The 56,068-nt window shown below is 66.5% G+C and carries 50 protein-coding genes and 1 pseudogene (1 of these 51 cut by a window edge); 25 read left to right on the top strand and 26 right to left on the bottom strand.

Annotated features, from left to right (window positions below):
- From CAP38_RS09480 to CAP38_RS09440, 9 genes are all read right to left on the bottom strand, one after another.
- Positions 1-355, bottom strand: the 5' end (the start) of a protein-coding gene (locus CAP38_RS09480) for an anti-sigma factor domain-containing protein (RefSeq protein ID WP_086121398.1). Its footprint begins 488 nt before the window's first position; 355 of the gene's 843 nt are visible here — the first part of the coding sequence; the start codon lies at positions 353-355; the stop codon falls past the left edge of the window.
- 10 nt (positions 356-365) lie between these two features.
- Positions 366-938: an RNA polymerase sigma factor gene (locus tag CAP38_RS09475; RefSeq protein WP_086121171.1), complete on the bottom strand. Its 573-nt coding sequence runs from the start codon at positions 936-938 to the stop codon at positions 366-368.
- Between the two features lie 44 nt (positions 939-982).
- A complete protein-coding gene (locus tag CAP38_RS09470; RefSeq protein WP_086121170.1) occupies positions 983-1,624 on the bottom strand; it encodes a hypothetical protein in 642 nt (213 codons plus the stop codon).
- Positions 1,621-2,103: a group 1 truncated hemoglobin gene (locus tag CAP38_RS09465; protein ID WP_086121169.1), complete on the bottom strand. Its 483-nt coding sequence runs from the start codon at positions 2,101-2,103 to the stop codon at positions 1,621-1,623. The genes CAP38_RS09470 and CAP38_RS09465 overlap by 4 nt, the downstream gene beginning before the upstream one ends.
- Positions 2,104-2,137: 34 nt before the next feature.
- On the bottom strand, positions 2,138-3,082 hold the full coding sequence (locus tag CAP38_RS09460; protein ID WP_086121168.1) for a DUF3034 family protein: 945 nt from the start codon (positions 3,080-3,082) through the stop codon (positions 2,138-2,140).
- Between the two features lie 148 nt (positions 3,083-3,230).
- Positions 3,231-4,076, bottom strand: coding sequence for an enoyl-CoA hydratase-related protein (locus CAP38_RS09455; protein WP_086121167.1), 846 nt, complete (start codon positions 4,074-4,076; stop codon positions 3,231-3,233).
- Positions 4,077-4,090: 14 nt separating this feature from the next.
- Positions 4,091-4,369, bottom strand: coding sequence for a hypothetical protein (locus tag CAP38_RS09450; protein ID WP_086121166.1), 279 nt, complete (start codon positions 4,367-4,369; stop codon positions 4,091-4,093).
- Between the two features lie 92 nt (positions 4,370-4,461).
- Complete coding sequence (locus CAP38_RS09445) at positions 4,462-5,646, bottom strand: DNA polymerase IV (RefSeq protein WP_086121165.1); 1,185 nt, start codon at positions 5,644-5,646, stop codon at positions 4,462-4,464.
- 70 nt (positions 5,647-5,716) lie between these two features.
- Entirely contained in the window at positions 5,717-6,871 is a 1,155-nt protein-coding gene (locus CAP38_RS09440; protein ID WP_086121164.1) for an alpha-hydroxy acid oxidase, read from the bottom strand.
- Positions 6,872-7,117: 246 nt separating this feature from the next.
- Here CAP38_RS09440 and CAP38_RS09435 point away from each other — a divergent pair, with 246 nt between their 5' ends.
- Positions 7,118-7,912, top strand: a complete 795-nt coding sequence (locus tag CAP38_RS09435) for an alpha/beta hydrolase (protein WP_143435806.1) — start codon at positions 7,118-7,120, stop codon at positions 7,910-7,912.
- Positions 7,913-7,916: 4 nt separating this feature from the next.
- Here the strand turns inward: CAP38_RS09435 and argH are convergent, their stop codons facing one another.
- Positions 7,917-9,368, bottom strand: coding sequence for an argininosuccinate lyase (gene argH, locus CAP38_RS09430; protein WP_086121162.1), 1,452 nt, complete (start codon positions 9,366-9,368; stop codon positions 7,917-7,919).
- A gap of 108 nt (positions 9,369-9,476) precedes the next feature.
- Between argH and CAP38_RS09425 the strand changes: the two genes are divergently transcribed.
- Together CAP38_RS09425 and CAP38_RS09420 are read left to right on the top strand one after the other, a co-directional pair.
- Positions 9,477-10,538: a sensor histidine kinase gene (locus tag CAP38_RS09425; protein ID WP_256924392.1), complete on the top strand. Its 1,062-nt coding sequence runs from the start codon at positions 9,477-9,479 to the stop codon at positions 10,536-10,538.
- 31 nt (positions 10,539-10,569) lie between these two features.
- Positions 10,570-11,307 carry a LytTR family DNA-binding domain-containing protein gene (locus CAP38_RS09420; RefSeq protein WP_086121160.1) on the top strand — a complete coding sequence of 246 codons (738 nt, stop codon included), beginning with the start codon at positions 10,570-10,572 and terminating at the stop codon, positions 11,305-11,307.
- Between the two features lie 10 nt (positions 11,308-11,317).
- On the opposite strand, the gene recJ is transcribed toward CAP38_RS09420, so the two are convergent.
- Together recJ and CAP38_RS09410 are read right to left on the bottom strand one after the other, a co-directional pair.
- The gene (recJ, locus tag CAP38_RS09415) at positions 11,318-13,042 is read right to left on the bottom strand and encodes a single-stranded-DNA-specific exonuclease RecJ (RefSeq protein ID WP_086121159.1); all 1,725 of its coding nucleotides are present in this window, start codon (positions 13,040-13,042) and stop codon (positions 11,318-11,320) included.
- Complete coding sequence (locus CAP38_RS09410) at positions 13,039-13,986, bottom strand: phosphoglycerate mutase (RefSeq protein ID WP_143435805.1); 948 nt, start codon at positions 13,984-13,986, stop codon at positions 13,039-13,041. Before CAP38_RS09410 ends, recJ begins: the two co-directional genes overlap by 4 nt.
- A 40-nt stretch (positions 13,987-14,026) precedes the next feature.
- Here CAP38_RS09410 and CAP38_RS09405 point away from each other — a divergent pair, with 40 nt between their 5' ends.
- Positions 14,027-15,283, top strand: a complete 1,257-nt coding sequence (locus CAP38_RS09405) for a lipoprotein-releasing ABC transporter permease subunit (RefSeq protein ID WP_086121157.1) — start codon at positions 14,027-14,029, stop codon at positions 15,281-15,283.
- Positions 15,276-15,971 (top strand): lipoprotein-releasing ABC transporter ATP-binding protein LolD, encoded by a 696-nt coding sequence (gene lolD, locus CAP38_RS09400; RefSeq protein WP_086121156.1) that lies wholly within the window; start codon positions 15,276-15,278, stop codon positions 15,969-15,971. Before CAP38_RS09405 ends, lolD begins: the two co-directional genes overlap by 8 nt.
- On the opposite strand, the gene CAP38_RS09395 is transcribed toward lolD, so the two are convergent.
- A complete protein-coding gene (locus tag CAP38_RS09395; RefSeq protein WP_086121155.1) occupies positions 15,955-16,245 on the bottom strand; it encodes a hypothetical protein in 291 nt (96 codons plus the stop codon). The genes lolD and CAP38_RS09395 overlap by 17 nt on opposite strands.
- Before the next feature lie 289 nt (positions 16,246-16,534).
- On the opposite strand from CAP38_RS09395, the gene CAP38_RS15375 reads away from it, so the two are divergent.
- Complete coding sequence (locus tag CAP38_RS15375) at positions 16,535-16,732, top strand: hypothetical protein (RefSeq protein WP_179188517.1); 198 nt, start codon at positions 16,535-16,537, stop codon at positions 16,730-16,732.
- Between the two features lie 7 nt (positions 16,733-16,739).
- Here CAP38_RS15375 and CAP38_RS09385 read toward each other — a convergent pair whose 3' ends face one another.
- On the bottom strand, positions 16,740-17,168 hold the full coding sequence (locus CAP38_RS09385) for an META domain-containing protein (RefSeq protein ID WP_086121153.1): 429 nt from the start codon (positions 17,166-17,168) through the stop codon (positions 16,740-16,742).
- An 84-nt stretch (positions 17,169-17,252) separates the two neighbouring features.
- On the opposite strand from CAP38_RS09385, the gene CAP38_RS09380 reads away from it, so the two are divergent.
- The 5 genes from CAP38_RS09380 (at position 17,253) to CAP38_RS09360 (ending at position 22,578) form a co-directional block, all read left to right on the top strand.
- A complete protein-coding gene (locus CAP38_RS09380; protein ID WP_086121152.1) occupies positions 17,253-18,086 on the top strand; it encodes a TatD family hydrolase in 834 nt (277 codons plus the stop codon).
- A 51-nt stretch (positions 18,087-18,137) separates the two neighbouring features.
- Entirely contained in the window at positions 18,138-18,911 is a 774-nt protein-coding gene (locus tag CAP38_RS09375; protein ID WP_086121151.1) for a spermidine synthase, read from the top strand.
- Between the two features lie 69 nt (positions 18,912-18,980).
- Entirely contained in the window at positions 18,981-20,765 is a 1,785-nt protein-coding gene (locus CAP38_RS09370; RefSeq protein WP_256924419.1) for a GspE/PulE family protein, read from the top strand.
- Positions 20,766-20,796: 31 nt separating this feature from the next.
- A complete protein-coding gene (locus CAP38_RS09365) occupies positions 20,797-21,750 on the top strand; it encodes a DMT family transporter (protein WP_086121149.1) in 954 nt (317 codons plus the stop codon).
- A 30-nt stretch (positions 21,751-21,780) separates the two neighbouring features.
- Entirely contained in the window at positions 21,781-22,578 is a 798-nt protein-coding gene (locus CAP38_RS09360) for an SDR family oxidoreductase (protein ID WP_086121148.1), read from the top strand.
- A 21-nt stretch (positions 22,579-22,599) separates the two neighbouring features.
- Here CAP38_RS09360 and CAP38_RS09355 read toward each other — a convergent pair whose 3' ends face one another.
- Positions 22,600-23,529 (bottom strand): DMT family transporter, encoded by a 930-nt coding sequence (locus CAP38_RS09355; RefSeq protein ID WP_086121147.1) that lies wholly within the window; start codon positions 23,527-23,529, stop codon positions 22,600-22,602.
- Positions 23,530-23,693: 164 nt separating this feature from the next.
- On the opposite strand from CAP38_RS09355, the gene CAP38_RS09350 reads away from it, so the two are divergent.
- Positions 23,694-24,689, top strand: a complete 996-nt coding sequence (locus tag CAP38_RS09350; protein WP_086121146.1) for a quinone oxidoreductase — start codon at positions 23,694-23,696, stop codon at positions 24,687-24,689.
- Positions 24,690-24,705: 16 nt separating this feature from the next.
- On the opposite strand, the gene CAP38_RS09345 is transcribed toward CAP38_RS09350, so the two are convergent.
- The 4 genes from CAP38_RS09345 to CAP38_RS09330 all read right to left on the bottom strand — a co-directional run bounded on the left by CAP38_RS09345 (position 24,706) and on the right by CAP38_RS09330 (position 30,561).
- Positions 24,706-25,875, bottom strand: a complete 1,170-nt coding sequence (locus tag CAP38_RS09345; protein WP_086121145.1) for an aminotransferase class V-fold PLP-dependent enzyme — start codon at positions 25,873-25,875, stop codon at positions 24,706-24,708.
- A gap of 104 nt (positions 25,876-25,979) precedes the next feature.
- Complete coding sequence (gene lspA, locus CAP38_RS09340) at positions 25,980-26,501, bottom strand: signal peptidase II (protein WP_086121144.1); 522 nt, start codon at positions 26,499-26,501, stop codon at positions 25,980-25,982.
- Positions 26,501-29,374: an isoleucine--tRNA ligase gene (ileS, locus tag CAP38_RS09335; protein ID WP_086121143.1), complete on the bottom strand. Its 2,874-nt coding sequence runs from the start codon at positions 29,372-29,374 to the stop codon at positions 26,501-26,503. Before ileS ends, lspA begins: the two co-directional genes overlap by 1 nt.
- A gap of 122 nt (positions 29,375-29,496) precedes the next feature.
- Positions 29,497-30,561, bottom strand: a complete 1,065-nt coding sequence (locus tag CAP38_RS09330; RefSeq protein ID WP_086121142.1) for a bifunctional riboflavin kinase/FAD synthetase — start codon at positions 30,559-30,561, stop codon at positions 29,497-29,499.
- Between the two features lie 135 nt (positions 30,562-30,696).
- Between CAP38_RS09330 and CAP38_RS09325 the strand changes: the two genes are divergently transcribed.
- Positions 30,697-31,254: an HNH endonuclease gene (locus tag CAP38_RS09325; protein ID WP_086121141.1), complete on the top strand. Its 558-nt coding sequence runs from the start codon at positions 30,697-30,699 to the stop codon at positions 31,252-31,254.
- 23 nt (positions 31,255-31,277) lie between these two features.
- Here the strand turns inward: CAP38_RS09325 and CAP38_RS09320 are convergent, their stop codons facing one another.
- Both CAP38_RS09320 and CAP38_RS09315 read right to left on the bottom strand, forming a co-directional pair.
- Positions 31,278-32,393 carry an acyl-CoA dehydrogenase family protein gene (locus CAP38_RS09320; RefSeq protein ID WP_086121140.1) on the bottom strand — a complete coding sequence of 372 codons (1,116 nt, stop codon included), beginning with the start codon at positions 32,391-32,393 and terminating at the stop codon, positions 31,278-31,280.
- 13 nt (positions 32,394-32,406) lie between these two features.
- Positions 32,407-33,588: an acyl-CoA dehydrogenase family protein gene (locus tag CAP38_RS09315; RefSeq protein WP_086121139.1), complete on the bottom strand. Its 1,182-nt coding sequence runs from the start codon at positions 33,586-33,588 to the stop codon at positions 32,407-32,409.
- A gap of 133 nt (positions 33,589-33,721) precedes the next feature.
- Between CAP38_RS09315 and purN the strand changes: the two genes are divergently transcribed.
- Positions 33,722-34,321: a phosphoribosylglycinamide formyltransferase gene (gene purN, locus CAP38_RS09310; RefSeq protein WP_086121138.1), complete on the top strand. Its 600-nt coding sequence runs from the start codon at positions 33,722-33,724 to the stop codon at positions 34,319-34,321.
- 78 nt (positions 34,322-34,399) lie between these two features.
- On the opposite strand, the gene CAP38_RS09305 is transcribed toward purN, so the two are convergent.
- Positions 34,400-36,019, bottom strand: a complete 1,620-nt coding sequence (locus CAP38_RS09305; RefSeq protein WP_086121137.1) for a peptide chain release factor 3 — start codon at positions 36,017-36,019, stop codon at positions 34,400-34,402.
- A 68-nt stretch (positions 36,020-36,087) separates the two neighbouring features.
- Here CAP38_RS09305 and CAP38_RS09300 point away from each other — a divergent pair, with 68 nt between their 5' ends.
- Both CAP38_RS09300 and CAP38_RS09295 read left to right on the top strand, forming a co-directional pair.
- The gene (locus CAP38_RS09300) at positions 36,088-37,356 is read left to right on the top strand and encodes an RsmB/NOP family class I SAM-dependent RNA methyltransferase (RefSeq protein WP_086121136.1); all 1,269 of its coding nucleotides are present in this window, start codon (positions 36,088-36,090) and stop codon (positions 37,354-37,356) included.
- A gap of 158 nt (positions 37,357-37,514) precedes the next feature.
- Positions 37,515-38,741: a fatty acid desaturase gene (locus CAP38_RS09295; RefSeq protein WP_086121135.1), complete on the top strand. Its 1,227-nt coding sequence runs from the start codon at positions 37,515-37,517 to the stop codon at positions 38,739-38,741.
- Positions 38,742-38,829: 88 nt separating this feature from the next.
- On the opposite strand, the gene rpmG is transcribed toward CAP38_RS09295, so the two are convergent.
- The 3 genes from rpmG to trxB form a co-directional block, all read right to left on the bottom strand.
- Positions 38,830-39,000, bottom strand: a complete 171-nt coding sequence (rpmG, locus tag CAP38_RS09290) for a 50S ribosomal protein L33 (protein WP_086121134.1) — start codon at positions 38,998-39,000, stop codon at positions 38,830-38,832.
- 19 nt (positions 39,001-39,019) lie between these two features.
- Complete coding sequence (rpmB, locus tag CAP38_RS09285; protein WP_066268082.1) at positions 39,020-39,253, bottom strand: 50S ribosomal protein L28; 234 nt, start codon at positions 39,251-39,253, stop codon at positions 39,020-39,022.
- A gap of 222 nt (positions 39,254-39,475) precedes the next feature.
- Entirely contained in the window at positions 39,476-40,423 is a 948-nt protein-coding gene (gene trxB, locus CAP38_RS09280) for a thioredoxin-disulfide reductase (protein ID WP_086121133.1), read from the bottom strand.
- Positions 40,424-40,578: 155 nt separating this feature from the next.
- Here trxB and CAP38_RS09275 point away from each other — a divergent pair, with 155 nt between their 5' ends.
- The 8 genes and pseudogenes from CAP38_RS09275 (at position 40,579) to CAP38_RS15225 (ending at position 51,485) form a co-directional block, all read left to right on the top strand.
- Entirely contained in the window at positions 40,579-41,253 is a 675-nt protein-coding gene (locus tag CAP38_RS09275) for a Crp/Fnr family transcriptional regulator (RefSeq protein WP_086121132.1), read from the top strand.
- 80 nt (positions 41,254-41,333) lie between these two features.
- A complete protein-coding gene (locus CAP38_RS09270; RefSeq protein WP_086121131.1) occupies positions 41,334-43,688 on the top strand; it encodes a DNA translocase FtsK in 2,355 nt (784 codons plus the stop codon).
- A gap of 40 nt (positions 43,689-43,728) precedes the next feature.
- Positions 43,729-44,364, top strand: a complete 636-nt coding sequence (lolA, locus tag CAP38_RS09265) for an outer membrane lipoprotein chaperone LolA (protein WP_086121130.1) — start codon at positions 43,729-43,731, stop codon at positions 44,362-44,364.
- 4 nt (positions 44,365-44,368) lie between these two features.
- Positions 44,369-45,118, top strand: a pseudogene (locus CAP38_RS09260) (AAA family ATPase); the annotation flags it as partial.
- A 74-nt stretch (positions 45,119-45,192) separates the two neighbouring features.
- Positions 45,193-46,563 (top strand): site-specific integrase, encoded by a 1,371-nt coding sequence (locus CAP38_RS09255; protein WP_179188516.1) that lies wholly within the window; start codon positions 45,193-45,195, stop codon positions 46,561-46,563.
- The gene (locus CAP38_RS15230; protein ID WP_143435803.1) at positions 46,541-48,559 is read left to right on the top strand and encodes a site-specific integrase; all 2,019 of its coding nucleotides are present in this window, start codon (positions 46,541-46,543) and stop codon (positions 48,557-48,559) included. Before CAP38_RS09255 ends, CAP38_RS15230 begins: the two co-directional genes overlap by 23 nt.
- Positions 48,560-49,140: 581 nt before the next feature.
- Positions 49,141-50,946, top strand: coding sequence for a site-specific integrase (locus tag CAP38_RS09245; RefSeq protein ID WP_179188515.1), 1,806 nt, complete (start codon positions 49,141-49,143; stop codon positions 50,944-50,946).
- Positions 50,943-51,485: a hypothetical protein gene (locus CAP38_RS15225; protein ID WP_143435801.1), complete on the top strand. Its 543-nt coding sequence runs from the start codon at positions 50,943-50,945 to the stop codon at positions 51,483-51,485. The genes CAP38_RS09245 and CAP38_RS15225 overlap by 4 nt, the downstream gene beginning before the upstream one ends.
- A 93-nt stretch (positions 51,486-51,578) precedes the next feature.
- On the opposite strand, the gene CAP38_RS09235 is transcribed toward CAP38_RS15225, so the two are convergent.
- Complete coding sequence (locus CAP38_RS09235; RefSeq protein WP_086121126.1) at positions 51,579-53,318, bottom strand: AAA family ATPase; 1,740 nt, start codon at positions 53,316-53,318, stop codon at positions 51,579-51,581.
- A 488-nt stretch (positions 53,319-53,806) separates the two neighbouring features.
- Here CAP38_RS09235 and CAP38_RS15220 point away from each other — a divergent pair, with 488 nt between their 5' ends.
- Positions 53,807-55,957 (top strand): hypothetical protein, encoded by a 2,151-nt coding sequence (locus CAP38_RS15220; protein WP_143435800.1) that lies wholly within the window; start codon positions 53,807-53,809, stop codon positions 55,955-55,957.
- The last annotated feature ends 111 nt before the right edge of the window (positions 55,958-56,068 follow it).

Raw genomic sequence — 56,068 nt, 5'->3', positions numbered from 1 at the left:
CGATGGCCGCCACCGTGGCCAGGCCGCCGGCCAGCGAGAGACCCGGCCACCAGGCCGACAGCGTCCGGCGCCGGCGCGGTTCCGGCGCCTCGCGCCGCTGGCGCACGGTGCGTGCGTCCCGGTCGGCCTGCACCAGGTTGTCGATGCGGGTCCACACATGGGCCGGTGGCTGGACCGCGGGCTGCAGCTCGGTCATGCCGGTCATGCGTTCCTGCCACAGCAGGGCAGCGGCACGCACCGTGGGGTGTTCGCGGGCGGCCTGCTCGAAGCGGCGCCGTGCCCCGCCCTGCAGCGTGCCCAGCGCCCAGGCTGCGGCCAGGCGGTCCAGCAGTTCGGGGTGTCGTGCGATGTTCATGGGCATCTCCTCAATGCCAGCGCGCCATGCACTGGCGCAGCTGGTCCAGACCCCGGCGGATCCAGGTCTTCACGGTACCCAGCGGCAGGCTGAGCTGGGTGGCGAGTTCGGTGTGGCTCAGATCGCGCAGGTAGGCCAGGCTGATCACCTCGCGCTGCTTGTGGTCCAGCCGACCCAGGCACTGGTGCAGGGCCCAGGCCTGCTGGCTGGCCAGGGTGGTGTCCGACGGGTCGGGCGAGTCGCCGGCGAGCGTGTCCGCCATATGGTCGTCGATCTCGTCGGTCTGCGACTGCCGTTGCGCCTGCGCCCGCCGCAGCAGGTCGAGCGATCGGCTGCGCACCAGCATGCCCAGCCAGGCCATCGGCGGGCTCAGGCTGGCCCGGTAATCGGCGGCCGAGCGCCACACCTGCAGGAAGGTGTCCTGCAGGCAGTCTTCGGCCCACTCGGGCTTGCCCACCACCCGCAACGCCAGGCCGTAGAGCTTGGCGGCGGTGGCGTCGTAGAGCTGCCGCAGGGCGGCTTCGTCCTGGGCTGCCACACGGTCGATGAGGGACAGCAGGTGCACGTCGGGGTCGGAGTTCATGCCCGGATTGTGGGGGGTGCGGGCGTCAGGTCCGACCCGGGCTTTCACCGCCTGCGCCGGGGCTGGATCGGGGTGTCGAACTGCACCGGCGTGACGCTGACCACCGTGATCTGCCGGGCCGCTGTGTCGATCAGCTGATCCGGGTGCCACACGCGCACCGTGGCCGCTCCGTCGGGCACGTTTTCCAGCGTGATGCGGCCTTGCGCATCGGTGCGGGCCACCCAGGGCGAGTCGGTCACATAGATGGCGCCCCGCATGGAGCCGTGCAGATGGCAGCCCAGCCGGACCGGGCCGGCTTCGTTGACCACCACCGAGGCTGCCGGCGGTGCCTGGCCCTCCACCCGACCGCCCATGCGCAGCTCGAAACCCTCGCTGCGTTCGCTGCCCTGCAGCGGGTTGCCGGTGGTGCCGCGCACATGGTGCTCGAAGCGGTCCAGGTTGGTGAAGGTGACCCGGGAGCCCGCCGGCACCACGGTGAGGGCCGGCACGAAGGCCAGCCCTTCCTGGCGGATGGTCACCGGGGTCGGGGCCGGCGATGCCGCCCGTGGGCCCGACGGCTCCACGGTCACCACGGCATCGGTCAGCGGCTGTCCGTCACGGGCCAGCACCGTGACCTGGACCGTGCCGGCCCACACCGACGCGGGCAGGCACAGCGCCAGCCACCACAGGCGGTGAAGTGCCTTCATGGCCGGGTGATGGTGTCGCGGTACATGGGGGCCAGCAGCGCCAGCATCTGGTTCTGCCGGGTGAAGGGAATGCCGCGTGCATTCATGGCGTCCTGCAGCACCTCCACCAGCGCATTGAAGTGCGCCTTGGTGATGTCCATGTTGCGGTGGGCGGTCTTCATGTCGGGGCCCTTGTAGGTGCACGGGCCACCCGAGAGCTGGCACAGCTGCAGGGTGAGCGACTGGGCCAGTGCGTCGGCGTTGGTGTCGCGGAACTGGTCGCCGATGCGCGTGTCGGCCTTGAGCCGTTTCACGAAATCGTCCATCAGCGTGCGCAGTCCTTGCTGCTCGCCGAAGGCCTGGTACAGACCGGGGGCGGGAGCGACCGGGTAGGCGCTGGCGTCCGACGGGGCGGGGCGCGTCGCAGCGGTCTGCGCCAGGCAGGTGCCGGCGGCCAGGGCGGAGCAGGTCAGGGCAATCGATGCCATCAGGGTCTTCATGGGGAATCCTTGGGTGGGGTGTTCAGAAGGGCGTTCAGAACGCGAACTGGGCCGAGACGTACACGCCGCGCTGCTTGCGCTGGTTGGTGGTGGCCGGAACGATGGTGCCGAGGTCGACGTAGGCGGCGGTCAGCGAGACGTTCTTGCTGGGTGCCCAGGCGATGAAGATGTCTTTCCAGTCGCCGGCGCGCAGGCCTTCGCCCAGACCGGCGGCCCGGCCGGCGGTCTGCAGCTTGTTGGGCATGCTGCGGTACTCCACACCCACGGCCAGGTTGCGGCGCAGGAGGTAGGCCACCGAGATCTCGGGATGCAGCTCGTAGCCGTTGTCGGCCCCGCCCAGGGTGGCGCCGAAGCCCAGCAGACCGCCCTGGTTGGCCTTGGTGGCGCGCAGCGTACCGTTGACCAGGATGCCCTGGGCCAGGAACAGTTTGGTGGCGCTCACGTACACGTCGGCGCCGCTGCGCTTGGCGCCCAGGGCCTGCAGCGTGCCGTCCAGCCCGGTGGAACCCAGGTGCTTGAACTGCACGCCCACCGCGATCTGGGGCATCAGGCTGTCGCTGTCGAGCACGGCGTCGCCGGCCACGCGCACCTTGGCGCCCAGGATGTCCTGCTTGAGGTGCAGGCCCGGCAGATTCAGTGCGGCACCGGTGATGCCGGTGCGGAAGTCCTGCCGCGCCAGCGACAGTTCGAAGCGCTCGTCGATGGCCACGGCCGCGCCGTAGGCATTCAGGGCGTAGTCGTCGGTGACGGCGCGGCTGGTGTGGATGGACACACCCTTCTCGCCCTGCGTGGCCTGGGTGCCGATCACGGCCCAGGGGGTCAGGCCGCCGCCGGCGGCGCCTTCGACCGTGCTCACGCCACCGGTGAGCACCAGCTTGCCGGCATCGGCCAGGGCGGCACCGGAGGCGAGGGCGGCCGTGAAGGCCAGGGCCACGGCACGGCAGGCGGTGGTTCGGAAGAATGGCGGGGCGATGGGCATGTTGTCTCCGTCAGGCAAGGCGGGATGGCCCCCGCCGGCACCGGGCCACGATGACCCGACACCCCCTTTACGCCGGCGCCGCCCCCGCCGGATTCAGAAAGACCCACCTTGCCGAGGGGTCGTGACAGGCGTCACGCCTGCCGCGGGTTCAGCCCTGCTCGCTGAAGCCCTTGAGTTCGGACAGCGGCGTGAACTGCGCCGCGCGCTTGTCCTTCATGGCGGCAATCGCCTCGCGCACATGGGCGTTGCTCCAGATGGCGCCCTGCAGCCAGCCCATCTGGCGCAGGCTGTCCTCGACGCTGTGATCGCGGGCGTAGGTGACGGCCTGCTTGGTGCCCCAGATGGCCACCGGCGGCTTGGCCGCGATCTCGCGCGCGCACTGCAGGGCAGCATCCACCGTGGCCTGGTGACTGTCGAACACCTCGTTGACCAGACCCAGCGCCTGCGCCCGGGCTGCCCCCAGACGCCGGCCGGTGTAGGCCAGCTCCTTCACCACCGCCAGCGGCATCAGCTTGGGCAGGCGCTGCAGCGTGCCCACGTCGGCCACCATGCCGATGTTGATTTCCTGGATGCAGAAGAAGGCGTCGGCACTGGCGTAGCGGATGCAGCCGGCGGTGACCATGTCCACCGCGCCGCCGATGCAGCCGCCCTGGATGGCGAAGATCACCGGGCAGCGCAGGTTTTCCAGGCGCGTGAAGGTGGCCTGCATGTCGGTCAGCAGATCGAAGATGGCCGCCCGGCCCTCGGGGCTCTGGTCGTCCATCTGGATGGCGCCGGCAAAGGTCTCGAGCGACATGCCGGCGCTGAAATGCTTGCCCGTGCTGCTGATCACCAGCGCCCGGGCGGTGCCGTCGCGGTGCAGCTGCGCCAGCACCTCGTCGAGCTCGCGCCAGAAGGTCGGGTGCATGGTGTTCATGGCTTCGGGCCGGTCGAGCACCAGATGCGCCACGTGGTCGGCGCCGAGGGAGAGGTGGAAGCAGGTGAGCGTGTTCATGCGGGGCATTCTGCTCAGCGATCGGGGGGCAGCCAGTCGCACCTGAGACGTTGCTGCAGATGCGCCCGCCGTCGCCAGGCCACATAGAAGCCGGGCAGCGACATGGCCAGCAGGCACAGCGGCACGGCCCACAGGGCCTGCAGCATCAGGGCCGGCACCCAGCCCATCCAGCCCATGAGCCACAGGGTGAGCACGCCGTCCCAGAGGTGGCTCTCCAGCGGTTGTTGCCGGTGGTGGGCCAGGTGCCATGCGCGGATGCGCTGCAGGTCGGCCAGGGTGAGGCGGTTCGGCATGGCGGGCTCCCAGGGTGGAGGAATCGCCTGACTGTAAGAATCGCGTCAGGTGGCGTCAATCGCCGGCCCTGTCGTCCGAGCGGGCTGCAGGGTCAGAAGAGCCAGCCGGTCTCCGGTTCGGCCGCCACCGGCGCAGGGGCTGCTCCGGGCCGGGACAGCTTGCCCACCCGCACCCCCAGCAGCCGGATGCGGCGGGTCAGGTCGACCCGCTTGAGGCATTGCCCTGCGGCACGGCGGATGGTGGCGGCATCGGCCGTGGCGGCATCGATGGTCAGGTCGCGCGTGACCTTGCTGAAATCGGTGTAGGTCAGCTTGATGCCGATGGTGCGGCCGGCGTAGCCCTTGCGCTGCAGGTCGGCCGCCACCTGCTCGCACAGCCGGGTGAAGATCTCGCCCAGTTCGGCGCGGTCGCGCGCCGCGTGCAGGTCGCGCTCGAAGGTGGTCTCGCGGCTCATGCTGACCGGCTCGCTCTCGGTCACCACCGGCCGGTCGTCACGGCCCCAGGCGGCGTCGTGCAGCCAGGCGCCGTAGCTGCGGCCGAAGGTGGCCACGAGCCAGTCGCGCTCTCGCGCCGCCAGCTCGCCGATGGTGTGGATGCCGTGGGCCTTGAGCTTCTCGTCGGCCTTGGGTCCCACGCCATTGATCTTGCGGCAGGGCAGGGGCCAGATGAGGCGCTGCAGGTCCTCCGGCATGACGATGCTGATGCCCGCCGGCTTGCGGAATTCGCTCGCCATCTTGGCGATCAGCTTGTTGGGCGCCACGCCGATGGAGCAGGTCAGGCCGGTGGCCTGCTGGATGCTTTTCTGGATCAGCCGGGCCAGCACCCGGCCACCTTCGCGCTGGCCGCCGGGCACGTGCGTGAAATCGATGTAGACCTCGTCCACGCCCCGGTCCTCCATCACCGGCGCGATCTCGGTGATGGTGGCCTTGAACAGGCGCGAGATGCGCCGCACCTCGTCAAAGTCCACTGGCAGCAGGATGGCCTGCGGGCACAGCGCGGCGGCCTTCATCAGCCCCATCGCCGAGCCCACGCCCGACTGCCGGGCCTCGTAGGTGGCGGTGGTGGCCACGCCCCGGCCGGCGTAATCCTTGAGGCGCGGAAAGAAATCGACCGGGATGCGGTCCAGCGTGTGCGGACCCCATTCCCGGTCGGGGTAGGTCTGGCGCAGCCGCGCCAGCAGGTCATCGAGCCGGCGCCGCCCGCCCCCGATCACCACCGGCAGCCCGCGCAGCTGCGGGTAGCGCAGCAGCTCGACCGACGCGTAGAACGCGTCCATGTCGAGGTGCGCAATGCGACGGGGGGTATCGGGGCTCACCCCCCGAGGATAGCCAGCCGCGCGGTGTGTTTCAGGCGGTCGGGAAGGTGCCCGGCAGCAGGATGCTCTTGTCCACCGTCTCGATGTTGGTGTGGCCGCAGAAGGCCATGGTGATGTCGAGTTCCTTGTGCAGGATCTGCAGGCACTTGGTCACGCCGGCCTCGCCCATGGCACCGAGGCCATAGAGCATGGGGCGGCCGATGTAGACGCCGCGGGCACCCAGGGCGCGGGCCTTGAGCACATCCTGGCCGCTGCGGATGCCGCCGTCCATGTGGATCTCGATGCGGCTGCCCACCGCGTCCACGATGCTCGGCAGGGCCTCGATGCTGCTCTGGGCGCCATCGAGCTGGCGGCCGCCGTGGTTGCTCACGATCAGCGCATCCGCCCCGGAATCGGCGGCCAGCTTGGCATCCTCCACGTCCTGGATGCCCTTGAGGATGAGTTTGCCGCCCCAGCGCTGCTTGATCCATTCCACGTCGCCCCAGTTGAGGGCGGGGTCGAACTGCTTGGCGGTCCATTCGCTCAGGCTGCCCATGTCGCCCACACCACTCACATGGCCCACGATGTTGCCGAACTGCCGGCGCTTCGTGCCCAGCATGCCCAGCGCCCAGCGCGGCTTGCTGGCGATGTTGATCATGTTCTTGAGGGTCAGCTTGGGCGGTGCCGACAGGCCGTTCTTCAGGTCCTTGTGGCGCTGGCCCAGGATCTGCAGATCCAGCGTGAGCACCAGGGCGCCACAGCCGGCGGCCTTGGCCCGGTCGATCAGGCGCTCGATGAAGGCGCGGTCCTTCATGACGTACAGCTGGAACCAGAAGCCCCGCCCGGCGTGTTCGGCCACGTCCTCGATCGAGCAGATGCTCATGGTGGAGAGCGTGAACGGAATGCCGAACTTCTTTGCAGCGCGGGCGGCCAGGATCTCGCCGTCGGCGTGCTGCATGCCGGTCAGGCCGGTGGGCGCAATGGCCACCGGCATGGCGGTGTCCACCCCCACCATGGTGGTGCGCGTGCTGCGGTTCTCCATGTTCACCGCCACGCGCTGGCGCAGCTTGATCTTCTGGAAGTCGTCGGCGTTGGCGCGGTAGGTGCCTTCGGTCCAGGAGCCGGAGTCGGCGTAGTCGTAGAACATGCGGGGCACGCGCTTTTGCGCCAGCACGCGCAGGTCTTCCACGGTGGTGATCACGGACATGTTGTCTCCAGGGGTTGGGGTCGGACGGACCCGGGGCGGGTCGGTGGTGTGCGGATGGTAGTCAGGCCGGGACCTGACCGTTTGTGAAACCGGGTTCGGTGCAGTTGAAATTTTGTGCGTGAACGGCTGGATAGCCTGCGTTGAGCCCTGAGTGATAGAGCATGGTGATAACTGGCGTTGTTCATCACCGAATCGTTGTGCGTTCATCAAAAGCGCACGAATGGCCCCTGCCTAGACTGTTCGGCCATGAGCATTTCGACCCAATCGTTGATCCGGTCCCGGTGGCAGCATCCCGGCGATCCGCCCGGGCCGGCCCGGTATGTGCGCGAGCGCTTCGGCGTGCGCTTCCAGGAGGCCCGGGTCCTGGGGCTGCCGGGCCGTGGCGTGGCGCGTCCCCGCCTGGTGGCGGTGCACGGTGCCGGCGCCGATTACACCCAGCTCAATCCGCTGCTCTACGGCCTGCAGCGGCGCGGGCTGGGCAGCCTGGCCATGAACCTCTCGGGCCACGGCGAGGCCACCGGGGGCTCCGCCGCCCGCAGCAGCCTGGACGGCAACGCGCGCGAGGCCCTGCGTTTCGGAGAACGGCTGCGCCCGGGGCTGCTGGCGATGCTGGCGGTCGATGTGGGGGCCATGGTCGGCCTGCGGCTGGCGCAGTCCCATGTGCAGTCCATCCACCGTCTGGTCTTTGTCGATCCCTGCCTGTACCCCGACGACGCCTGGACACGCCCGCTCTCGGTGGTGCTCGATTGCCCTCCGCTGCGCTGGAGCCGCTGTGGTCTGCTGGGCTTCGTGCAGGGCTTCCTGGGGCAGGTGCTGGTGATCACCGGGGAGGATGCGCCGGTGCCCTTGCCCCGCCGTCGGGTGGAGCGGGTCGAGCCGGCCACACCGGCCGATGCCATCGTGCGCAGTCTGCATCCGCGCCGGGTCTCGCGCCTGGTGGTCGAGGGCTGCACCGGCCCGGTGATGCCCTGGCTGCACCGTCACCCGGATGCGGCCGATCGCGCCGCCGCCCACCTGGCGGATTTTCTGGGACCGATGTAGCCGCTCAGGCCAGCCGCTGGCGGTGGCGGGCGATCTGCTGCCGCACCTGGGCGGGGGCGGTGCCGCCCAGTGTGTTGCGGGCATCGAGCGATCCCCGCAGGCTCAGGCAATGGAACACGTCCTGCTCGATGGCCGGGTGGAAGCCCTGCAGTTCGGCCAGCGACAGCTCGGACAGGTCGCAGCCCCGCCCGGTGGCGGCCTTGACCGCATGTGCCACCGTTTCATGGGCATCGCGGAACGGCAGGCCCTTCTTCACCAGGTAGTCGGCCAGGTCGGTGGCGGTGGCGTAGCCCTTGCGCGCGGCCGCTTCCATGGCGGGCGCATTCACCGTGATGCCGCCTTCCTTCACGCCGGTGGCCGGGTTCAGCTGTCCCCCCACCATCTCGGCAAAGATGCGCAGCGTGTCCTTGAGCGTGTCGACCGTGTCGAACAGCGGCTCCTTGTCTTCCTGGTTGTCCTTGTTGTAGGCCAGCGGCTGGCCCTTCATGAGGGTGATCAGCCCCATCAGGTGGCCCACGACCCGTCCGGTCTTGCCGCGCGCGAGTTCCGGCACGTCCGGGTTCTTCTTCTGCGGCATGATGGAAGATCCGGTGGTGAAGCGGTCGGCGATCTTCACGAAGCCGAAGTTCTGGCTCATCCACAGGATCAGCTCTTCGCTCAGGCGGCTGATGTGCACCATGCACAGCGAGGCAGCGGCGGTGAACTCGATGGCAAAGTCGCGGTCGCTCACGCCGTCCAGACTGTTCTGGCACACCTGCGGCAGGCCACTGTCGTCGACCATGCCCAGGCTGCGTGCCACGCGATCCCGGTCCAGCGGGTAGGTGGTGCCGGCCAGGGCGGCACTGCCCAGCGGCAGGCGGTTGGTGCGGCGGCGCACGTCGGCGAAACGTTCGGCGTCGCGGGCGAACATCTCCACATAGGCCAGCAGGTGGTGGGCAAAGCTCACCGGCTGGGCCACCTGCAGGTGGGTGAAGCCCGGCAGGATCACCTCCACATGGCGGTCGGCCACGTCCACCAGGGCCTGCTGCAGTTCCTTCAGGAGCCCGGCGATCAGGTCGATCTCGCCGCGCAGCCACAGTCGCACGTCGGTGGCCACCTGGTCATTGCGGCTGCGACCGGTGTGCAGCCGCTTGCCGGCATCGCCCACCAGCTGGGTCAGACGCGCCTCGATGTTGAGGTGCACATCCTCCAGGTCGAGCTGCCACTCGAACTGCCCGGATTCGATCTCGCTGCGGATCTGGGCCATGCCGCGCTGGATGTCGGCCAGATCACCCGCCGAGAGGATACCCACCGCGTGCAGCATGTCCGCATGTGCCAGACTCCCGGCGATATCGGCCTGCCACAGACGTTTGTCGAAGAACACACTGGCGGTGTATCGTTTGACGAGGTCGCTCATGGGTTCGGAGAACAGGGCAGACCAGGCTTCGGATTTCTTGTCGAGTTGGTTGGTGGACATGGGGCGTGCCAGCGGCTGAGGTGGGAAGTCCGGGCCGCCGTGGCGCCCGTCGGGTGGGCTTGTCGGGCGGGCCGGTGGCCCGCGAATTCCCTGGAGGAACCGTCTCCCGTGAAAGATTCTCGAATTTTATCGACCTTCCAGGAGCTCTCAGGCAGCACCGCGGCCCGGCCGCTGGCCAGCATGCCCGAGCACCTGCGGGCCCGGGCCGAGGTGTTCGACGCGGTGCAGGTCGGGGTGGTGCTGCGGGCGGTCTGCTTCGTGCAGGCCATCGTCGCGGTGGCGGTGATGTTCCATTCCGCCACCTTCAATGCCTGGCTGTACAACGCCGCCGTCATCACCGGCGCTGCCCTGCCGGCCCTGCTCATCTGGCTGTTGTCCGTGTTCGCGCTGCGCCGCGTCATGGCCCGGTTGCAGGAATGGCAGCAGTGGGTGGTGGGGGGAGCGCTTGGCGTGGCGTCCGGCCTGTATGGCTGTGCGCTGCTGGTGTGGCTGGGATTTGCCGATCACCGGCCCTGGTGGGCCAGCGCTTCTGCGGGCCTGCTGGTCTCCCTGGTGCTCATGGCCGGTCTGATCTGGCGGGCCCGGGCCCGCATGCCGGCCGGCACCAAGGCCCAGCTGGCCGAGCTGCAGGCCCGCATCCGCCCCCACTTCCTGTTCAACACCCTCAACAGCGCCATTGCCCTGGTGCGCGAGGAGCCTGCGCTGGCCGAGGACCTGCTGGAAAACCTCAGCGAGCTGTTCCGCCACGCCCTGGCGGACACCAAGGAAGCGGTCACGCTGCGCCAGGAGCTGTCGCTGGCCGAACACTACCTGGCCATCGAGCAGGTGCGTTTTGGGGACCGTCTGCGGGTGGAATGGAGCGTGGACGAGACCTCGCTCGGCGCCCGGTTGCCTCCGCTCATCCTCCAGCCCCTGGTGGAAAACGCGGTCAAGCACGGGGTGGAGCCCAGTCCCACGGGAGCGACGGTGCGCATCAGCACGCATCGGCGAGGGAGCATTGTGGTGATCAAGGTTACCAATACCGTGCCCGGTGGTACGGGCAAGCGCGGCAACGGACTGGCGCTGGACAACGTGCGCCAGCGTCTGGCGCTGCTGCATGACGTTCAGGGACGGTTCCAGAGCGCGCTGGTGGACGGCGTGTTCCAGGTCCGCCTGGAGATACCGGTATAACCGGCCTGCGGGCCGCACGACGGAGCAGAACATGACACTCAAGGTATTGATCGTTGACGACGAAACCCTCGCCCGGTCCCGGCTGCGCACCCTGCTGGGTGAGTGCACCGACCCCCGCGTCGATGTGGTGGGCGAGGCAGGCAATGCGGTGCAGGCCATGGAGCAGATACAGCGCGGCCACATCGATCTGGTGCTGCTGGACATCCACATGCCCGGTGTGGACGGCATGGCCCTGGCGTCCACCCTGCGCCAGATGACGGCACCCCCCAGCGTGGTCTTCGTCACCGCCTATGCCGAGCATGCGGTTCAGGCTTTCGAGCTCGAGGCGGCCGACTACCTCACCAAGCCGGTGCGCCGGGAGCGCCTGCAACAGGCCCTGCAGAAGATCGAGAAGCTGCGGGCGCCCAAGGACGGCACCGACAGTTCCATGCCCGAGTGCCTGATCATCCAGGAGCGCGGGCGCAGCGAGCGGGTGGCCCTGCAGGACGTGGTCTACCTCAAGGTGGAGCTCAAGTACATCACCGTGCGCACCCGGGAAAAGGAACACATCTACGACGGCGCGCTGAGCGACCTGGAGTCCCGGTACTCGCACCTGTTCGTGCGGATCCACCGCAACGCCCTGGTGTCACGGCGGGCGGTCCGGGCGGTGGAGAAGCACAACGATCCCACCGAGGGCGAAGGCTGGACGGTCCGCCTGGACGGCGTGGAAGAGCGGCTGGCGGTGTCGCGCCGGCAGCTGGCGGCGGTGCGCGAATCGTTGATGAGCTGAGCCCTGAGCGTCAGACCTCGGCGGCTTCCACCAGGAAGCGCACCCGTCGCTGACCCTGCCACTCGTCCGCGTCGAGGCGGAAGGCGATCTTCACCCGGTCCGGCAGCGGATCGGTGTGACCGAACCAGATGCCATCCACCGGTTCGCCCTGGTGCTTCAGTTTGAGCGCCAGGTGCTTCTCGCCCACCAGCCGCTGGCTCACCACCTGCACCTCCTCGCAGAACACCGGCGGTGCAAAGCCCTGGCCCCAGACCACCGCATGCAGCGTGTCCACCGTCTCGGGGCGCCGGAACGCCGGGTCCAGGGTGCCGTCGGCCTCGATGCGCCGCTGCAGTGTGGCGGCATCGAGCCATTCGTGGGCCACCTGCTGCAGGGCGGCTTCAAAGGTGTCGATGTGGTCGGCGTCCACCGTGCAGCCGGCGGCCATGGCATGGCCGCCGAAGCGCAGCAGCACGCCGGGGTGTCGCTTGGCCACCAGATCCAGCGCATCGCGCAGGTGAAAGCCGGGAATGGACCGGCCCGAACCCTTGAGTTCGTGCTCCTTGCCCTCGGCACCGCTCACCGCAAACACGAAGGTGGGGCGGTGCAGGCGGTCCTTCAGGCGCGACGCCACGATGCCCACCACGCCTTCGTGGAAGTCGGGATCGAACACCACGACGGCCGGCGGCGGTGTGTCGGATTCGTCGAACATGGATTCGGCGATTTCCATCGCCATCTCGCGCATGTCGCCCTCGATCACCTTGCGTTCGCGGTTGATGCCGTCCAGCGTGCGGGCCAGTTCGTCGGCGCGCGCCGGGTCGTCGGTGCACAGGCATTCGATGCCCAGCGTCATGTCGGCCAGACGCCCGGCCGCATTCAGGCGCGGGCCCAGCGCAAACCCGAAATCGAAACTCGTGGCAGCCGCCGGTTGCCGACCCGCCACGGCAAAGAGCGCGGCCATGCCCGGCGGCATGGCGCCGGCGCGCACCCGGCGCAGACCCTGCGACACCAGCCGCCGGTTGTTGGCATCGAGCTTCACCACATCGGCCACCGTGCCCAGCGCCACCAGCGGCAGCAGGGTGTCGATGCGGGGCTGGGTGGCTGCGTCGAAATGGCCCCGGCTCCGCAATTCGGCCCGCAGCGCCAGCAGCACGTAGAACATGACGCCCACACCCGCCATGCTCTTGCTGGCGAAGCCGCAGCCGGGCTGGTTCGGGTTGACGATGATGCAGTCCTGCGGCAGCACGGTCTGTCCGTCCTGCTGGGCGGGCAGGTGGTGGTCGGTGACGATGACCTCCAGGCCCAGCGCACGCGCTGCCCGCACGCCTTCGATGCTGGCAATGCCATTGTCCACGGTGATCAGCACATCGGCGCCGCGTTCCCGCACCCGCCGTGCGATGCTGGCCGTCAGGCCGTAGCCGTCCACCACGCGGTCCGGCACCAGGTAGTCCACATGGGCCGCACCGAGCAGCCGCAGCCCCCGCAGGGCCGTGGCGCAGGCGGTGGCGCCATCGCAGTCGTAGTCGGCCACGACACACAGTCGCTGGCCGGCGGCCATGGCATCGGCCAGGGCCACCGCGGCCTGCCGGGCGCCCGTCAGCGATTCCGGCGGCAGCAGCCTGCCCAGGGCATCGTCGAGCTCGTCGGGGCTCGCGATGCCGCGTGCTGCAAACAGACGCGCCAGCAAGGGGTGGATGCCGCTTTGCTCCAGGGTCCAGGCGGCCCGGGGCGGCACATCGCGGGTGATGATCTTCATAGGGTTTCGAGCAGGAGGGCCGGATGGGTTGGGCGGCGGAAATGCCGGAGCCAGCCGGTCAGCCGATGGCGGGGTCCGTTCGTGAATGCGACGGCTCGGCGTTCGCCGCACAGGATCAGCCGCACCGGCTCGCCGCGCTGGCTGGCTTCCAGCAGGGCGGGCAGCTCGTTGGCGTCCAGCCGTTCCCACGATCGGGCCCATGATGGCCAGTCGCCTTGCAGGGCTGCGGTGCGCAGATCGTCGAGGGTGCGCGGTGCGGACGCTTGGGGGCTGGCGGTCATGGCACCCGCTCCATCGGCCCAGAATCCATTCACCGGCGCCTGGCCGGCCGCCGCCAGTGCATCGTTGGCGGGGTGTGTGTAGAACAGCATCTGCGCCTCCGATTGCAGGCGTCGCAGCCAGGGCGCCTGCGGCCCGCGCGGTTGCCAGGGGGCCACCGAGCGACCCCACACCCGGTCCAGGCTGGCGCACGACAGCTGCCCCAGCCGCTCGCCCCGCGCACGCCAGCGCTGCGCCGAGACGAACTCCAGCGTCACGCCATCCTCGGCGCACAAGGGGGCCAGGGCGTCGAAGAGCTGGCGCGAGCAGGCCTCGTCAAGCCCGCTGGCCGGCAGCAGGCTGACCTGGTCCATGCCGACCTGGAAGTGCACCGGGTGGAACCAGGCCTGGGCTTCGCCCGGCTGTGTGCTCTCGAGTGCCGCCCAGGGCAGGGCGCCGTCTTCCCCGGTCAGGCCCATTGCGTCCGCCAGGGCGCGTTCATGCGGCGGCGTGTACAGCCATTCCCCGCCGCCCGCCTCGGCCGTGACCTGCAGGCGGGGCAGCAGCTCGGTGAGGCAGGGCAGCGTCAGGGCCCGCAGGGCCGTGAGGGCCGCCGGGTCGAGTGCGCTGGCAAAGGGAACCAGCAGGCACCGGGCGGGGTCAGGGGCCAAGGACGTGACAGGCATGCCGCGATTGTCGGGGATGCCACAATGCCCGCCCAGACCTATGCAGATCCCCTACGAACTCATCCTGGGCTGGCGCTACACCCGCGCCGGCCGCGCCACCCGGCGCAACGGATTCATCTCCTTCATTTCGGGCGTGTCCATGCTGGGCATCGCGCTCGGGGTGGCGGCGCTCATCATCGTGCTGTCGGTCATGAACGGCTTCCAGAAGGAAGTGCGCGACCGCATGCTGGGCGTGCTCTCGCACATCGAGGTGCTGGACGCCAACGGCCAGGGCATTGCCGATCTGCCGGCCGTGCTGGACACCATCGGCCGCCATCCGGCGGTGCTGGGTGCGGCGCCCTTCGTGGGCGCGCAGGCCCTGGTGGCCCGCGGCGAGGACATGAAGGGCGTGCTGGTGCGCGGCATCGAGCCGGCGCTGGAGCCCTCGGTCACCGACCTGGCGGCGGACCTCTCGTCCACCGTGCTGCCGCGCCTGGTGCCGGGCGGGTTCGGCATCGTGCTGGGTGGTGAGCTGGCCCGCAGCCTGGGCGTGATGCAGGGCGACCCGGTGACGCTGATCTCGCCCAGCGGGCAGGTCACGCCGGCAGGCATCGTGCCCCGGGTGCGCACCATGACGGTCGTGGGCATCTTCAACTCCGGCCACTTTGAGTACGACTCGGCGCTGGCCCTGCTGCACCAGGACGATGCCGCCCGCATCTTCCGTCTGGAAGGCCCGACCGGCGTGCGCGTGAAGATCCGCGACCTGCATGCCGCCCGCGAGGTGGCAGTGGAACTGGCGGCCAGCCTGCCACCCGGTCTCGTGGTGCGTGACTGGACGCGCCAGAACCGCACCTGGTTTGCGGCCGTGCAGCTGGAGAAGCGGATGATGTTCATCATCCTCACCCTCATCGTGGCGGTGGCGGCCTTCAACCTGGTGTCCACGCTGGTGATGACGGTCACCGACAAGCGCGCCGACATCGCCATCCTGCGCACGCTGGGGGCCAGCCCGCGCAGCATCATGGGCGTGTTCGTGGTGCAGGGTGCGATGGTGGGCGTCATCGGTACCGGCGTGGGGCTGCTGCTGGGGCTGGGCATCGCGTTCAACATCGACACGCTCGTGCCGGCGCTGGAACGGCTGCTGGGTGCCAGCTTCCTGCCGCAGGACATCTACCTGATCAGCCGCATGCCCAGCGACCCGCAGCGCGGCGACATCGTGCCGGTGGGACTGATCTCGCTGGCGCTGGCCTTCGTGGCCACCCTCTACCCGAGCTGGCGTGCCAGCCGCGTCAACCCTGCCGAGGCGCTGCGTTATGAATGAGGTCGTGATCCAGGCCCAGGGCCTGACCAAGCGCTTCACCGAAGGCCGGCTGGACGTGACCGTGCTGCAGGGTGTCGATCTGCAGGTGCACCGGGGCGAGACGGTGGCCATCGTCGGCGCCTCGGGTTCGGGCAAGAGCACGCTGCTGCACCTGCTGGGCGGGCTGGACGCACCCAGCAGCGGGCTGGTCACCCTGATGGGCGAGGATCTGGCCGGTCTCAATGCCACGCGTCAGGGCGAGCTGCGCAACCGCCATCTGGGTTTCGTCTACCAGTTCCACCACCTGCTGCCGGAGTTCAGCGCCTGCGACAACGTCGCCATGCCGCTGTGGATACGCCGCAGCGAACGGGCCGAGGCCACCGGGCGGGCCAGCGCCATGCTGACCCGCGTGGGCCTCGGTGAGCGCCTGCACCACCGACCGGCCGAGCTCTCGGGTGGCGAGCGTCAGCGCGTGGCCATCGCCCGGGCCCTGGTGACGCAACCGGCCTGCGTGCTGGCCGACGAACCCACCGGCAACCTGGACCGCAGCACCGCCGACGGCGTGTTCGAACTGATGGTGGAGCTGGCCCGTCAGCAGGGCACGGCATTCGTGGTGGTCACCCACGACGAGACGCTGGCCGCCCGCTGCGACCGCTTGCTGCGCCTGACCCGCGGCGTGCTGGGCGCCGGCCTCACACCTGCAGCTTGAGCCAGGCCGAGATGGAGGCCAGCTGCACCACCAGCAGGCCATAGGCTTCGGCATCCGAAACCGGCCGCTCGACACGGATGCTCTGCCGGTGCAGCAGGTGGTAGGCCGCGTGCAGTTCCACATCGAGGGCCAGCAGCGCCCGCAGGAACCGTTTGCTGCGCACGCCTTCGAGTTCCCGGATCAGTCGGGCCTGTGCCTTGAGTTCCAGCAGCTGCATCACCGCCTGGGTGGGCCAGCGCAGCGGACGTGCCGAGGTGTCGTGCGGTGTGTGCATGGGGGCTCCGGAAAAGCAGGCGACAGTGCTTCTTGGGAACCGTGTGCGGTGGGAGGGTCCTCCGCCGATCCGTCGGTCCAGTGCGCGTGTCGGGATCGAACGCAGCCGGGTGGTGACACAGAGCCACCATGCAATCCCATACCGCCCTCACCCCCGATCCGACCTACCCCCCCCGCCGACATACAACGTCAAGCGGGCCGGGTTTCTTGAGGGCATATCGCGGCAGACCATCGACGACCTGATCGGTCACGCCGATGCGCTGGGTCACGCGTTGGCCAGGCTGGACACGTTGGCGAAGAAAACCAGTGGCGGAAGCCGCTCCCGGGCGCTGCTGGGGACCCTGTTGTGGCAGCCGTTCAGTGTCTCGCCGGATCGTCCTGTCGGTGGTACCGGAACAGCCATCCTCACCCCGATGGACCGGTTTCGTGCCAACCTGTCGCTCGACATCGAAGCCTTGAAGATGCTCAAGGCCCGGATTCCGGACTGAGGCTGGCTCAGCGCACCCGGCTGAACCGCAGCGGCGGTTCCTGCCCGGAGAGCCGCAGGATCAGCCGGCCGCCGTCCACCTCGAAGCCGGTGGCCTTCTGCAGCGCTGCGAGGTAGCGGGTCTCCTGCTCGGCTGCCGGCCCGATGCAGGCCATGCGTGTCGAGCCCATCTGGCTGAAGCTGAGCTTCTGGCCCGTCTGGGTGTAAGTGCCGAAGAAACGGTTGCAAGAGGCGTTGCCGGCCACCCGGCCGGATTCCGGGAAGGTCAGGCTGGCCTGGCTGGAGGCGGGCAGGTCCTTGCCGCCGAGGCTTTCCAGCCGCCATTCGGTGCCCACCAGCACCGGTGCCGGTGCGGCGGACAGGCCGGCGCAGCCGGCAGCGGTCAGCGGCAGCGCCAGCAGTACATGGCGGCGGCGCAGGTTCAGAGGTCGGGTCATCGGGGTCCTCCTGGGATGCGGTGGGGTGTTGTGCCGCCCATGCTACGGCACACCGCGCATGGGCAGCACAATCCACCCTTCACCATGTGGATCGACACCCACGCCCACCTCGACGCCCCCGAGCTCGACCGCCATCCCGGTGGCGTGGTGGCCTTGCGCGCTCAGGCCGCCCGGCAGGGCGTGAGCCGCTGCGTGATTCCCGCCGTGCACGCGGCCAACTTCGATGCCGTGCGGCTGCTGGCGCACCAGCTGGGCGATGTGTATGCGCTGGGCATCCACCCGCTGTATGTGCCGGAGGCCCGTGATGATGACCTGGATCGGCTCGACCAGGCCCTGAGCCTGCACCGCGACGACCCGCGTCTGGTCGCCGTGGGCGAGATCGGGCTCGACTTCTTCGTGCCCGAACTGTGCACCCCCGACATGCGCGAACGCCAGCAGCGGTTCTATCGGGCCCAGCTGCGGCTGGCCCGCCGCCACGACCTGCCGGTCATCCTGCATGTGCGCCGCAGCGCCGACCTGCTGCTCAAGCACCTGCGCGAAGTCCCGGTGAAGGGCGGCATCGCGCATGCCTTCAACGGCAGTCTCCAGCAGGCGCAGGCCTTCATCGAACGCGGCTTCTGCCTGGGCTTCGGGGGTGCGGTCACGTTCGACGCGGCCCGGCAGCTGCGCCGCCTGGTCACCGAGCTGCCGCTGGAGGCCGTGGTGCTGGAGACCGACTCGCCCGACATCCCGCCGCAGTGGCTCTACCGCACGGCCGCCGAGCGGGCGGCGGGGGCGGCGCAGGGGCTCAACTCCCCGGCCGAGCTGCCACGCATCGGTGGCATCGTGGCTGGCCTGCGGGGCATCCCGCTGCAATCCCTCGCGGAGGCGACGGCATCCAACGTACGGAAAGTGCTGGCTCTGGCCCTGGACCCTTGAGGCCGTGGGGTGCACACCCAGGCCGCCATCAACCCCGACCATAATCGCCCGATGCCCCGCCCCCCGACCGCCGCCGAACCTGCCTCCCGCCTGCCTGAAGTCACCATCTCCGAAGACGGCGAGGTGCGTTTCCTGCATCTGGGCACCGAGTGGATTCAGGGCTCGATGCTGCTGGACGCACCGTTCGACATCGAGCTGGATTACGTCCAGCGGATGATGGCCTGGCTGCTGTTCGTCGATCCCGACTCGGTGTCCAGGCGCCAGGCCCTGCAGCTGGGCCTGGGGTCGGCGGCGCTGACCAAGTTCTGTTTCAAGAAGCTGCGCATGGCCACCACGGCCATCGAGATCAACCCGCAGGTGGTGGCGGTGTGCCGGCAGTGGTTCAAGCTGCCGGCCGACAGCGCGCGGCTGCGGGTGCTGCTGGCCGACGCCGGGCACGAGATCCGGCGGCCCGAGCACCTGGGCCGCTACGATGCGGTGCAGGTCGATCTGTACGACCACGAAGCCGCCGCCCCGGTGCTCGACAGCGCCGACTTCTACGCCGACTGCCGTCACCTGCTCACCGACGAAGGCTGCCTCACCGTCAACCTGTTCGGGCGCGACGCCAGCTACGATCGGTCACTGGCCAGCCTGTGCGCCGCATTCGGTGCCGACGCGGTCTGGGCGTTCCGGCCCACGCGCGAGGGCAACACCGTGGTGCTGGCCCAGCGCACACCGTCGGCGCCCAGCCGCATGGAGCTGCTGGCCCGCGCCGAAGCGGTGCAGGCCCGCTGGGGCTTGCCGGCCGTGAAGTGGCTCAAGATGTTCAAGGCAGTGGAAGGGTGATGCGACATGGGTCCCAGGAAATCGGCTGAAGCCACAACCGCCGCCACCCCTGCACCGGCGGCCAGCGCGATGGCGGGCCAGCCGCTGGACTGGCGCACCCTGGTGGAGTGGCTGCGCGAGGACGGCGTGATTTCGGCGCAGGAAGCCGACCGCACCGTGGCCCGCTGCGCATCGGCCCACAGCGCACAGCACCCGGTGCAGCGCCTGTCGGTGGTGGGCATGGCCCGCGCGTCCGACGGCCATGTGCTGGACGACCAGATGCTCACCGAATGGCTGGCCGGCCGATGCGGCCTGAGCTACCAGCGCATCGACCCGCTGAAGGTGGACGTGGGCAAGGTGGCCGAAGTCATGAGCGCGGCCTACGCCGAGCGCCACAAGGTGCTGCCGGTGCAGGTGACGCCGACCGAGGTGGTGGTGGCCACGGCCGAGCCCTTCGTGCGCGACTGGATGCCCGAGGTGGAGCGCCAGACCCGCAAGAGCGTGCGCATGGTGCTGTCCAGCCCGCAGGACATCGCGCGTTACACCGCCGAGTTCTTTGCCCTGGCCCGCTCGGTGCGGGCGGCCACCAAGAGCGGCGGCAACGGCAGCGCCATCAGCAGCTTCGAGCAGCTGGTGGAACTGGGCAAGGGCAACAAGCAGCTCGACGCCAACGACCAGGGCGTGGTGCAGGTGGTGGACTGGTTGTGGCAGTACGCCTTCGACCAGCGGGCCAGCGACATCCACATGGAGCCCCGGCGCGACCAGGGCGTGATCCGTTTCCGCATCGATGGCGTGCTGCACCCGGTCTACCAGCTTCCGCTGGGCGTGATGAACGCCATGGTGGCCCGCATCAAGCTGCTCGGCCGGATGGACGTGGTGGAGCGCCGCCGGCCGCAGGACGGCCGCATCAAGACCCTCAAGCCCGCTGCTGCCAACGGGACCAAGGGCGACGAGGTGGAGATGCGCCTGTCCACGCTGCCCACGGCCTTCGGCGAGAAGCTGGTCATGCGGATCTTCGATCCCGAGTCCACCGTCAAGGACCTGGCGGCGCTGGGCTTCGTGCCGCACGACGCCCAGCGCTGGGAAGCACTCACCCGCCGGCCGCACGGCATCGTCCTGGTGACCGGCCCCACGGGATCGGGCAAGACCACCACGCTGTATGCCACGCTCAAGCGCCTGGCCACCGAGGAGGTGAATGTGAGCACGGTGGAGGACCCGATCGAGATGATCGAGCCGGCCTTCAACCAGACCCAGGTGCAGGCCCACCTCGACCTCGACTTCGCCCAGGGCCTGCGGGCCCTGATGCGGCAGGACCCGGACATCATCATGGTGGGCGAGGTGCGCGATCTCGCCACCGCCGAGATGGCGGTGCAGGCCGCGCTCACCGGCCACCTGGTGTTCACCACGCTGCACACCAACGACGCGCCCTCGGCCATCATGCGGCTCATGGAACTGGGCATCCCGCCCTACCTCATCAATGCCACGGTGCTCGGCGTGCTGGCCCAGCGCCTGGTGCGCACCCTGTGCCCGGCCTGCCGTGTGAAGGAAGACGAAGAGACCATGGCCCGCTCGCGCCAGGCCCTGGCCGAACTGGTGAAGCCCTGGCAGATCAGCGGTGGCTACCGCCCTTACCAGCCGGTGGGCTGCGTGGACTGCCGCATGACCGGCTTCAAGGGCCGCATGGGCCTGTACGAGTTGCTGACCCTGAGCGAGGCCTTCAAGGACAAGGTCAGCCGCGAACCGCACATGGAGAGCCTGCGCCTGCAGGCGGTGAAGGACGGCATGCGCCCGCTGCGCCTGGCGGGTGCGGCCCGCATCGCCGAGGGCCTGACCACCATCGACGAGGTGCTGGCGACCACGCCGCCGATCCAGTGAGGGGTATCCGGCAGGTGCCGATAATCGGGGGATGTCTTCCCCCGCGCCGGGCGCCCCGGCTTCTTCCTCCCACCGCCCGCCGCACCTCATCTCGGGCCTGATCCTGGCGGCGGCCGGCAGCATGGCCTTCTCGGGCAAGGCCATCATCGTCAAGCTGGCCTACCGCCATGGCGTGGACGCGGTCACGCTCATCATGTACCGCATGCTGTTTGCGCTGCCGCTGTTCCTGGCCCTGGCCTGGTGGGCCAGCCGGCCCCGAGGCGGCGTGAAGCCGGTGCCGCTGACCCGGCGCGACTGGCTGGGCATCCTGGGCCTGGGCGTGACCGGCTACTACCTGGCCAGTTTTCTGGATTTCTGGGGGCTGCAGTACATCAGCGCCAGCCTGGAGCGGCTGATCCTCTACCTCAACCCCACCCTGGTCCTGCTGCTGGGCTGGCTGATCTACCGCCGGCGTGTCTCGCGCCTGCAGGCGGTGGCGATGGCGGTGAGTTATGCCGGCGTGCTGCTGGTGTTCGGCCACGAGGCGGGCTTTCAGGGACCGGACGCGGTGCTGGGCACCGCCCTGGTGTTTGCCAGCGCCGTGAGTTATGCCATCTACCTGCTCTACAGCGGTGAACTGGTGCAGCGCCTGGGCTCCATGCGCCTGGTGGGCCTGGCCACCAGCGTGGCCTGCCTGCTGTGCATTGCACAGTTCGCGCTGCTGCGGCCCTTGTCGGCGGCCGAGGTGGCGCCCGAGGTCATCTGGCTGTCGGTGCTCAACGCCACGTTGTGCACCTTTGCGCCGGTGATCATGGTGATGATGGCGATCGAGCGCATCGGATCGGGTCTGGCGGCGCAGACCGGCATGATCGGTCCGATGTCGACGATTGCCATGGGCGTGCTCATCCTCGACGAACCCTTCAACGCCTGGATCATTGCCGGCACGGTGCTGGTGGTGGCGGGCGTGTTTCTGGTCACCCGCTTCGGCAGCCCGCAGGGGCGCTGAAGCTGTCGTTTTTCATTTCAGGAGACTTTCATGGATCTGGGTATTGCGGGCCGCTGGGCCCTGGTGGGTGGCGCCAGCAAGGGGCTGGGCCTGGGTTGCGCCCGCGCGCTGGCCGCCGAAGGCGTGAACGTGGTGATGGTGGCGCGCGGTGCCGATGCCCTGAACGCGGCGGCAGCCGCCCTGCAGGCCGAGTGCCCGGGGGTGAAGGTGCTGCCGGTGGCGGCCGACATCACCACCACCGAGGGCCGTGCGGCGGCGTTTGCGGTGCCGGGCGGGCCGGGCACCGACTTCGACATCGTGGTCACCAATGCCGGCGGCCCGCCGCCGGGTGACTTCCGGACCTGGGACCGCGACGCCTGGATCCGTGCGGTGGACGCCAACATGCTCACGCCCATCGAGCTGATCAAGGCCACGGTGGATGGCATGGCCGCGCGCGGCTTCGGCCGCATCGTCAACATCACCAGCAGCGCGGTGAAGGCACCCATCGACATCCTGGGTCTGTCGAATGGCGCGCGCAGCGGCCTCACCGGCTTCGTGGCCGGTGTGGCCCGCAGCGGCATTGCCGCCCAGGGCGTGACCATCAACAACCTGCTGCCCGGCAAGTTCGACACCGACCGCCTGCAGGGCACGCTGGCCGGCGCGGCCGCCAAGACTGGCAAGTCGGTGGACGAGGTCCGTGCGGCCCAGATGGCCCAGGTGCCGGCCCGCCGCTTCGGCACGCCCGACGAGTTCGGTGCCATCTGCGCCTTCCTGTGCAGCCGCCATGCCGGCTACATCAACGGCCAGAACATCCTGCCCGACGGCGGGCTGTACCCCGGCACCTACTGACCGGGCGTGAAGTGGGCGTGGTCAGCGCCGCGAGCTAACCACGATGCCGCCGACGATGAGCGCAAACCCCAGTGCGTGGTACGGCTGGGGATGCTCGCCCAGCAGCGTGGCCGACATCAGGCCGGCAAACAGCGGCGTGAGGTTGGCAAAGAACCCGGCCACGGCCGGACCGACCCGTGCCACGCCGGCACCCCAGCAGCGGTAGGCCAGCAGGGACGGGCCCAGCGTCACGAACAGTAGGGCGGCGGCCAGCGGCCAGCCCCACTGGATGTGCGATGGCCCCGCCGGCAGCAGCTGCCACTCCACCGCCGACATCAGGCCCGACCAGGCCACGCCCATGACCATCTGGGCCATCAGGAAGGCGGCCCAGTCGGCCTTGATGGCCGGCGGTTCGCTGCCGGGCGCGGGGCGGGCCAGCAGCCAGCTGTACCAGGCCCACAGGATGGCGGCCAGCAGCATGAGGGCATCGCCCGGGACCAGCCGCACCGCCAGCAGGCCATGGATGTCGCCGCGCGAGAGCACCGCCATCACGCCGCACAGCGACAGCAGCGCACCCAGGGCGGCGCGCCCGCTCACCGGCACGCCATACAGCAGCTGGCCCAGCAGCAGCATCCACACCGGCGTGCTGGCGGCCACCAGGGTCACGTTCACCGGCGTCGAGGTCTTGAGCGCCAGGTACTGCAGCGCGTTGTAGCTGCCCACGCCCAGCATGCCCAGCAGCGCAAATCGCTTCCAGTGGCTCCACAGGCCGCTCCCGGGCCGCAGCACCCAGCCGGCCAGGGGCAGCAGGATGACGATGGCCAGCGACCAGCGCAGCGTGTTGAGCAGGATGGGGGGCACCAGGCCGTTGACCATCCGGCCCACCACCGCATTGCCGGCCCACATGAGGGGCGGCATCAGCAAGAGCAGGACGGTGGTGGCAGACAGGCGCGAGGCAGGCACATTCGACATGGGTTGCACTGTAGCAACCGGTTCATGCCCCGACCGGAGTCAGGGATGCGACGCTGTCGCACAGGCGCCCCGCGCGAATCGTGGCAGCATCGCTGCCGTGCAGCGCCTTGCTGCGCCCGATGCGTCGGACCGCAACCGCCACCCACAACACGAGGAGATTCCCCATGCCCGAGACCACCAGCCGTGCCGTGCGCATCCATGCCACCGGCGGCCCTGAGCAGCTCGTCATCGACCAGGTGACCGTCGGCGAGCCCGGCCCCGGCCAGGTGCGCATCCGCCACCATGCCATCGGCCTGAACTTCATCGACGTGTACCAGCGCACCGGCCTGTACCCCAATGCCTTGCCGCTGGCCCTGGGCATGGAAGGCGCCGGCGTGATCGAGGCGGTGGGCGAGGGCGTGACGCACCTGAAGGTCGGCGACCGTGCGGCCTATGCGGCCAACCCGCCGGGCAGCTATTGCGACGTGCGCGTGATGCCGGCCATGAACGTGTGCCGCCTGCCCGATGCGATCAGCTTCGAGACCGGCGCGGCCATGATGCTCAAGGGCCTGACCGCGCAGTACCTGCTCAAGCACTGCAAGCCGGTGGAAGGCCTGCAGGCCGGCGATTTCGTGCTGTTCCACGCCGCTGCCGGCGGCGTGGGCCTGATCGCCTGCCAGTGGGCGCGCGCGCTGGGCCTGAAGCTCATCGGCACCGCCGGCAGCGACGACAAGTGCCAGCTGGCCCTGGAGCACGGCGCCAGCCACGCCATCAACTACCGTACCGAGGACTTCGCCGCCCGCGTCAAGGAGATCACCGGCGGCAAGGGCGTGAAGGTGGTGTACGACTCGGTGGGCAAGGACACCTTCGACAAGTCGCTGGACTGTCTGGTGCCCTTCGGCCTGATGGTGAGTTTCGGCAATGCCAGCGGCCCGGTGGCGCCGTTCGCACCGGGTGCCCTGGGCCCCAAGGGTTCGCTCTACCTCACGCGCCAGACCCTGTTCTCGCACATCACCACGCGCGAGCGCACCCAGGCCATGGCCGACGACCTGTTCCAGGCCGTCACCAGCGGGGCGGTGAACATCCGCATCGATCAGCGCTTTGCCCTGACCGATGTGCGCAAGGCCCACGAATCGCTGGAAGCCCGCAGCACCACCGGCTGCACCGTGCTGCTGCCCTGAGGCAGCGTCGGCAGGTTCAGGCCGGCTGGGCCTGGGCCGCGGGTGCGGCCACCGGAGCCACCTGCTGCAGCGCCTTCTCGAGGCGCTGCACCGTGGCCGGCACATCGTGCCATTTGTCCAGGCCGAACAGGCCGAGGCGGAAGGTCCGGAAGTCCGGGCCCTCATCGCATTGCAGCGGCACGCCGGCGGCGGTCTGCAGGCCCACGGCCAGAAACTTCCTGCTGGACTGGATGTCGGCGTCGGTGGTGTGGCTCACCACCACGCCCGGCGCCTGGAAGCCCGGTGCCGCCACGCTGGCAAACCCATGGCGCTCGGTCAGCGACCGCACCGCCCGACCCAGGGCGATCTGCTCCTGGCGCACCCGCTCGAAACCATAGGCCTCGGTCTCGGCCATGGTCTGCTGCAGCCGGGTCAATGCATCGGTGGGCAGGGTGGTGTGGTACGCGTGGCCGCCGCCCTCGTAGGTCTCCATGATCTGCAGCCACTTCTTCAGGTCCATGGCGAAGGTGGTGCTCTGGGTGGCGTCGATGGCGGCCCGGGCGCGTTCGCTGAGCATCACCATGGCGCAGCAGGGGGAACTGCTCCAGCCCTTCTGGGGTGCGCTGATCAGCACGTCCACACCGGTGGTGCGCATGTCCACCCACATGGCGCCCGACGCGATGCAGTCCAGCACGAACAGGCCGCCAGCCGCATGGGTGGCATCGGCCACGGCACGCAGGTAGTCGTCGGGCAGGATCATGCCGGCCGAGGTTTCCACATGCGGAGCGAACACCACGGCCGGCTTTTCGCGGGCGATGGTGGCCACCACCTCGTCGATGGGGGCCGGAACCCAGGGGGCCTGGGCATCGGTGCGGCCATCGGCCCGCCGGGCCTTGAGCACCGTGTGGCTGGCCGGAATGGCGCCCATGTCGAAGATCTGGGTCCAGCGGTAGCTGAACCAGCCGTTGCGCAGCACCAGCGCGTGGCGGCCGGTGGCGAACTGGCGGGCCACCGACTCCATGCCGAAGGTGCCGCTGCCCGGCACCAGCACCGCCGAATGCGCGCCGTACACCGACTTCAGCATGCGTCCGATGTCGGTCATCACGCGCTGGAAGCGCTGCGACATGTGGTTGAGGGCGCGGTCGGTGTAGACCACCGAGAACTCGTACAGGCCGTCGGGGTCGACGTCGGGCAGCAGGCCGGGCATGGCGTGTCTCCTGGCTGGGGTCAATCGGGGTTGCGGCCCCGTGCGGCTGCGTTGGCCGCGCGGCGGGAGGGGCAGGGTAGCACAGGCACCCCGCCAGCGCCATGTCAGCGGCCGCGCCGCACCCGCAGGATCTCGTCCAGGATCAGCGCGATGGCACCGATGGTGATGGCCACATCCGCGATGTTGAACGACGGGAAATGACCACCCCGGAACAGCGGCGAGAGGAAGTCGAAGTGGAAGTCCAGCCAGTCGACCACATAGCCGTGGATCAGCCGGTCGATCACGTTGCCCACCGCACCGCCCAGGATGCACGACAGCGCGAAGGCGAACAGCCGCTGGCCCGGATGCGATCGCAGCATCCACACGATGAAGACGGTGGCCGCCACGCCGATGGCGGTGAAGAACCAGCGCTGCCAGCCGCCGGCACTGGCCAGGAAGGAGAAGGCCGCGCCGTGGTTGTGGACCCGCACCACATTGAAGAACGAGGTGATGCGGGTGCTGTCCCCGAGCTGGTAGTAACCCAGGATCAGCACCTTGGTGAACTGGTCGGCCAGGAAGATGGCCAGGGCCAGACCCAGCCAGGGCCACAGGCCGGCGTTGCCGCCTTTGACCGCACCGCGCGCCATCAGGCCACCGACCGGGCTTCGCCCGCGCCGAACAGGTTGCTGGTGCAGCGGCCACAGATGCCGGCGTGCGCCGGGTCGTGACCCACGTCCTCGCGGTAGTGCCAGCAGCGCTCGCACTTGGCGGCGGTGGCCGGGGTGACCTGCACCGACAGTGCGTCGCCTTCAACCACGGTGGCGCCCGAGGTGATGGTCACGAAGCGCAGATCGTCGCCCAGCGAGCGCAGGACAGCAGCATCGGCGGACGGCGCAGTGATCGTCAGCAACGCCTGCAGGGATGAGCCCACGCGGCCTTCGGTGCGAACCGTCTCGATTTCCTTGTTGGCCAGGTCGCGGATCTCGCGCAGGCGGGCCCATTTGGCCAGCAGCGCCTCGTCGGCCGCAGGCAGCTCGGCAAAGGTCTCGAAGAAGATCGAGCCCCGGTTCTTCGAGCCGGCCAGCACCGGCCAGGCCTCTTCGGCGGTGAAGCTCAGGAACGGGGCCATCCAGCGCAGCATGGCGTGGGTGATGGCGTGCAGCGCGGTCTGGGCGCTGCGGCGGGCCTGGCTGTCGGGCGCGGTGGTGTAGAGGCGGTCCTTGAGCACATCGAGGTAGAAGGCGCCCAGGTCTTCCGAGCAGTACACCTGCAGCTTGGAGACCACCGGGTGGAATTCGTAGCGGTCGAAGTGCGCCCGCACCTCCGCCTGGAACTGCGCGGCACGGGCCAGCGCGTAGCGGTCGATCTCCAGCAGCTGGTCGTGCGGCACGGCGTGGGTGGCGGCGTCGAAGTCCGACAGGTTGGCCAGCAGGAAGCGCAGCGTGTTGCGGATGCGGCGGTAGGCATCGACCACGCGGGCCAGGATCTTGTCATCGATATTGAGGTCGCCGGAATAGTCGGTGGAGGCCACCCACAGCCGCACGATCTCGGCGCCCAGTTTGGTGGTGACCGACTGCGGCTCCACCGTGTTGCCCAGGCTCTTGCTCATCTTGCGGCCCTGGCCGTCGGTGGCGAAGCCGTGGGTCAGCAGGCCCTTGTAGGGTGCCCGGTCGAACAGGGCGCAGCCCAGCAGCAGCGAGCTGTGGAACCAGCCGCGGTGCTGGTCGTGGCCTTCGAGGTACAGGTCGGCCTCGGGGCCCTGGGCATGGGCCGCGCCGTTCGGATAGGCCTGGGCGTGCGAGCCGCGCAGCACATGCCAGAAGGTGGAACCGGAGTCGAACCACACCTCCAGGATGTCGGTGCTCTTGGTGTAGTTCGGTGCGTCCGCTGCACCCAGGATGTCCTCGGCGGTCACGCGGCTCCAGGCCTCGATGCCGCCTTTCTCGACGATGTCGGCAGCCTGGTCGAGGATCTCCAGGGTGCGCGGGTGCAGCTCGCCGCTGTCCTTGTGCAGGAAGAAGGGCACCGGCACGCCCCAGCTGCGCTGGCGCGAGATGCACCAGTCCGGTCGGTTGGCGATCATGTCGCGCAGACGGGCGCGGCCGTTCTCGGGGTAGAAGGCGGTCTGGTCGATGGCGTCCAGGGCCAGCTGGCGCAGGGTGCGTGGTGCCTTGTCCCGGGTGAACACGCCTTCGCCCTCGTCCATGCGGATGAACCACTGGGCAGCGGCACGGTAGATCACCGGCGTCTTGTGGCGCCAGCAGTGCGGATAGCTGTGGGTGATGGCCTGGGTGGCCATCAGGCGGCCATGCTCGCGCAGCGTCTCGATGATGACCGGGCAGGCCTTCCAGATGTGCTGACCGCCGAACAGCGGCAGCTCGTCGGTGTAGACACCGTTCCCCTGCACCGGGTTGAGGATGTCGTCATAGGCCATGCCATGGGCCACGCAGCTGTTGAAGTCGTCCACGCCATAGGCGGGGGACGAATGCACGATGCCGGTGCCGTCGCTGTCGCTCACATACTCGGCCAGGAACAGCGGCGACAGGCGCCGGTAGCTGTACTTGCCGCTGCCGCTGTCGATGTGGTGCAGCGGATGGCGGAACACCTGGCCGCGCAGCGCCTCGCCCCGGGCGGTGGCCAGGACCGTGCCTTCGATGCCGTAACGCTCCAGGCATTTCTCGACCAGGCTGGCGCCCAGCAGCAGCACGCCGCGCGGTGTGTCGACCAGCGCGTATTCCAGCTCCGGGTGGGCGTTGAGCGCCTGGTTGGCCGGAATGGTCCAGGCGGTGGTGGTCCAGATGACGGCAAAGGCCGGCTTGCCGGCGGGCAGCGCGCTCAGGCCGAAGGCGCGGGCCAGACCGGCCGGGTTGTCGGATTCGAAAGCCACGTCCAGCGTGTCGCTCTTCTTGTCGGCGTATTCGATCTCGAACTCGGCCAGCGAGCTGCCGCAGTCGAAGCACCAGTACACCGGCTTGAGGCCGCGGTAGACGAAGCCGCGCTCGATGACCCGCTTGAAGGCGCGGATCTGGCCGGCCTCGTTGGCCGGGTCCATGGTGCGGTAGGGGCGCTCCCAGTCGCCCAGCACGCCCAGTCGCTTGAAGTCCTCGCGCTGCTGGGCGATCTGCTCGGTGGCGTAGGCGCGGCTCTTGGCCTGCATGTCGTCACGGCCGAGGTTGCGGCCATGCAGCTTCTCGATGGCGTTCTCGATCGGCAGGCCATGGCAGTCCCAGCCGGGGATGTACTGCGCGTCAAAGCCGGCGAGCTGCTTGCTCTTGACGATCATGTCCTTGAGCACCTTGTTCAGCGCGTGCCCGATGTGCAGCTTGCCGTTGGCATACGGCGGCCCGTCGTGCAGAACGAACAGGGGCGCGCCCTGGCGGGCATCGCGCAGGCGGCGGTACAGGCCGCCTTCGTTCCAGTCCTTCACCCAGCCGGGTTCGCGCTTGGGCAGATCGCCCCGCATGGGAAAGGGCGTCTCCAGCAGGTTGACGGGGTAGGGGTTGGGGGTCGTCTCGGACATGGCGGGCGGCTCGGTGGGGGCTTCGACAGGCTCAGCCCGAACGGGTGTCGGGTAGGGGGATGGGGAAGGGCTCCGTTCGCCCTGGGCCTGTCGAAGGGCGGCGACCGGTGAGGCGGACAGCCTCAAATTCGGTCGCGGGTGGTCTGCCGGTGGGTCTGCGTGTGCAGCGAAGCAAAGAACGCACGAGCGTCGTCGCAGTCGCGAGCGATGCCCCGGGTCAGGGCGTCGAGACTGTCGTACTTGAGTTCGTCGTGCAGTTTGTGCAGCAGTTCCACGCGCACGATTTTACCGTAGGCCTCCCCGCCGGGCAGGCGCTGCGCCAGTTCGGCCGGCCATTCCAGGCAGTGGGTTTCGAGCAGCACCCGCCCGCCATTGACATCGTCCGGGTCGAGCGATGGCCGCACGCCGAGGTTGGCCACGCCGGGCAGCGGCGTGTCCCACAGACCGTGCACATGGACCGCGAAGATGCCGCTGGCCGCCGGCTTCCAGTGCGAGAAGCGCAGGTTCAGGGTGCGGAAACCGTCGCGCGCTCCGGGTCGGCTCTCGCCCAGTTCGCGGCCGAGCTTGCGGCCGTGCACCACATGGCCGCTGATGGCGTAGGGCCGGCCGAGCAGGGCGGCGGCATCCTGCATGCGCCCCTGGGCCAGGGCTTCGCGCACGGCCGAGCTCGACACCCGCAGCCCATGCACCTCGTAACTCTGCATGCGGGCCACATCGAAGCCCAGGCGCGCGCCGGCGGCGTCCAGCATGGTGTAGTCGCCAGCGCGGCGGGCACCGAAGCGGAAGTCGTCGCCCACCAGCACGTACCGCACGCCCAGCGCCCCCACCAGCGTGTCCTGGATGAAGGCTTCCGGGCTTTGCGACGCCAGCCGCTCGTTGAAGGGCAGCACCACGCACTGGTCGATGCCGCAGCGGGCGAGTTCTTCCAGCTTGTCCCGCAGCGTGGCGATGCGGGCGGGTGCCAGCTCGGGCTTGCGCTGCACGGCGGCAAAGAAGTCGCGCGGGTGCGGCTCGAAGGTCATGACGCAGGTGGGCACGCCCCGGTGCCGGGCCTCGCTCTGCAGCAGGGCCAGCATGGCCTGGTGCCCGCGGTGGACACCGTCGAAGTTGCCGATGGTCAGGGCACAGGCACCGGGCAGGGCGGGAGCGCCGTTCGGGCGGTTCCAGAGGCCGCGGATGATCTTCATGCAGTGGGGCTGGTAGGTTCTGGGGACAACGGCAGGCCGTCATCAAAGCTTGCTATATTGGCACAGGAAAACGCATGCCCCTGGGGGAAGTGCCTCCGGAGCGGTTCGGTGACTCGTTGCACGAAGGAGCCCGTTTTGAAGGTCTTGAAGCTCTCCGCCCAAGGTCTGCCCCAGTCCTGGATCAGCCTGGAAGAGGCGGTGCTGCATTACGCGGCGGATGAAGTGCGCTGGGAAATGGGCGCCGAGATCGCGGTCTTCCACGGCGGTCACAACGCCATCACCGGGCGGCAGTCGATCATCACGGTCAACTCCATCATCGGCACCCAGGGCGTGCCGCGCATCAACCCCTTCGATCTGCGCCCGACGCTGACCAACAGCAAGCTGTTCGCCCGCGACCGCAACGTGTGTGCCTACTGCGGCGACCACTTCCACGAAGACGAGCTCACCCGTGAACACATCCTGCCGCTGGGCCAGAACGGCCGCGACATCTGGATGAATGTGGTCACCGCCTGCAAGTCGTGCAACCACCGCAAGGGCAACCGCACGCCGGAGCAGGCCCACATGCCGCTGCTCTATGCACCGTATGTGCCCAGCCTGTGGGAGGACTTCATCCTGCGCAACCGCCGCATCCTGGCGGATCAGATGGAGTTCCTGATGTCGCACCTGCCCAAGACCTCCCGCCTGCACGCCTGAGCGCACGGGCGGGGGCAGAGCGGTCAGGCGAAGACGCCGGCGGTCTCGGTCATGCGGCCGGACACCTCGCCCAGGTGGTGCAGGGTGTCGCCGAAGGTCATTTCCAGCTGGGTGAGCTTCTTGAAGCAGTGGCTGACGATGTACTCGTCGGTCACGCCGATGCCGCCGTGCAGCTGCACCGCCTGCTGGCCGACGAAACGCATCGACTGCCCCAGCTGCACCTTGGCACGGGCCATGGCGGCGCGGCGCTCGTCGGTGGGGGCGTTGAGCTTGAGGCTGGCGTAGTAGCTCATGGAGCGCGCCAGTTCCAGCTGCATCTTCATGTCGGCCACCCGGTGGCGCAGGGCCTGGAAGGTGGCAATCGCCACGCCGAACTGCTTGCGGGTGTTCATGTAGTCCACCGTGATGGCCAGGGTCTTGTCCATCACACCCACGGCTTCGGCGCACGCGGCGGCAATGCCGACGTCCACCGCATGCTCCAGCGCGGTCAGGCCGTCGCGGGTGATGAGGTGGCCGGTGGCGCCATCGAGCTGCAGGTCACCGGCACGGCTGCCGTCCTGGGTGTGGTGGCCGGTGGTGCGGACACCGCTGCCGCCGGCTTCCACCAGGAACAGGGCGATCTGGCCGTCGAGCTGGGCCGGCACGATGAAGGCCTGGGCCTGGTCGGCCACCGGCACCAGGTTCTTGCTGCCGCTCAGGGTGTGGCCGTTGCCCGAGGCCTTGGCGGCGGTCTGGCAGCGGTCCAGGCGGTAGCGTGCGCCGCGCTCCTGATGGGCCAGCACCACCAGCGCCTCGCCACCGGCGATCCGCGGCAGCCAGGCGGCCTGCAGATCGGCGTCGGCATAGCCCTGCAGCACCACGCTGGCGATCAGCGTCTGGCCCAGGGGTTCGAGCACCATGCCGCGACCCAGCTCTTCCATGACCACCATGGCCTCGACCGGGCCCATGCCCAGACCACCATGACCGTCGCTCACATACAGGCCCGCCAGGCCCAGCCCGGCGAGTTCGCCATAGGCTTCGGCCGAGTAGCCGCCGGCGGCCACGATGGCGCGGCGGCGTTCGAAGTCGTAGCCCTTCTCGACCCATTTCTGCACAGCGTCGCGCAGCGCGACCTGGTCTTCGGAAAAATCGAAATCCATGGATGTCTCCTGATCAGCCGAGCACGGTCTGCGCGACGATGTTGCGCTGCACCTCGTTCGATCCGCCGTAGATCGTGGTCTTGCGCATGTTGAAGTAGGTGGAGGCCAGCGGGGCGTTGGCCAGCGTGCCGCCGGGGAAGTCGCCCTGCCAGCCGGCTTCCATGGCCTCGAAGATGAAGGGCAGGCTGTACGGGCCTGCGGCCAGCATCATGAGCTCGGTGTAGCGCTGCTGGATCTCGCTGCCGCGGATCTTGAGCAGGCCGGCGATGTCCAGCGAGCTCTTGCCCGCCTTCTCGGCCGACAGCACGCGCAGCACCATCATCTCCAGCGCCACCACGTCGACCTCGAGCAGGGCGATCTGGTCGCGGAAACGGCTGTCTTCCCAGACGCCTTCGGCCTTGGCGATGCGCTTGAGCCGCTCCAGCTCGCGCTTGGCACGGTTCACGTCGGCGATGTTGGTGCGCTCGTGGCCCAGCAGGTACTTGGCATAGGTCCAGCCCTGGTTCTCCTCGCCCACCAGGTTCTCGGCCGGCACCTCGACGTTGTCGAACCAGACCTCGTTGACCTCGCACTCGCCATCGAGCAGCTTGATCGGGCGCACGGTCACGCCGGGCGACTTCATGTCGATCAGCAGGAAGCTGATGCCGGTCTGCGGCTTGCCTTCGGTGCTGGTGCGCACCAGGCAGAAGATCCATTCGCCGTACTGGCCCAGGGTGGTCCAGGTCTTCTGGCCGTTGACGATGTATTTGTCGCCCTTGCGCTCGGCGCGGCACTTGAGCGAGGCCAGGTCGGAGCCGGAGCCCGGTTCGCTGTAGCCCTGGCTCCACCAGACCTCGCCGCTGGCGATGCCGGGCAGGTGGCGTTCCTGCTGGGCCTTGTTGCCGAACGCCATGATGACCGGGGCCACCATCACCGGGCCGAAGGGCACCACGCGGGGCGCGCCGGCCAGGGCGCATTCTTCCTCGAACAGGTGGCGCTGGACCGCGTTCCAGCCCGGGCCGCCGAACTGCTTGGGCCAGTTCCAGCCCAGCCAGCCCTTCTTGCCCAGGATCTTCGCCCAGCGCTGCATGTCGTCGCGCGACAGCCGCAGGGCGTTGTGCACCTTGTGGGCGATGTCGGCCGGCAGGTTGTCCCTGACCCAGCCACGGATCTCTTCGCGAAACGCCTGTTCTTCCGGCGTGAAGGCCAAATCCATCGGATGTCTCCTGTGCAAGCCCCGGACGGGGTCGATCTGATACCGGGGGCAGTTTCGCACGGGCGTTCGATTCCGTCCTGTCCGGGCTGCGACAAAACCGACCCCCACAGCCGGCTTATTACACTCCCGGCCCATGTCTGCCGTCGACCAACCCATCGTCATCCTCATCTCGGGCAGCGGCTCGAACATGGCCGCCCTGGTCGAAGCCTCGAAGCAGCGCCGCTGGGCGCAGCGCTGGGGCGCTCGGGTGGTGGCGGTCATCAGCAACCGGCCGGATGCGCCGGGCCTGGCCTGGGCCCGGGAGCAGGGCCTGGCCACTGCCGCGGTGGACCACCGGGCGCACGACGGCCGCGAGGCTTTTGATGCCGCCCTGATGCAGGTCATCGACGCCCACCGCCCGGCCCTGGTGCTGCTGGCGGGCTTCATGCGCATCCTCACGCCCGGCTTCGTGGCGCACTACGAGGGGCGGCTGATCAACATCCACCCCAGCCTGCTGCCGGCCTTCCCGGGCCTGAAGACGCACCAGCGGGCCATCGAGATGGGCTGCCGCTTTGCGGGGGCCACGGTGCACCGTGTGACCGCCGAACTCGACCACGGCGAGATCCTGGCCCAGGCCGTGGTGCCGGTGCTGCCCGGCGACACGCCCGAGGCGCTGGCCGAGCGCGTGCTCAGCCAGGAACATCGCATCTACCCCGAGGCGGTCGAACGACTGCTGGAACGCAGGAGTCTCTGACCGGGAACGCGGTGGAACCGGCTCCGCCGGGCCACTCGAGTTGCCCCCTGGGGGGTGACGCCGCAGGCGGCGCGGGGGTTACATGGATTTCGCAAAGACCAGGCCGGCGTGTTCCCGCATGGCGTGGAACCTGATCTTCGGCCAGTTGGCCTCCACCGCGCGCAGCGTGGCCATGTGGTCCAGCAGCACGGTGGGTGCGTCCACCGCGTCCAGCGCCACCCGGTGGGCGTTGGCGTCGATGAAGCGCTTGAGCTCCTGTTCGCCGCCGTCTTCCGGGGCGCAGGTCACCCAGCGCGCCACGTTGTACGAGCTGCCGGTGATGCGGGCCTTGACGCCGTATTCGTGCTCCAGGCGGTGGGCCACGACCTCGAACTGCAGCTGACCCACAGCCCCCAGCAGCAGCACGCTGCCCGCCACCGGGCGGAACACCTGGATCGCGCCTTCCTCGCCGAGCTGGGTCAGACCGGCGCGCAGCTGCTTGGTGCGCAGCGGGTCGGCCACCTCCACACTGCGGATGATCTCGGGCGCGAAGAAGGGCAGACCGGTGAACTGCAGGCTCTCGCCTTCGGTGAGGGTGTCGCCGAGCTGCAGCACGCCGTGGTTGGGAATGCCGATGATGTCGCCGGCAAAGGCCTCGTCCAGCAGCTCGCGGCGCTGGCTCAGGAAGCTGACCACGGTGTTGGGCCGCAGCTCCTTGCCGCTGCGCACCACCTTCAGGCGCATGCCGCGCTCGAAGTGGCCGCTGGCCACGCGCACGAAGGCGATGCGGTCGCGGTGGGCCGGGTCCATGTTGGCCTGGATCTTGAACACCACGCCGGTGAACTTGGGCTCCACCGGCTCCACCACGCGCTGGATGGCCGGGCGCTCGGCCGGCGGCGGGGCGAGGTCGACCAGGGCATCGAGCACCTCGCGCACGCCGAAGTTGTTGACGGCCGAGCCGAACAGCATGGGGGTCTGGGTGCCCGACAGGAAGGCCGCCTTGTCGAAGGCCGGGGAGGCGCCTTCCACCAGCTCCAGCTCGTCCTTGGCGGTGCTCCATTCCATGCCGAAGCGTTGCGCGCTTTCGGCATTGTCGAGTCCGACCAGCACCTCCTCGTCGCCACCGCGGCGGTCCTCGCCGGCCGAGAACACGCGCATGCGGTCCTCGCGCCGGTCGTACACGCCGCGGAACATCTTGCCCATGCCCACCGGCCAGGTGAAGGGCACCACCGTCATGCCCAGCTCGCGCTCGATCTCGTCCATCAGATCCAGCGGGGCCTTGACCTCGCGGTCCATCTTGTTGATGAACGTCAGGATGGGCGTGTTGCGGGCCCGGCAGACCTGCAGCAGACGCCGCGTCTGCGGCTCCACGCCGTTGCCGGCATCGATCACCATGAGCGCGGCGTCCACCGCGGTCAGCACGCGGTAGGTGTCCTCGCTGAAGTCCTGGTGGCCCGGGGTGTCGAGCAGGTTGATGACGCAGTCGCGGTATTCCATCTGCATCACCGAGCTGGCCACCGAGATGCCGCGCTGCTTCTCGATCTCCATCCAGTCGGAGGTGGCGTGGCGCGCGGCCTTGCGGGCCTTGACCGAGCCGGCGATGTTGATGGCGCCCGAAAACAGCAGCAGCTTCTCGGTCAGCGTGGTCTTGCCGGCGTCGGGGTGGGAGATGATGGCGAAGGTGCGGCGGCGGCGCACCTGATCGGAAATGTCGGGCATAGCCCGCGATTATCGGTCCCGGCCCCGACCACGCCGGTCTGGTGCGCCCGGATGGCGACAATACGGGGATGCACCCCAAAGCCCTCCTCGACGAATGCACTGCCCTCATGGAGCAGGTGTTCCGTTTCGATCACCCGGCCGACGCCGTTCTGGCCCGCTTCTTCCGCGAGAACCGCTCGCTGGGCTCGCGCGAGCGCGCCACCCTGTCCGACACCGTGTACGCCGCCCTGCGCGAACGCCTCCGGTTCGAATGGATGGCGCGCTCGGGCAGCGGCTCGAAGTGGCGCCGGCTCGCCATCCTGGGGTTTCCCGGCGACCGGGACTTTCTCAAAAGTGCCCTGTCCGAACCGGAGAAGGTCTGGCTCGACCAGTGCAGCCGCGTCACCGACGCCGATTTCCTGCCCCAGCACCGGCACAACCTGCCGGAATGGCTGGCCACCGCCCTGCAGGCCCAGCTGGGCGAAGCATTCGAGGCCCTGGCCGCCAGCCTGCTGCAGCCCGCACCGCTGGACTTGCGGGTCAACAGCCTCAAGGCCAAGCGGGAAGCCGTGCTGGCCTCGCTGGACAAGGCCGGGCTGCAAGGCCAGCCCACCCCCTGGTCGCCCATGGGCATCCGCCTGCAGGGCAAGCCCTCGCTGGCCCGCTGGGACGCCTTCACCCAGGGCGAGGTCGAGGTGCAGGACGAGGGCTCGCAGCTGCTGTCGCTCCTGCTGGCGCCCAAGCGGGGCGAGATGGTGGTGGATTTCTGCGCCGGTGCCGGCGGCAAGACGCTGGCGCTCGGTGCGGCCATGCGCAACAGCGGTCGGCTCTATGCCTTCGACACCTCCGCCCACCGGCTGGATGCCCTCAAGCCCCGGCTGGCCCGCAGCGGCCTGTCCAATGTCCATCCGGTGGCCATCGCCCACGAGCGGGACGACCGGGTCAAGCGGCTGGCCGGCAAGATCGACCGGGTGCTGGTCGATGCGCCTTGTTCGGGCCTGGGCACCTTGCGCCGCAGTCCCGACCTGAAATGGCGGCAGACCCCCGAGACCGTGGCCGAACAGGCCCGGCTGCAACTGGCCATCCTGACCAGTGCGGCCCGCCTGCTCAAACCCGGTGGCCGGCTGGTCTATGCCACCTGCAGCCTGCTGGTGGAGGAGAACGAGGCGGTGGCCGAGGCCTTCGGTCAGGCCCATGCCGACTTCTCGGTGCTGCCGGCGGTGGAATGTCTGGCCAGTGCCCAGGTGCCCACGCCGGAAGTCCTTTGTGCTGGGGAAAGTGCGCAATGGCTGCGTTTGTGGCCCCATCGGCATGCAACGGACGGCTTTTTTGCCGCCGTCTGGCAGAAAAAACCTTGAAATGCGGCTTTCGATCCCACATCGCGATAAGGAGGCGGGTTCCCGCCTCTTTTCGATTGGTGATTTGAACCCCCGGACCTAAAATCACATCCCATGCAGGCGCCTCTGTCCGGCGCCTTCGGCCTCTGCCTTTTTCAGGACAGTCTCTTAGGACTTCAATGATTGCTTCCGACTCCGGCCTGTTCACCGCCCTCCACGACGGCCTGGTGAACTTCCTCAGCAACGGCATCACCGGCTTCAGCTGGTGGCAGGTGCTGATCGCGGCATTGGTGTTCACCCACATCACCATCGCCAGCGTCACCATCTACCTGCACCGCCATTCGGCGCACCGTTCGCTGGACCTGCACCCCATCCCGTCCCACTTCTTCCGCTTCTGGCTCTGGCTGACCACCGGCATGGTCACCAAGGAATGGACCGCCATCCACCGCAAGCACCACGCCAAGTGCGAGCACGAAGGCGACCCGCACAGCCCGGTGGTGTTCGGCATCAAGAAGGTGTTCTTCGAAGGCGCCGAGCTGTACCGTGCCGAGGCCAAGAACCAGGAAACCCTGGACCGCTACGGCCACAACACCCCCAATGACTGGGTCGAGCGCCACATCTACACCGGCCGTTCGCGCCTGGGCGTGAGCCTGATGCTCATCATCAACGTCTCGCTGTTCGGTGCCCTGGGTCTGAGCGTCTGGGCCCTGCAGATGGCCTGGATCCCGATCACGGCCGCCGGCATCATCAACGGCATCGGCCACTGGTGGGGTTACCGCAACTTCGAGGCGGCCGACGCCAGTACCAACATCTCGCCCTGGGGCATCATCATCGGCGGCGAGGAACTGCACAACAACCACCACACCTACCCGACCTCGGCCAAGCTGTCGGTCAAGCCCTACGAGTTCGACATCGGCTGGATGTACATCAGCATCCTCAAATCGATGGGCCTGGCCTCGGTCAAGAAGGTGGCTCCGCGCATGGCCTTCGGCGACGTGAAGCCGGTGGCCGACGAGAAGACGCTCGAAGCCATCATCGCCAACCGCTACGAAGTCATGGCCGGCTACGCCCGCGAGATGCGTGCTGCCTGCCAGCGCGAGCTGGAGTCGCTCCAGTCCCGCAGCAGCGACACCTCGCTGATCCAGGCGGCCCGCCGCTGGCTGCACCGCGATGACGACAAGGTGCCGGCCGAGATCAAGCCGCAACTGGCGCAAGTGCGTGCCGAGCACCCGGTGCTCGACAAGATGGTGACCATGCGCGAGGAGCTTCGTGCCCTGTGGTCCAGCACCACCTCCACCCGTGAGCAGCTGGCCGCCGATCTGCAGGCCTGGTGCCGCCGGGCTGAAGAAAGCGGCATCGCGGCCTTGCGCGATTTCTCCATCCGGCTGCGCTCGGCCCACGCCTGATGTGGTGATCCGTCACCCGGGCTGCGGCCCGGGCAGGCAACAAAAAACCCGCTGGATCACAGCGGGTTTTTTGTTGGGGTCTGCCGAATCACTTCAGCTTGACTTCCTTGTAGTCGACGTGCTTGCGAGCGACCGGATCAAATTTCTTGATCAGCATCTTCTCGGGCGTGGTCTTCTTGTTCTTGTCGGTGGTGTAGAAGTGGCCGGTACCCGCAGTGGATTCCAGCTTGATCTTTTCGCGTCCGCCTTTGGCTGCCATGTCGGTTCTCCTTCAGCGATCAGGCCTGGCCGCGCGCGCGCAGATCTGCGAGCACGGCATCGATACCGTTCTTGTCGATCAGGCGCAGGGCAGCGCCCGACACCCGCAGACGAACCCAGCGGTTCTCGCTCTCGACCCAGAAACGGCGGTATTGCAGGTTCGGGAGGAACCGGCGCTTGGTTTTGTTGTTGGCGTGGGAAACGTTGTTTCCCACCATGGGCTTCTTGCCCGTGACTTCGCAGACGCGTGCCATGAGGACACTCCGATCGATCAAACAGCCGGCACACAGGTTGCGTGGTGCTCCTGTGCGGCGCCGGCCTCACCTCGCCATGGATGGGTGGCGGTAACCCATGAAGATCAGCCTGGGGTCTGAAAGACCCCGATCGGCTGCCCTCGATCGCGAGTTCCCGGCGGGCCGGAAACTTCAGCAAAGCCTGCGATTATAGCCAAACCCGCCCGACCCGGGCGAACCGGCTCAGCCCGCCTGCTGTTCCAGGTAGCGCTGGGCGTCCAGCGCCGCCATGCAGCCGGTGCCGGCGCTGGTGATGGCCTGGCGGTAGACATGGTCCTGAACGTCGCCGGCGGCAAACACGCCCGGCACGCTGGTCATGGTCGCCATGCCCTGCAGGCCCGAGCGGGTGACGATGTAGCCGTCCTTCATCTCCAGCTGGCCCTGGAAGATGTCGGTGTTGGGCTGGTGGCCGATGGCGATGAAGCAGCCCTTGACCGCGACCTCTTCGGTGGCGCCGGTCTGCACGTTGCGCAGGCGCATGCCGGTCACGCCGGTCTGGTCGCCCAGCACCTCGTCGAGCGTGCTGTGCAGCTTGAGCTCGATCTTGCCGGCCTTCACCTTCTCCATCAGCTTGTCGACCATGATGGCCTCGGCCTTGAAGGTGTCGCGCCGGTGCACCAGGTACACCTTGCTGGCGATGTTGGAGAGGTACAGGGCTTCCTCGACCGCCGTGTTGCCGCCTCCGACCACGCTGCAGACCTCGTTGCGGTAGAAAAAGCCGTCGCAGGTGGCACAGCCGGACACGCCCTTGCCCATGAAGGCGGCCTCGGACGGCAGGCCCAGGTACTTGGCGGAAGCGCCGGTGGCAATGATCAGCGCATCGCAGCTGTATTCGCCGCTGTCGCCCTTGAGCACGAAGGGACGGCGGGAGAAATCGACCGCGTTGATGTGGTCGAACACCATCTCGGTCTTGAAGCGCTCTGCGTGGGCCTGGAAACGCTGCATCAGATCCGGGCCCTGCACGCCCTGGGCGTCGGCCGGCCAGTTGTCCACGTCGGTGGTGGTCATGAGCTGGCCGCCCTGGGCAATGCCGGTGATGAGCACCGGATTGAGGTTGGCGCGGGCGGCGTACACCGCAGCGGTGTAGCCGGCAGGGCCGGAACCCAGGATCAGGACTTTGGCGTGTTTCATAGGGAGCAAGCCCCGAGGGGATCGCGGGGCATTTGGTTTAGAGTTGCTTCGGATTCAAGAACTGATGCGGCGCCATCCAGGGGGTGAGCCGCGCCGACCCTGCGGAATTGTAGGGAAGCTGGCCCGGGCCTCGGGTCGTCATCCGGAATACACGCATGTCCATCCTGTCCAATCTCGACCTCATCCGCCGCGTGCCCCTGTTTTCGTCGCTGACGCCTGCACAGGCCGAAGCGATTGCCGACGCGGTGGTCAAGCGCCGCTTCAAGCGGGGCGAATGCATCGTGGAGCAGGGCAAGAAGTCGAACTGCCTGGCCATTGTGCTGACCGGGCGGGCCCGGGTGGTCACCACCGACAGCCGGGGCCGGGAGGTGATCCTGGCCACCATGAACCCGGGCGACTATGTCGGCGAGATGAGCCTGATCGACAACCAGCCCCATTCCGCCACGGTGCGCTGCGAGGTGCAGACCGACGCGCTCATCCTGGGGCGTGCCGAGTTCGCCCGCTGCCTGCCCGAGAACTCGTCCATGGCCTATGCGGTGATGAAGGGGCTGGTGCAGCGCCTGCGCCATGCCGATCGCAAGATCGAATCGCTGGCCCTCATGGATGTATATGGCCGGGTGGCCCGTGCGCTGCTCGAATTCGCCCAGCCGGACAAGGATGGCCAGCTGGTCATCAAGGACCGGGTGTCGCGCCAGGACGTGGCCAAGATGATCGGCGCGTCGCGCGAGATGGTCAGCCGCGTCATGAAGGACCTGGAGGACCGGGGCTTCATCGAGGTCACGGACACCGGGGCCACCATCGTCAAGGAGCGGCTGACGGCGCTGGGATGATGCGGGCGGGACGCCGGCTTCATGGCCGGTGGTCCTCCCGTGGCCTGGGGTAAGCTCGCCGCCCGCTTTCCGATTTGCGAATGACGTATTCCCTCAACACCCTCAATGCCGACCGCGCGAACCGCGCGCCGTCGGGCCTGGCCCGGTTCACCCAGGAGATCGGTCTGGTGCTGGGTGCCGCGGGACTGCTGTTCTGGCTGATCGCGCTCTTGAGCCATTCGCTGGCCGACCCTGCGTGGAGCACCACCGGACAGCATGACGAGGTGAGCAACTGGGCGGGCCGGGCCGGCGCGCTGCTGGCCGACGCCAGTTATTACCTGCTCGGCTTTTCGGTCTGGGTGCTCTTTGCTGCCGGCGTGAGGGCCTGGCTGTCGTCGCTGGCCGGCTGGCTGCGCAGCAGCCGTGACGAGCCCGCGCCCAGGGAGGCCGAGCCCGCCCGCTGGTGGCAGCGGCCCGCTGCCCGCCGCCTGGGGTACTGGGTGGCACTGGTGGTGCTGCTGTGCGCCTGCGCCGTGCTGGAGTGGAGCCGCCTGCACCGCTGGGAGGCTTCGCTGCCGGACCATGCGGGCGGCGTGATCGGCATGGCGCTGGGCCAGCCGGCGCTGCGCTGGCTGGGGTTCACGGGGTCGGCGCTGGCCTTGCTGGCGCTCATGGTGGTCTGTCTGCCGGTGGTGTTCCGGTTCTCCTGGGGACATTGGGCCGAACAGCTCGGCGCCACGCTGGAAGGCTGGTTCCAGGCCCGGCGCGAGAAGCGCGAGGCGGTGGAAGACCAGCGCATCGGCGAGAAGGCCGCCCGCGAGCGCGAAGAGGTGGTCAAGGTCGAACGGGTCGAGATCGAGGAGCACCACCCGGTACCGGTGGTCATCGAGCCGATGCCGGTGGAGGTGCCGCAGAGCGACCGGGTGGCCAAGGAACGGCAGAAGCCGCTCTTCACCGAGCTGCCCGACAGCAAGCTGCCGCAGGTGGACCTGTTGGATGCCGCCCCCGGCCAGCAGGCCAGCGTCGATCCACAGACGCTGGAGATGACCAGCCGCCTGATCGAGAAGAAGCTCAAGGACTTCGGTGTGGAGGTGCGGGTGGTGGCGGCCGCGCCCGGCCCGGTGATCACCCGCTACGAGATCGAGCCGGCCACCGGCGTGAAGGGCTCGCAGATCGTCAACCTGGGCCGCGATCTGGCCCGTTCGCTGTCTCTGGTGTCGATCCGCGTGATCGAGACCATTCCCGGCAAGAACCTGATGGCGCTGGAACTGCCCAACGCCAAGCGCCAGACCATCCGCCTCTCCGAGATCCTGGGTTCGTCGGTCTACAACGACGCCAGAAGCCTGCTGACCATGGGTCTGGGCAAGGACATCGGCGGTCAGCCGGTGGTGGCCGATCTGGCGAAGATGCCGCACTGCCTGGTGGCCGGCACCACCGGTTCGGGCAAGTCGGTGGGCATCAACGCCATGATCCTGTCGCTGCTCTACAAGGCCGACCCCAAGGACGTGCGCCTGCTGCTGATCGACCCCAAGATGCTGGAGATGAGCGTCTACGAGGGCATTCCGCACCTGCTCGCACCGGTGGTGACCGACATGAAGCACGCGGCCAACGGCCTGAACTGGTGCGTGGCCGAAATGGAAAAGCGCTACAAGCTCATGAGCAAGATGGGCGTGCGCAACCTGGCCGGCTTCAACACCAAGATCGACGAGGCCCGGGCGCGCGGCGAGATCATCGGCAATCCGTTCAGCCTGACACCCGAACAGCCCGAACCGCTGGAGCGGCTGCCCTACATCGTGGTGGTCATCGACGAACTGGCCGACCTGATGATGGTGGTGGGCAAGAAGATCGAGGAGCTGATCGCCCGCCTGGCCCAGAAGGCCCGTGCGGCCGGCATCCACCTCATCCTGGCCACGCAGCGGCCCAGCGTGGACGTGATCACCGGCCTGATCAAGGCCAACATCCCCACACGCATTTCCTTCCAGGTCAGCAGCAAGATCGACAGCCGCACCATCCTCGACCAGATGGGGGCCGAGAGCCTGCTCGGCATGGGCGACATGCTCTACATGCCCTCAGGCACCGGCTTTCCGGTGCGGGTGCACGGCGCCTTCGTCAGCGACGACGAGGTGCACCGCGTGGTGGCCTACCTCAAGGAGCAGGGCGGCGAGCCGGATTACATCGACGGCGTGCTCGATGGCGGTGCGGCCGACGGCGAGGGCGGCGATGTCTTCGGCGAGGGCGGTGGTGGAGCATCCGGCGAGAAGGACGCCCTCTACGACCAGGCGGTGGAGATCGTGCTCAAGGACCGCAAGGCCAGCATCTCGTACGTGCAGCGCAAGCTCAAGATCGGCTACAACCGCGCCGCCCGCCTGCTGGAAGACATGGAGAACGCGGGCCTGGTCAGTGCCCTGACCAGCAGCGGCCAGCGCGACATCCTGGTGCCCTCGCGCAGCGAGTGAGCCCCTGCAACCAAAGCGCACGGCGCGGGTCTGACGCCCCATGAAACCATTCCTGACCTTCATCCTGGCAACGCTTCTGGCCGCCACCGCCCATGCCGACAGCCTGCAGACGCTGGACGCCTTCCTCAGGGAGGTCTCCAGCGGCCGGGCCGGCTTCACCCAGGTGGTGACTTCGCCGCCGCGCAGTGGCGAGACCCGGCCCCGCACCAAGACCTCCAGCGGCCGCTTCGAATTCCTGCGGCCCGACCGATTCCGCTTCGAGTACGCCCGGCCGTTTCCCCAGACCATCGTGGCCGATGGTCAGACGCTGTGGCTGCACGACGTCGATCTGAACCAGGTGACCGCCCGCAGCCAGAAGGCGGTGCTGGGCAGCACCCCGGCCGCGCTGGTGGCGGCCGGCGGGAACCTGCAGTCGCTGACCTCGGCCTTCGATCTGAAGGCCGCCCCCGATGCCGACGGCCTGCAATGGGTCGAAGCCCGTCCCAAGGCCACCGATGGCCAGCTGCGCCAGGTGCGCGTGGGCCTGCGCGGCAGGCAGCTGGCGGTGCTCGACATCGAGGACGGCCTGGGCCAGCGATCGGTCATCACCTTCACCGACTGGCAATCCGGACCGGGCCTGAATGCGGCCGACTTCCGTTTCGTGCCGCCGCCGGGGGCCGACGTCATCCGTCCCTGAGGCCATGAAGCCTGCCCAGCCCCATGTCCCGCTGGCCGAGCGCCTGCGGCCCCGCAGCCTGGGCGAGGTGATCGGTCAGCAGCACCTGCTGGGTGAAGGCATGGCGCTGCGGCTGGCGTTCGAATCCGGCCAGCCGCACAGCTGCATCCTGTGGGGTCCGCCCGGGGTGGGCAAGACCACCATTGCCCGGCTGATGGCCGATGCCTTCGATGCCCAGTTCATCACCATCAGCGCGGTGCTGGGTGGCGTGAAGGACATCCGCGAGGCGGTCGAGCAGGCGCAGCTCGCGCGCGACGGGCTGGAGCAGCGCCGCACCATCGTGTTCGTGGACGAGGTGCACCGCTTCAACAAGAGCCAGCAGGACGCCTTTCTGCCGCATGTGGAGTCGGGGCTGTTCACCTTCATCGGCGCCACCACCGAGAACCCGTCGTTTGAGGTGAATTCGGCCCTGTTGTCGCGGGCGGCGGTGTACGTGCTGCAACCCCTGTCGGAGGACGATCTGCGCCAGATCGTGCAGCGCGCCCAGGCCATCGGAGCGGTGCCGGCGGCCGAGGCCGCCGCTGTGGACCGGCTGATCGCCTACGCCGACGGCGATGCACGCCGGCTGCTCAACACGCTGGAAACGCTGGCCGTGGCCGCCGGCCGCGAGCAGCTCGTCGAGGTGACCGACGCCTGGCTGCTCAAGGTGCTGGGCGAGCGCATGCGGCGTTACGACAAGGGCGGCGAGCAGTTCTACGTTACACGGAACGTCTTGTAGTAATAGAGGACCTTTTCATGTACCCTCAGCATAGGTGACCTACAAAGATATACGGATAGCAAAGAACGCTGATGAGCTGCAAGGTCTGTTACAGCGATCCGAACATCACTACCAAGCTTGGTTTTGGCAAGGTCGCCCACCTTCCGTTCATCCTTGACAACCGTCCCGGTTATCACCGTTTAGGCAGCCGTTACCTCATCGACAGGGGACTCGGGATCTGGAACCCAGAAACGCGAGGTAAAGGACCGCGTGCTACGCGGCCCGCCAAGAAGACCATTAAAAACTACGCCCATTGGCTCGCAAATTTTCTCGAGTGGGCAGAGGTGTATGGCATTGACCTGAAGACATGTGAGTACGCGGAGCATGTCCAGGGGCGCTATCAGAACGAGATGATCAAGGGTCTCTGGTCAGCCGATGGTCGCGGCTTAAAGCCAGCCACGGTCAACCCACGTGTTCAGCAGGCTTGTGACTTCCTCACTTGGATGTCAGACAAGGGCGAGCGGGAGCCTTTCGATGTTCCAACGGAGAAGGTGAAGGTCAGGGTTGGAAGCGCCACCAGCCCAATTGGTCACCGAGCGAAAGAGGTGACGCGCCGCGTTGGCAAGGTGCGTCAAAACAAGCGTCGATTGCGAATGCCAACCAGGCTAGAACTGATCACTTGGCTCTCCAGTGTGAATGCCAGACACGGAGAGCTCATGGGCCTCATCTGCGAGACCATCCTGCTTACTGGTCTTCGTATCGAAGAAGCGTCAGCGCTGCGCATCGACACTCTGCCTGATGACCCACGCCGGTGGCGCATCCCCAACGTCGATGCGCCCAAAAGCGAGCAGCAGGTGCTTGTCGACATCAGGTACGGAGCCAAGGGCCCCGATTACGGCGAGGACCACGGCGACAAGATTGGTCCTGAACGGACCATCCTGGTGCCAAGAAATTTGGCAGACAAGCTGCATGCATACCGTCTGCGCCAGCGTAACCCCGCATTGAGAAAGTGGGTCAGTGCAGCGGCTGATGCAAGAGAGCGAAAGGAGCGTATTTCCGGGGCCGTTCATTTGTTCTTGCACCCTAGAACGGGCAAGCGCATCACAGCCGACAACATCTATCGTGCTTGGAAGAAGGCAGATCTTCCTTTCGATGGCTGGTCTCCGCACCTTGGACGTGACTGGTGGGCTTGCTCCACACTGCTGCAAGAAATCGAACGGCACGAGCGGTTGAAGGAGCTTGGACCGGCAGTCGCTACACAGTTGCTCGAATCCGTAGGCATGACGGTCATCCGCATGCGCATCCAGCCTCAACTCGGTCACAAGAGTGAGACCACCAGTCTCATCTACCTACAGTGGGTGTCGGACAGGCTTGGTACCCCACTTTCCATTGAATATGACGCGGCTTTTGAGGCGGCAGAAGACAACGGGGGGGTGAGCGATGAGCATCCGCAACGTTCATAAAGCTCATTTCAAGAAAGTCGCAGAGCCCGTCACCGCGTTGGTGGCGGTCGAGCCGATCCCTACGCTGAACGACCCGCTGCGCATCTGGACAAAACACCCAGTGAAGCCTTGTCTGTTCGACCTCACGCCATTCAGAGACGGCCAAATGCACCTTCCGAACGGCAGTCGGGGCGGCCCCTTCAGCGGGCGCCCTGAGTTGATAGGACAACTCGCTCCCGCATTGCGAGAATTGACCGTCACGGCGTCGGATGGAACCGTCAGACAAGTGATGTCGTCCTTGCGGAACTGGTGGCGACTTTTCGACTTGATGGAGAAGCGCTCGGCAGATGCTGGCAACACCTTGTCCGTAGTGAAGACGGTGGCCGACCTCACAGACCTACACCGTCAAGTTGCTTTTGAATCCGGTATGAATCGGGCATCTTTTGGCCCGTTTGCCCGTGCGGTTGATGTGACCCGACGGGCTTTGGGTCTGCCCCCCCTCCACTGGATAGGCCCGGACGAGCCGGAGGTCCGCAGACACCTTCCTCCTTTTGCGAAGATAAAGCCTATCCGTGATGCGCTCAAACACAGCTGGTACGCATGTCTTGACCGTTGGGAACGTGCGGACCAGCTCATCGCTGGCTCGATTCCTCAATCAGTTACAGAGTCTTTGCAACTAGCGAACCATTTGCGCCTGTTGGACGCTTCCAAAACATCGGGGAAGGCCTGGCCCGATTCTGATGAGCTCTACATGGGTCGAAGTGCATCCCACTTCTACAAGCAGGGTTACAGGCTTGACACCATGCTCCAACAAGCCTTCCCGGATGCGTCAGATATCCGTGCGGCGTTTCATCTGTGTCTGGTTACCACGGGTTGGAATCCCGCCACTTTTCTGTCGCTCAACGTAGATCAGCCCATTCTCCAGGCGCATCCGAGGGATGAGAGCCGTTATCTGCTGACGGGATACAAGCAGCGCTCGAAGTCCTACCAGATCACCGAGGGGTTGTTCAAATGCCAGCGTTCAGCGGGCGTAATCCTCCGAACTCTGATGCAGCGAACAGAACCACTTCGAGCACAGCTGAGGAAGGCCTACCTGGGACAGCTGAAGGAGCTCGACAAGCTTCAGGCAGCGGGAGCGTCCCAGAAGTTGCTTGATGCACGACGCAGGGTAGTCATCGACCTTGAGCAGGGGCTGCGTAGCCCGTGGTTGTTCATTACCCCTGAAAAGGGCATTACCTGGCTTACAGGGAGCACCTACCAGAGGCTTGGTAACCGGGGGTACTTAGAGCAGATGATCTCCGAGCTCAACGCGAAGCGGTCGCCGAACGATCAGATTCCAAAGATAAATGCAACCGACTTCAGGGATGCGTTTGCAGCATTCGCATATCAGCAGAGCGGTGGCATGGTCCTCTATGTCATGCGAGTGCTTGGTCACAAGCGACTGTCTAGTACCCAACGCTATCTCCAGAACACGCTGCTGAACGACGAAAGTGGCCGAATCTTCCGAATCTTCAACAATAGCCTTTGGAGCGAGATCAAGCTCCACGGTCGGCTCGATGCCACCGTCGTAGCTAAGTGGTGCCGTGATGGACAAGTCAGCGTTGATGAGCGCAGTCGACTTGAAGACTACCGCAACCTCAAGCGTAGCCGTATAGGCGTCGGCTGCAAGAGCCCTACTACGCCGCCGCGTTCTGTGGCGCCTGGATTCAGGGCGGATGGCAAGACTCTTTGCTCAACGCAGCGATGCACTCTGTGTCTGGAGAACGCAGTCGTCTTGCCGGAGAGTCTGTCAGGTTTGGCGATGCGCAAGGCTGAGCTGCTGCACCTGCAGAGCAATATGCCGACCATGGCGTTCAGCGACACGTCGTTCCAAGAAGAACTCCACAACACTGAAATCGCCTTGCTGGGCTTCGACGCAGCTGCGGCCTCTTTGTTGGTAAGCGAGTGGCAGCAACGCATTGCAAGTGGGCAGCATCGAGTCATTCACCTTGAAGTGATTCGGGAGTCACCAGCATGAGGAAGAAGAATGCAGGTATTCGCACAAGGGCGCCCAGACCCGGCGTGGAGGATGCCTCCGCAACAGGGCAAGAAGCACCAGATGGTTGTGCTAGTGATGTGGAGGCATCGTCGCAAGTCGAGGCCACGCGGGGTCTTGCTCTACTAGTGGCTCCTGCCGAAGCCATCCAATCTCTCCACGTACAGCCGTTGATGGCGGTGCAGACCCTGCTTCAGCATGGTTCAACTTTTGGACGATGGCAGACGTCGAGAAAGTGGATTCCGTTGGCTCAGCCATCTTTGCTCGACATCGATCTGCGTGCCCGTGTGCTCAGCTTCCTGCCAGAGAGCCAGCAGGCGCTGGTGCATAGCGACGAAGAGGCCGTTACCGCGGCTCGGTATAGGACGCAGACGGGCGGGGCAGCCGTACTCGACGGGTTTGAGTCGCCCATCCAACGACTTGTTACTGCCAGCGTTCTGTCGCTGGCACGCTATCTTGTCATCTGCAGGATAGGACCTGCCGGCATTGGAAAGAAGGCTAAGGGCAGGCCCCTTGACCCCTCTACGCTCAGTAGGACTGGGTATCACCAGCTCCCTCAGCTGATGGCCATCGGACTGTCGAAGAGATTGAGCGTGTTGGTGCCCGACGATGGCATTCCTGACGCAGACACGTTTTTTAGATACGTCGCCCTGGAGGACCTCGACAGGTTCAATGCTGGTGAACGAACACGATTACAGGCTGAACTCAAGCGCATGCAGGTTCTTGCTGATCGTGGGTGCTGGAGTGACGCTCCGTCACTTGGCAGCGACTCATCCAGCGTTACCAGCGTAGCGGGGCCGGTAGAAACGCTGGCGTCGCAAAAGAAGACTGCTCCGCACTTGCCGTTACCGGACGACTATGTTGCCGAGATGGGGCGCCATAGCCTGTGGCTGATCCGAGACTTGGCGCCGTCGTTGCTGGCTGTCGTGAGCAGAATCCGGTCTATTTGGCTGGATACCGAGGACTTCAGCGTGAGCCCCGCCCGTATTGCTCAGCTGCGCGACGAGGCGGTTCGCAAACTACTGGTTGAGCACATCTGGCTCGATAGCGAAGGGGCGCACATCTCTGCCCCACCGTTCAACATCCGGTCTAGCCGTTCGGGCAAAAACTCGCGTACGAAGATACGGTCTGAGAGATGCACCGCTACAGGGATCAATGAGAATACGGCAGGCTGGCAACCACGGATGTTCGTCGATGTAGTCCACCTGCTGAAGTTGGTGCAGATGGCTCACTTCTTCGTCGTTGGACTTTCTATGGGTGCCAGGAAGTCCGAGCTGGTGACGTTAAAGCGAGATTGCGTTCAACGTTCGCCCAATGACATTCCGTATATGGCTGGGCGGACTTGGAAGCTCATCGACCGCCATGAGGGGACGATCCGCGACTGGGTGCTGCCGGACCTGGCTATGCAGGCAGTCGAGCAGCAAGTCCGGTTGGTCACGTTGTTGGATGCCATCGGTCCGACTGCGCCACGACGTGGCGTCACCAACCCGGAAGCTGTCCCTGTCCACCTGTGGGCCGAAATCGGCGGCGGGAAAGCGGACCGGACTAAGCCCATGTTGCATACGCAGGCCGCTCTGCGTACCTATGCCAAGGCTATTGGCATGAGTCCGAATCCGCGTGGGCAGTCGCTTCGTGTTCATCGATTTCGGAAGTCCATAGCGCGTCTTGCAGCGCTGGCGTTGACCCAGGCGCCGAAGGTCTTGCAGGATGTGTTCGGGCACAAGAACATTGAGATGACGCTTTACTACATCCTCACGGACAAGGACTTGCAGGTCGATGTCGAGCGAGTTACGCGCGAGCTGCGCGTGATGAAGGCCAAAGATACTGTCGAGGCAATGGTGGCTGCGGAGGTTGCGCAGGAACTTCCTGATGGAGGGTTCGGTGGGCCGGCAGCTGGATCCGTCAGCAAGGCCATTGATGTCCACCGCGACCGCCTGCATAGGCGCGGCGAGGAGTGGGGAGCCGACAGCGCTATGGAGCTAGCCGAAATCCTGACTTTGCAGGGCAAAGCTTGGCACCTGGCAAGACCGGGCGTAATCTGTACGAAGTTCCCAGGAACGGAGGCCGGCCCTTGCAACAAGAGCAAGGGCGAACCTGACCCAGCGCGGTGCCAAAGCCACTGCAATCACCGGCTCGAGGAACCCTTCTTGCGCAAAGATGTCGATGGTTCGATAGCAGATGCTGTTGCTGCCTTTCATGAAGCAGCAGGCCGAAAAGACGAACTGGTGCAAGCACTGTGGGCAGCCCAGGTCCGCTTGCACCTTAACCGTTTTGAAGACTTGCGCGACAAGTGGTTGCAGGATCCGATCGTCCGGTCAATTGTTGCGACGGGTGAGGTGGGGGCTGAGGTCCAGGGGGTAACGGTATGAAAACCAAGAAGCCTCTCGAGGTTGGGTTTAGTCGTGAGGGCGTTGCCAAGCAGGCGGCACAAAAGCGAGGGGAGCAGCGGACCGAGGAAGTGCGTTCAAAGGTCAAGGCAACGATGGCTGTCATTGCGCAGGAGATCGCGACAAACGATGGCGTTTACCCTCACCGAAACGGAGCGCTGTCGGCGGCCGAAGTTGCACGGCGGGCAGGTGTCCACCCGACTTCGTTTTATACGGACAAACTACGCGACCTTGGTGAGGAGGTGCGTACCTGGCTCGATGAACTCAAGCGAGAGAAGGTGGTCGGCAGCGTTAGGGTGAGAAAGACGCTTGTAGCTCGCATTGAGGATTGGAAGAAGCTCTACGAGGGCCTGTTGCAATCTCACCGCGACACCGAACTGGAACTGCAGGAAGTGCAGTACCAGCTCAGTGAGGCGCGGAACAGCATCAAGGATCTTGAACAGCAGAAGGCGAGGCTTGAGGTGCTAGCAGGCGAGGCCGCGGGCAAGAAGGTTATTCCGCTACGACCTAAGAATGGTTGAGTCGCCACGGCACAACAAGGCGTGCAAAGATCGACGATGGATGTGCACAGTGCTCAAGACGCTCGCTTTCAGATGCCACTGCAGAGTCGTCGCTTAATGTCTAGCGAGACGATTGCCCTCGAGTAGGATCTCCGATCGGAGCACATGGGCGAGCATTGTTTTAAGTTCGCGAATGCTGCGGACTGGAATGTTGTGAGCTTTCTGTTCGAAGCCCACGAAAACACCACGTGGCAGACCCCACTCATCTGCCAAGTCCTCAAGTGCATGCGGCACCGCTGCGGCGATGTGCTCGGGACTCGGCTCCTCGAACATCACAATCTGGCACCTGGAGAGAAGCGGCGTAGGCAGCCGTGACAACGAGTTCGCCGTAAGGATGAAGCTGACCATCGACAGGTCGCACTCGGTCTGCAGGAAGGTGTCAAACCAACGGCGAGCCGACTCCGCCTCCAGCAGACCCAGCAGGGCGCTGGCCACGGGAGCGCTGTTGACGGATCGGTCGCTGGCCTTGTCTACCTCGTCCAGCAGCACCATGGCGGACGGACCTTGAGCATTGAGAAGGAGCTCCAGCAACGAGGAAGGCTGCCCAGATGACCAGCCTCGGCTGGTTCCCAAGAGAGCTCGGCTGTCGTCCATGCCCCCAATGCTGATGGCTCGAAACATCAGGTTCAGCTCTCCAGCCAAGCGACGAGCGAACCGGGTTTTGCCGACACCTGGTTGCCCAGCGATCAAGGTTGGCCTGACCTTGCAGTCAAGCGCGCCGAGCTGGCGTTTCACGCGCAGCTCACCGAGGATGGTCTCGATGGCGCTTGCGGCCCAAGGGAACTCCTCGGTCAAGGTCACCTGGATGCGGTACAGCTGGTCAGGGGTGGGCAGTTGTACGACGCGCTGTGCGGTCTGCAGCACCTTGAACCGCTGAATCTGCATCTGGTCGTTCGGATCGCTGGCCGGCGGGATGGATCCCGGGATCACCGCCATGCGGTGTTCTCTTGGAGCGGCCTCCGATGGGCGCAGTTGCGATTGCGCACGGTCAGCCCCCTGGGAGACTTTGACTGACTTGGCAAAGTCCTGGGTTTTGAGCCGATGGCCTACAAGGCGGATCGCTTCGACATCCAAGGTGCATGGCAACTGTTGTCCGGAATCGTCAGGAGGAAGATCTGCTTCCCCTTCCTTGAGTCGATCCATGAGCGGGTCACCAAACTGCTTGAGCTCCGACCAACGCTCCATGCATCCCCATAGCGCATTCCCCTCGCCAGGGCTATGTAGGTAGTGGGTCAGCAGAAGCTCAGCTGCCTGATGTCGCTTGCGCAAGCTCAGCGCTCGAAGGTTGGTCTTGCTTATCCCTGAGATGTGACTGTAGGCCGATGCGATCAAGGTACTCACGAACTGCATCGTGGTTCCTGCAGGGACCAACTCTCCGTCCTTATACAAACCGAACGCTTTGCGCCGCTCGCCATCGGGGCAGCTCACTCGTGGCTCGTATCCCAGGAGCCGGTACGTGAGATGAGTCAGAAGGTGCAGCAGCTCGATCGAATTGAGCCGATCAGCGAGCAGAAGCTGTAGGTCCAGGGCCAGCAGGCTGGGCGATCCAAACTCGACAGGGAGCCGTGCCACTCGGTTGTAGATGAGCCGCAGTGCTGTGAGGCGGTCGCGGTGGGTGACCTCCGGGTCATGCAGCATCGCGAACAGCGGGATATTGTTGGCCAGGATCGGGTCGCCGACCGGCCAAAGTGTGAACAACGGGTGGCTGGCGCCTTCATCGCGCGCTGCCTCAACAAGTTCAGCCAGGCGCTCATCGGTGTAGCGCCAGGCAATCTGACTGTCATCGGTATCCATGCTGCTCTCCACAAACAAAGTTGCGGTTCAAGCTGCCGGCGCGGTGGCCGGAGGCAGCTGTCGGAGAGCAACGAAAGGGTCAGGAACGACCCGCCGAACCGTAAGAATTCATCAGCTTACGCAGCCCGTCAAGCGCTCTGGCGGGCACTCATCTGAAACCGACGTGCGAGGGATATTCACTACACAGATCGGCGCGATAGATCGTTGTTTTTGTTGAAAAAATCGATCAACTCCGTTTGTCGGAAAGAGCTTCTATCGTGTCACGCGAGAGCGACTTGACCTGCGGTTCTGGTCACAGGTACGACCACCGTTGTGGCAACTTTCACGGCAGTAGGCGCACGTCTTGAAGGCTAGCTCAACCTGCTACCCTTTCAAGTAGAGGCTGAAGGTGCAAATAATCTCCACGCACCTCGGCACGCGCGACCCTAGCCGGGGAGCGCAGCCAGTCAGCGACCTCTATCCAGCAAGCAGCACACCACAGGTAACGAATGGACCAAGAGCATTTCGATGTCGCTACAGCAATCGCAACTACGATGGGTACGCACCTTGAGCCGTTCGCTGAAGATGCACGGGCGTTCGAGCTCAGCGGTGAGCTTTGGGTATTTATTGATGACCCGGCCATCCCGACGCCGGATCAACTGAAAGAGGCGAATGAGATCATCCAGAAGCCTGTGAGGGCGGGACTCAGGTCAGTCCACTATGTGCTTACACATTGGGCACCGAACGGCGACGAGTCGATTACCTTGGGACTCGGCCGCACTGCGGAAACCGTGCGTATGGCGCTGCGTAGCCTTCTCGATCTTCCCTCAACCTTCGATGCTTCCCAGCAGATTTTGATAAACGAAACGCTGGCACCCATTAGAGATCTTGGGATCGAGCCGGTGCGGATGACACTGGTCAATCAACTTGGCGAAATGGAACTCGATGCCGCGGCTGAGCTTGCGCGTCGCGTTCGCACCAACGCTGGTTTGACCTTCATCGAAGCTGAGGCAGGAAAGGGCAAGAGTGTCTTGCTTGCCTCTACGGCAGAAGACCTGCGCAACGACAAACGAGGAAGGTTGCCGGTCTTCATTCCGCTCAGGAAACTGCCACTGTCCGAAGGCATCGCTTGGGAAAGCGTCTCGCAGCTCATTGGCATCGTCGGTCAAGGAGCGGACCTTTTGGTACGGGCTGTCAAGTCTGGCTTGGTCACGATCTTTCTGGATGGCATTGACGAGGTCTCAGGTCGATATGACAAGAACCTTGTCAGTGATCTACTCGACCTGATCACGCAGCTCCTGGGATCGTCACGATCGACAGTCATCCTCTCGGGTCGTCGTACAGAGGCCCGGCATCTAGCTAACCGCAACTGGACAATTCTGAGCGTCGATCTGCCCGACGTGAATAGTGATCAATTTAAGGTCTATGTCGCTGCAGTGTTTGACGGTGTTGTCGATCACAGCAGGGCTGCGGGGAGCATTGAGTTACCACCGGAATACGAGGAATTAATCGGTAACAGGCCTGCCGATGATTTGGTCATTCGGGAGAAGGGCGCGATCGTATCGTGGATCTTAGAGGTCTTCCCGGAGGTGGCAAAGGAGTCATCGCTGTTCTTTGTGCAGGGTTTGGCAGCGATCGCGATTGGCCGTCGATCTGGTAATCGAGCGCCATTGCACCAAGAGAATAAAGCCCACATTCCCCAGGTCCGAGACGTTTGCCTCAGCGCTGCAGTCTTCGCCTGCATTCGGGAAGCATCGAAGATTGACCCTATTGCAGCGGAGGCATACTCGGTCAAAAACCAGATGGAGGCATTGCAGGGCTTGGCAGTGCTCGCTTCAGCACCGGTTACATCACAGTCGCCGACGCCTAACGAACTCGTGCCTAAGGCGTTCGATGTAGATCCAGTCAACGCGCCTGAGGTGTATGTCGCCATCACGCGTCAGAATGCAAAACACGCCTTGCTATACGCCACAGAGGCAGCTGGAGCCTACCGACCGCAGTTCTTGAGTGACTGGATACGCTGTACTCTACTCGCACAGATCTTTACGACCAGCGCAGAGATGGCCGACCTCAGTCGCGATGAGACTCTTCAATTGGCCGCTTCGGCGGAGCGTGCGAAATTCACCTTTGAGACCCTGTTACCGTCTGTGCTCGCAGATAGCGCGTTAGACAACCGCTGGCGTCGGGCGCTCGACGACGCAGTCGCGGCTGGTTATGAATCCGCCAGCGCCAACTTGTGGTTCCTGCGGGCGGCGGTTGGCGATGAAGCAATGTCAGGGCCGGTGCACGTGCCTCTGCCCTTGGCCGAAGTGACCGATGTTGAGTTCGCTGGTTTTGAAATCGGTGGTGAACTAAGCGGAGAAGATTTCTTTCTCGATGGAATTCGAGTCGTCAATTCGACCGTGTCCAAAGTCAGCCTTCAGGGAGTGTCCCTCAGGGAGGCCTCTTTCGAGAATTGCACACTCAGTAGTGTCGAACTTGTCAACTGCGATGGCCCGATTACCTTTGAGGGCTGCGAACTTAGTGACTTCAGTGTGAAGAATACGAAATCCAATAAAAGGCCGGCGCTAAAATTTATCGATTGCACTTTTAACGGCGAAGAGAACCTGCTGGTTCAAGACATCGCTGCTTATGGCGATACGACATATGGTTCGCCGTGAAGTCCCCTCGATTTCCTGAGCCAGTCAGAAGTAGAGGTTGGGGAACAGTTTGACACGGTACTCGACCGGAGGGATTCGGCCGAGAGCTTCATGGGGTCGGTGGTGGTTGTA

Source organism: Hydrogenophaga sp. IBVHS2 (assembly GCF_002127215.1).
Taxonomy (GTDB): Bacteria; Pseudomonadota; Gammaproteobacteria; order Burkholderiales; family Burkholderiaceae_C; genus Hydrogenophaga.
This window is presented reverse-complemented; position numbering and strand designations above follow the sequence as displayed.

Coding starts and splice junctions, on each gene's coding strand:
- CAP38_RS09475 (WP_086121171.1), bottom strand. CDS start 938: ATGAACTCCGACCCCGACGTGCACCTGCTGTCCCTCATCGACCGTGTG.
- CAP38_RS09470 (WP_086121170.1), bottom strand. CDS start 1,624: ATGAAGGCACTTCACCGCCTGTGGTGGCTGGCGCTGTGCCTGCCCGCG.
- CAP38_RS09465 (WP_086121169.1), bottom strand. CDS start 2,103: ATGAAGACCCTGATGGCATCGATTGCCCTGACCTGCTCCGCCCTGGCC.
- CAP38_RS09460 (WP_086121168.1), bottom strand. CDS start 3,082: ATGCCCATCGCCCCGCCATTCTTCCGAACCACCGCCTGCCGTGCCGTG.
- CAP38_RS09455 (WP_086121167.1), bottom strand. CDS start 4,076: ATGAACACGCTCACCTGCTTCCACCTCTCCCTCGGCGCCGACCACGTG.
- CAP38_RS09450 (WP_086121166.1), bottom strand. CDS start 4,369: ATGCCGAACCGCCTCACCCTGGCCGACCTGCAGCGCATCCGCGCATGG.
- CAP38_RS09445 (WP_086121165.1), bottom strand. CDS start 5,646: ATGGACGCGTTCTACGCGTCGGTCGAGCTGCTGCGCTACCCGCAGCTG.
- CAP38_RS09440 (WP_086121164.1), bottom strand. CDS start 6,871: ATGTCCGTGATCACCACCGTGGAAGACCTGCGCGTGCTGGCGCAAAAG.
- CAP38_RS09435 (WP_143435806.1), top strand. CDS start 7,118: ATGAGCATTTCGACCCAATCGTTGATCCGGTCCCGGTGGCAGCATCCC.
- argH (WP_086121162.1), bottom strand. CDS start 9,368: ATGTCCACCAACCAACTCGACAAGAAATCCGAAGCCTGGTCTGCCCTG.
- CAP38_RS09420 (WP_086121160.1), top strand. CDS start 10,570: ATGACACTCAAGGTATTGATCGTTGACGACGAAACCCTCGCCCGGTCC.
- recJ (WP_086121159.1), bottom strand. CDS start 13,042: ATGAAGATCATCACCCGCGATGTGCCGCCCCGGGCCGCCTGGACCCTG.
- CAP38_RS09410 (WP_143435805.1), bottom strand. CDS start 13,986: ATGCCTGTCACGTCCTTGGCCCCTGACCCCGCCCGGTGCCTGCTGGTT.
- CAP38_RS09405 (WP_086121157.1), top strand. CDS start 14,027: ATGCAGATCCCCTACGAACTCATCCTGGGCTGGCGCTACACCCGCGCC.
- lolD (WP_086121156.1), top strand. CDS start 15,276: ATGAATGAGGTCGTGATCCAGGCCCAGGGCCTGACCAAGCGCTTCACC.
- CAP38_RS09395 (WP_086121155.1), bottom strand. CDS start 16,245: ATGCACACACCGCACGACACCTCGGCACGTCCGCTGCGCTGGCCCACC.
- CAP38_RS09385 (WP_086121153.1), bottom strand. CDS start 17,168: ATGACCCGACCTCTGAACCTGCGCCGCCGCCATGTACTGCTGGCGCTG.
- CAP38_RS09380 (WP_086121152.1), top strand. CDS start 17,253: ATGTGGATCGACACCCACGCCCACCTCGACGCCCCCGAGCTCGACCGC.
- CAP38_RS09375 (WP_086121151.1), top strand. CDS start 18,138: ATGCCCCGCCCCCCGACCGCCGCCGAACCTGCCTCCCGCCTGCCTGAA.
- CAP38_RS09370 (WP_256924419.1), top strand. CDS start 18,981: ATGGCGGGCCAGCCGCTGGACTGGCGCACCCTGGTGGAGTGGCTGCGC.
- CAP38_RS09365 (WP_086121149.1), top strand. CDS start 20,797: ATGTCTTCCCCCGCGCCGGGCGCCCCGGCTTCTTCCTCCCACCGCCCG.
- CAP38_RS09360 (WP_086121148.1), top strand. CDS start 21,781: ATGGATCTGGGTATTGCGGGCCGCTGGGCCCTGGTGGGTGGCGCCAGC.
- CAP38_RS09355 (WP_086121147.1), bottom strand. CDS start 23,529: ATGTCGAATGTGCCTGCCTCGCGCCTGTCTGCCACCACCGTCCTGCTC.
- CAP38_RS09350 (WP_086121146.1), top strand. CDS start 23,694: ATGCCCGAGACCACCAGCCGTGCCGTGCGCATCCATGCCACCGGCGGC.
- CAP38_RS09345 (WP_086121145.1), bottom strand. CDS start 25,875: ATGCCCGGCCTGCTGCCCGACGTCGACCCCGACGGCCTGTACGAGTTC.
- lspA (WP_086121144.1), bottom strand. CDS start 26,501: ATGGCGCGCGGTGCGGTCAAAGGCGGCAACGCCGGCCTGTGGCCCTGG.
- ileS (WP_086121143.1), bottom strand. CDS start 29,374: ATGTCCGAGACGACCCCCAACCCCTACCCCGTCAACCTGCTGGAGACG.
- CAP38_RS09330 (WP_086121142.1), bottom strand. CDS start 30,561: ATGAAGATCATCCGCGGCCTCTGGAACCGCCCGAACGGCGCTCCCGCC.
- CAP38_RS09320 (WP_086121140.1), bottom strand. CDS start 32,393: ATGGATTTCGATTTTTCCGAAGACCAGGTCGCGCTGCGCGACGCTGTG.
- CAP38_RS09315 (WP_086121139.1), bottom strand. CDS start 33,588: ATGGATTTGGCCTTCACGCCGGAAGAACAGGCGTTTCGCGAAGAGATC.
- purN (WP_086121138.1), top strand. CDS start 33,722: ATGTCTGCCGTCGACCAACCCATCGTCATCCTCATCTCGGGCAGCGGC.
- CAP38_RS09305 (WP_086121137.1), bottom strand. CDS start 36,019: ATGCCCGACATTTCCGATCAGGTGCGCCGCCGCCGCACCTTCGCCATC.
- CAP38_RS09300 (WP_086121136.1), top strand. CDS start 36,088: ATGCACCCCAAAGCCCTCCTCGACGAATGCACTGCCCTCATGGAGCAG.
- CAP38_RS09295 (WP_086121135.1), top strand. CDS start 37,515: ATGATTGCTTCCGACTCCGGCCTGTTCACCGCCCTCCACGACGGCCTG.
- rpmG (WP_086121134.1), bottom strand. CDS start 39,000: ATGGCAGCCAAAGGCGGACGCGAAAAGATCAAGCTGGAATCCACTGCG.
- rpmB (WP_066268082.1), bottom strand. CDS start 39,253: ATGGCACGCGTCTGCGAAGTCACGGGCAAGAAGCCCATGGTGGGAAAC.
- trxB (WP_086121133.1), bottom strand. CDS start 40,423: ATGAAACACGCCAAAGTCCTGATCCTGGGTTCCGGCCCTGCCGGCTAC.
- CAP38_RS09275 (WP_086121132.1), top strand. CDS start 40,579: ATGTCCATCCTGTCCAATCTCGACCTCATCCGCCGCGTGCCCCTGTTT.
- CAP38_RS09270 (WP_086121131.1), top strand. CDS start 41,334: ATGACGTATTCCCTCAACACCCTCAATGCCGACCGCGCGAACCGCGCG.
- lolA (WP_086121130.1), top strand. CDS start 43,729: ATGAAACCATTCCTGACCTTCATCCTGGCAACGCTTCTGGCCGCCACC.
- CAP38_RS09255 (WP_179188516.1), top strand. CDS start 45,193: ATGAGCTGCAAGGTCTGTTACAGCGATCCGAACATCACTACCAAGCTT.
- CAP38_RS15230 (WP_143435803.1), top strand. CDS start 46,541: ATGAGCATCCGCAACGTTCATAAAGCTCATTTCAAGAAAGTCGCAGAG.
- CAP38_RS09245 (WP_179188515.1), top strand. CDS start 49,141: ATGGCCATCGGACTGTCGAAGAGATTGAGCGTGTTGGTGCCCGACGAT.
- CAP38_RS15225 (WP_143435801.1), top strand. CDS start 50,943: ATGAAAACCAAGAAGCCTCTCGAGGTTGGGTTTAGTCGTGAGGGCGTT.
- CAP38_RS09235 (WP_086121126.1), bottom strand. CDS start 53,318: ATGGATACCGATGACAGTCAGATTGCCTGGCGCTACACCGATGAGCGC.
- CAP38_RS15220 (WP_143435800.1), top strand. CDS start 53,807: ATGGACCAAGAGCATTTCGATGTCGCTACAGCAATCGCAACTACGATG.